The sequence below is a fragment of the Sulfobacillus sp. hq2 genome (assembly GCF_002903155.1).
In the GTDB taxonomy this organism is placed as follows: Bacteria; Bacillota; Sulfobacillia; order Sulfobacillales; family Sulfobacillaceae; genus Sulfobacillus; species Sulfobacillus thermotolerans.
In genome coordinates, this window is record NZ_NWUL01000031.1 from 344,847 (window position 1) to 400,766 (window position 55,920).

Here is a 55,920-nt window from a genome sequence, read left to right on the forward strand (position 1 = left end):
CAATCGAGCGACAAACGGATAAATGGCAATGATGATGAACCACGGGTGGATAAAGCTGGCTAAGACTCCGAGAATGACAAGATTTTTAGACCATAATGTACACATGATTGCACCTCCTTGCCACTAGTATTATGCGCTTTGGAGGGATGATTTGTCTATTCAGGGGCATTGAGAATCCATGATAGCCCAAGACTCCGGTGGCGTGCTGTCAGGCTTGTTAGGGAATCGTGAAAGATTAAAGGGCTCATGGCTGTCGAGATATTTCAGGGTTCTAGTTACAAAATCACAGCGCAAAACCTTTGTGAAGCATGGCTCAGCGCGGTACCATAAGATGATGGCAACAATAGACAATGGGGGTCGGGACCATACGATGTTTCTTTCACTAGGGGCGGTGATGGCGCTTTTGGGAGTAGCGTTAGGGGCCTTTGGAGCTCATGCGTTACGTGCGAAATTGGATGAGAAAAGCTTAGCCAACTATCAAACCGGTGTGCAATACCAAATGTATCATGCCCTTGGACTTTTGGTCACAGGACTGGTGAGCATTAAGGCACCGGGCACGACTCTTTTAGCCTGGGCGGGATGGCTTTTTGTGGTGGGTATTGTGCTCTTTTCTGGAAGTCTTTATGTGCTTTCCATCACAGGCCGTCGCAAATGGGGAATGGTTACGCCGTTTGGGGGACTTGCGTTTATCGTGGCGTGGGCGATGTTGGCTGCGGCAGGTTGGAAGGTCGCCTAACCTCAAATATGGTATATCCCAAAGAGGAGTGAATGATGGTGGTATGGGGAAAAAAATCGGTTTCTTCCAAAGCGCCTAGTCCCGGTATCGCGGATGCGCTGAAACCACCCTTGCAATCGTTTGTGTCGCTGCAAACATTGGATGAACCACAGGCGCACACGTGGACGTCGCGTCTTATCCGCCGAGATGGAGTCTACGATTATCTTGACGCATTGCGTGATAGACGGGGGGACGTCGTTCAAGGGTGGAGCCTTCAGGGGCAGCCCATGCGGCTGTACTGGGGCCAAGACCGATATTTGTGGCAATACAAAGTGCAAATCATCATGGTTTTGGATCCCTTACCAGCCATGCAAGTTACCTATTTAGAGCCTCCCGTCCGTACGAATCGGCGCCGAGAGTGGCGAAGTGAAGATCACGGGTATCATATGCGCGGACGGGTTCAGGTTTGCGAGGATGTGGGACCGGTAGAGATATCGGCATGGACAACGGTGTCCCGAGACTTTTCTTATTCCGGCATTCGGTTCTTTAGCCCCATGGTATTGCCCATCGGCTCACATGTTACAACGCAATGGCAATGGGATCAGCCAGGAGAATTTCAAGGGCGACTTCAGATCGTGCGTCTCGATACCGGCCGCGCGCAATATCGTGAAGCCGAAGGGGTTAATGTGGTGGGCCTGTGGGATCCTGCTCTGGAGGGGGAGCAGGCAAATGCCTGGCAAGCATTCTGCTTGCATCATCGTTACCGCTAAATCGTAAAAATAGTGTCGAAAAAGGGAATAATACCCTCATAATCGGTTCATCTGGCGCGAATACTATATCAAGAAGAAACGCGACGGAGATGACGATTTTAGGGGGGATTGGTGATGAATCTTGTCGAACGAATTGTTGAGGCAGGCCAGCCATTAAATCCGGAACAACTGCGCGTATTATTAGCGGGGTGCCAAATCTATGTGACGGTTGAGGAAGCTGTCCATCTGTTTACCGTGTACGGGAGCCTGACAACCCTGACCAAAAAGCAGACGTTCTGTCGTGTCTAAATGGCAATCAGGAAAGAAGGCCGTTCGCGTTATTATTGGAGGTGCGGCCGCTATAGCTGCGGTGGCCGTCGCCGTGAAAATGGCCATCGGACCCCAATTTCAAAGAGCGATACCTCAGCCATCCCGTCCCCCCGTACCGAATTTTTCACACGTTGTTGTGATTATGATGGAGAATCACGGGGATGCGGCTTTGCTAGGCAATCGTGCTGCACCCTATATCAATCAACTCGTAAGGCGTGATGGATTTGACCGTAATTATTTCGGCGTGACCCATGTCAGCCTTCCCAATTATGTGGCATTACTCACTGGTGAGACCGGTCATACCCATTCCGATGACCCCAATCAAACGTTTAATCAACGTTCGTTACCCCAGCAATTAACTGCCGTGCACAAAACATGGCAGGCTGTCATGCAAAGTATTCCCTCATCCAATTTTCAAGGCAATTGGTATCCTGGTAATGCGCAAAGCACGACTCCCCCCTCTAATGCCTTGTATGCCAAGAAACATAATCCCTTCGCGTTGCTTTTGCCGTTGCGGTCATCCTTGGCACGACATACCGTGACGCTTTCCCGATTTCAAGAGGAGTTGCAACAAGGACACGTACCTCAGTTCGTGTGGATTACTCCCAACTTATGTGACGATATGCATGGGCAACAGCCGGGACCTGGAAACAGCTGTCCGGTTTCAAGTTCTCAACACTTAGTGCAATCGGGGGACCGGTTTTTGGCGCGCCTCATTCCTCAAATTATTCACTCCAAAAGTTGGAATCGGCGGTCGGTTTTGTTTTTAACGTGGGATGAGACGAATACCCCAGCCAACTTGCTATCTGTGGAGAATTTGCGGAGGTATTTGGCGCCGGGGCCCGCGTCTCCCGTGGTGCCTTGGGTTCATATTGCCATAGGCGGAGGGAAAATACCTCTGATTGTTATCGTAGGTCAGGGCGAAAAGATTGACACCAATTTATGGGCGGATCATTACAGTATTTTGAAAACCATCGAAGATAGCTGGCACTTGCGCTATCTGGGGCATGCCAACAGTGCGCAAGTGCCAGTATTGCTCCCGTTTTTTAAAAAACAATAAAAGCATTCTCCGGTGTTAAAGTGCCGAAGAATGCTCGTAATTCGCCACTCTTGTTAGTCATTGAGGTTGTAGTCACGGTATAGGATAGGAGCAATAATGGCAATCGCTCCTATAAAGAATATACCAATTACTGCAATAACCAGAAGGTCACCTGTGGTAATCATCGCGATCCCTCCCTTACACATGAACATAGAGACTAAGAAAGCCTCTAAAGTTCTAGTCATATTGTATCACGAAACGATCCAAACGTTTCTATGGATTGTCTGGATAAGACCCCAACATCCGTCTAACGCACCGTGCATAGGCCCGTGGTTTTTAGCGCATCATACAACCACTATGAACAAAGTGAAAGCGCCGACACGGCACAGCAAACCAACTGAAACGCGCCTTATCAGCAGTCGTTACGGATCGGGGCCAAAGCCGCCGAGTCCTCGAAATATTGGCGCCAATAGTTTAACATTAATGACAGTAGGCGGCATTATGGGGTCCGGGCTATTTTTGGCTGTGGGCCAGGCCATTCGTTTGGCAGGACCAGCTATTGTCATTTCAATGCTAATCGGCGTCACCATTATGGCGCTAGAAGTGATGGCTTTATCAGAAATGGCGGTGGCCGACCGTGAACGAGGTTCTTTTCTAGCATTTGCCCACCATGCTTTAGGTCCTGGGGCGGCTTTTGTAGGAGGATGGATTTTTTGGTTTTCGAGCATCCTCAACATCTCAGCCGAAGCGACCGCGGGAGCAATCTTTACTCGACTATGGTTCCCTAGCATTCCTGTGTATGTCTTTAGTGTAGGCTATGCCATTATTGTCGTGGGCATTAATTTTTTGACGGTCCGCGGCTTTAGTACAGTGGAGTCGTGGATGTCCGGCACGAAAATTACGGCGACGGTGGTCTTCATTTTACTTGCGGCGGCGGCGCTTGCAGGATTATTGCCTGTACATACCGCTGCAGGCGTTCACGGCTGGTATCAGAAACCCAGCTTTTTCCCGCATGGCGTGATTGGTGTTTTCGCGGCTATGGTCTTGGTGTTGTTTTCGATGTCCGGCACGGGTGTTTTAGGGCTCGCGGCCCCCAATGTGAAAGATGCCGACCACACGATTGCGAAAAGCATTCGGAATACTATTATAGCGATTTATGTGTTGTATGTTGGAGCGGCTCTAGGCTTGACGGGGCTGTTGCTGTGGTCCACTGTTCCCACCGCACAAAGTCCTTTTACAGCGGCGCTCCGTACGTTGCCATGGGGATGGTTGGTCAATTTCTTTAACTTGGTGATTCTGTTAGCCGTTTTGAGTGCCATGAATGCAGGACTGTTTGCCACCGACCGGGTTTTGGCCACTTTAGGGCGAATTCATGCCGCTCCGCACATCGTCAGTCGAGAATCTCATGGCATTCCGCGTATGGCGAACTTAGTGACGGGGATTTTGTTTATCGTTATTAGTGGCCTTGCCTATTTCTTGCCAAAAACGGCGTATCTGTATCTTGTTACGGCCACCGGATTTCAAGCGCTATTTATCTGGGGGCTCATCATTGTCACGCAAATCGTCTATCACAAGGTTCTTTTAAAAGAAGGGAAAGAACTTCCATTCCGGATGAAAGGTTATCCTTATACCTCGATTTTAGCGGTGGCTTTAATTGTTGGCGTGATTGCAACCGCACCGCTGGCTCCGCATGAAATGACCGCATTAGAAATCAGTGTGGGCGCCTCAGTTATCTTTTTCTTGGCCTATCTTCCGGTACGTGCTAGGCGTTTGCACAGTTCTCAACGTTCTCAGGGAAAATGAGTTTACGTGAAATTGTGGTGTGTTAGAATGAGTCGTGATGCGGGCTTGGGAGCTCCTCACAATATTATGAGACGCTATCGGGAAGAAGGGGCAATTCAGTGCGAATCGGCTTGCCAACAGAAATTAAAATCGATGAAAATCGGGTGGCGTTAACCCCAGCAGGGGTTATGGCCCTCACACGGGATGGGCACCAAGTTTTGGTGCAAGAAGGCGCCGGTATTGGCAGCGGATTTCTTGATGATCAGTACCGCAGTGCCGGAGCGACGTTAGTCCGTGATGCGGCCTCCGTATGGAACGAGGCGGACATGGTCGTGAAAGTCAAAGAGCCGTTACCAGACGAGTATCAGTATTTTCGTCGAGACTTGGTTCTCTTTACATACTTGCATTTGGCACCAGAACCAGGTCTCACTCATGCCTTGGTGGAATCGGGAATCACCGCGATTGCCTATGAAACGGTGCAAGCACCCGACGGCTCGTTACCATTGTTAACGCCGATGAGTGAAGTGGCCGGCCGAATGGCCACGCAAATCGGTGCTCATTTTTTGGAAAAGGCGCAAGGCGGCCGTGGAATTTTGTTAGGTGGGGTGCCTGGGGTCTTGCCCGGAAAGGTCCTCGTTATCGGAGGAGGCATCGTTGGCACGAACGCGGCCCGCATTGCGCTGGGCTTAGGGGCTGATGTCACGATCGTGGACATCAATGCCGATCGCCTAAGGCAGTTGGACGACATGTTTCATGGTCACGTGCGGACACTAATGTCCAACGAGTACAATATTGCCGATGCGGTGAAAACTGCGGATTTGCTTGTGGGAGCGGTATTAATTCCCGGTGCGCGGGCACCGCATTTGGTCAGTGAAGCGATGGTTCAAAGCATGCAGACAGGATCTGTGATTGTGGATGTTGCCATTGATCAAGGAGGGTCGATTGCGACGATTGATCATGTGACCACACACACGAATCCAACGTACGTGAAATATGGGGTGGTCCATTATGCCGTAGCTAACATGCCAGGAGCTGTGGCTCGCACGTCGACGCTGGCGCTTACCAATGTGACTTTGCGCTATGCGCGCCAGCTGGCACAGCATGGGGCAGTTCGGGCCATGCAGTTAGATCCGGCTTTAGCGAAGGGCTTAAATGTGTATCAGGGTCAGGTCACTTTTCAAGCCGTAGCAGAATCGCATAATCTTCCATACGTACCGGTTCAAGAAGTGATCGGCTAAGCGTTTGACGCGAAAACTGGATACAAGCTCCTCGAATTTTGTTCGGGGGGCCTTTTAATTTTTTACGAAGGCAACACAAAAAGCAGGACATTGGCAGCTATACGTCGAATTTGTTGAAATATCAATATAACGGACGAATATATCAGTAGAAATGGACGGGACGACATCATGAATACGATGGATCAGTGGGTCGATGAGTTTCGCTATTATCTGAGATTCGAACGCAATTTATCTGTGAACACAATTGATTCCTATGGACGAGATCTTCAGGATTATATGCAGTTTTTGGATAATTATCCCGAAGCCGGTACTGAGGCGGCAGTGGTGGCCTATATGGAATACTTGCAGAACACGAAGAAGTCGGAAGCGACGCAAGCTCGCCGATTAGCCGCTATCAAGGCGTTTTACCGCTTTTTGATACGTGAACAACATATTACCAACGATCCTACGGAGTTGTTAGTCGCCCCTAAAATGCCTCGGAAGCTGCCGGGCGTGCTGAGTGTAGACCAAGTGACGCGTTTAATTGAAGCGCCGGATGTGTCTAAGGAAACCGGTATTCGCGACCGGGCTATGCTCGAAATGCTCTACGCTACGGGATTGAGAGTGAGTGAATTGTGTCATTTGACGATCGATGATTGGTGGGCGGATCCGGGGCGCATTCGGTGTTTGGGAAAGGGATCCAAAGAACGGTTTGTCCCGCTTGGACGCATGGCGATGGTTTGGTTGTTACGCTATCTCGATGTCTCCCGGCCTATATTGGTGAAGGATTCCTCGGTCAAAACATTATTTTTAAGTCGCCAAGGGAAAGGTTTAACCCGTCAAGGGTTTTGGAAAGTACTTAAAAAATACGCGGCCGGGCTCGGAGTGACTCAGACGATTACCCCTCACACCTTGCGTCATTCTTTTGCGACGCACCTTTTGGAAAATGGAGCGGATTTGCGCGCAGTACAAGAAATGCTGGGCCACCAAGATATTTCAACCACCCAGATTTATACCCATGTGAGTCAAAATCGACTACGTCCGGTCTATGACAAAACCCATCCGCGCGCTTGATTGTCTGATCTTCCGCCGTAGGGCGGATGACGCATGAATTGCGTCAAGTTTGCCCCATACTACTCCCAAGCATAGCACTAGGGAGGCATAGGGCAATGGATTTTCGAAAAACGTGGCAACACTTGTTTCGTGCGAGTCAACTGGCCTTGTTTTTGGCGCTGATCTCTTCACCGATCGTCGGAGCACAAAGTCCTCCGGGACCACCTCCGATAAATGCCAAGGCCGCCGAGCTCGTCGATGCGAATTCGGGTCAAGTTCTTTATACGAAAAACGCTCAACAAGAATTACCGATGGCGAGCGTCACGAAATTAATGACGTTGTATATCGCCGTCAGGGCTATCGAACGGCACCAAATTCGTTTGCATGATATGGTTCCCGCTGATGAAGAGGCGTACCGCATTGGCGGTTCTCAGATTTGGTTGGAGCCAGGCGAACGCTTGAGTGTGGACCAGATGCTGAAAGCGGTGGCCGTAGGGTCGGCGAATGACGCTGCTTATGCCTTAGGGACTTATATTAGCGGGTCTGAAGCAGGATTTGTGCAACAAATGAATGAAACCGCCAAGGCGCTCGGAATGACCCATACTCACTTTTCCAATCCCCATGGCCTTCCGCAATCTAATCACTACAGCTCAGCTCATGATTTAGCCATTCTGGGAGAGAAGGCGGTCAAACTGCCACTCCTTTTGAAATACACCTCATTGTGGGAAGACCGTAGCATTCGGAATGGAAAAGGTGGAACCTTATGGCTCGTCAATCATAATCGCTTACTGCGTACGTATCCTGGGGCTGATGGCCTAAAAACTGGATTCACCCGGGAAGCGGGCTATTGCATGGTCGCAACCGCTAAAAAGGGAGAGACTCGCATGGTGGTGGCTATTTTAGGGGCTCCCACGGGTAAGATTCGGGCACAAGATGCTGCGAGCTTGTTGACATGGGGATTCCAAAACTTCCGGACGGTGTCTATTGCACCTGCTCATAAAATTATGGGGTATGTTGACGTTCGCCGGGGCGTGGAGCCTCGCGTCGCCGCATGGGTTGTCGATCCTGTGTTGTTAACACTGCCAGCTTCATCGGGACATATTTCACAGGCCCTCACGCTACCGCAAGAGGTCCAAGCCCCAGTGCGCGTGGGGCAAGCTTTAGGGCATTTAGAGATTAAAAGTGGCCGACATGTGATAAGGAGCGTCTCGATTGTGGCCGCTAAGCAGGTGGCACGCACGACCATTGGTGCCTTGACCTGGAAGTATTTGTGGAAACTGTTCACTTAAAACATATTGGAGGATAAGATGGATCCCATAGGTCGCCTACAAGCAGTACAACGCCAATTGGAGAATATGTTAGTGCGCTTGCGAAGCCAATTGTCGGTCAAAGAAACAGACTCGGTTGGCGCATTGAGCGCTTATGACAATCACCCTGCCGACTTGGCTACGGATACAGCTGCCCGCGAACTAGACGTGGGCATTGAGCGGGGGCTGGCCGAACAACAAGCCGAAGTGACTCGCGCCATAGAAAAAGTTGCCGAAGGTAGTTACGGTATCTGCGATCGGTGTCAACAGGCAATTGAACCCGAACGTTTAAAGGCGAAGCCGGAGGCGATATACTGCATCACGTGTCAAAAAGTTGTCGAGCCTCCCTACATACCGCTCGACCATCCGGTGGTGCCTATGCCCTTTGGGGACCGCGATGACATTCATCATGGGGATGTGGCAACAGATGGGGAGGATATTTGGCAAAGCATTGCGCAATGGGGGACATCGAATAGTCCGCAAGATACGCCTCCCGCTGTAGACTATCATGAAACCTATGTAGGTTTCGATGAACCGGTAGGATTTGTCGAACAAGTCGAATCCATTGTCGATGAGAATGGCGAGCCGTTGCTGGATGCTCTTCGCGTCAAAATGAAGCGGCAAGCGCGCAGTACGGAAGAAGAAAGTAGCGAATATCCTTCATAAGGCGGCCAAAAGCCGCCTTATTTCGCGCTATCTGCCGTGTATGATAGTAACAGGAAAAATTTGGCTGACAATGGAGGCCTTCTATGACTATTGTACACACGGTTCAAGGACGCCGCATTTTAGTGGCGGTCAACGGTGATTTAGACTTGACGAGTGCGGCGCCTCTGCGAGATGCTCTGGATGAATTACTCGAAAGATACCGGGATAAGGCGCTGGTTTTAGATCTTTCGGACGTGGAGTTTATCGACTCATCGGGACTCGGTGTGATTCTCGGGCGCTTTCGGAAAATGGGTGATCGGCCATTTTCATTAGTTGGAGTCAGACCGTCGGTCAAAGCGGTATTAGAACTCGCCGGCATCACCGACCTTTTGCCAGTGACGGATGCCACACGATCTGTTGTTAAAGACCAACGATAGGGACTGTGAATGGGCGCGAACTATGAGGAGGAGTAAATTGGTGACGAACATCATACACTTGCGATTTCTTTCCGTTCCGGAGAATGTGGGACTGGCTCGCGTTGCCATTGCCGCGCTCGCAGGACAAGCTGCCTTTTCGTTAAACGACATTGACGAAATCAAAGTGGCGGTATCTGAAGCGGTCTCAAATGCCATAATTCATGGATATCAAGGCCGGACTGATGGATGGGTTGAACTCTCGGGTACACTAGATGCTCAGCAAATTACTATTGTGGTCGAGGACTTTGGGGTCGGTATCCATGATGTGGACCAGGCGCGGCAAGCGTCTTATTCTACTGATCCTGAGCGCATGGGCCTTGGGTTTGTTTTCATGGAATCGTTTATGCACGGACTAACCGTGCAGTCTACGGTGGGCCAGGGCACCCGCGTGGAGATGCAGAGATTTGTGACCATTCAAGGGGAGTTATCCCGCGATGCCCAGTGAAGGGCATTGGCCAGGTCCCCAGGACGATACCCAATTATATCGTTTAGCCCAAGCCGGAGATCCCAACGCCCGACGGGATCTGGTAGAGAGACATTGGAACCTGATTTGGCATATAGTACACCGGTTCCAAGGACGGGGATATGATCCCGAAGACCTGTTTCAAGTGGGGGCTATTGGTTTATTGAAAGCCATTGATCGGTTTGACGTCGACCGCGGTCTAAAATTTTCTACGTATGCTGTCCCTCTTATCATGGGGGAAATTCGTCGTCATATGCGCGATGACCAGCCCATTCGGGTGGCCCGTTCCCTGCGCGAATTAGGAATGCGAGTGGAGCAAGTTCGTGGCTTATTGTCTCAACAATTAGGACGTGATCCTACTCCGGCCGAAGTCGCGCAAAAGATGGATATTGACCCGTCCGATATTGCTGAAGCGATGGAGGCGGTTCGTCCGCCAGCCTCCCTGAATCAAACCATCGAGTCATCAACCGGATCGGAAAAGCATTTGGGCGATGTCATCACGGATAGTTTGGGAGAAAACGAGTGGTTGGAACAGATGGCGTTAGGACAAGCTTTTAGTGCATTGGACGAACGTGAGCGCTTTATCTTACGAGCGCGCTTTGTGGAAGGCCGCACTCAGACGGAAGTCGCCCGGCAGTTGAAGGTTTCACAGGTGCAAGTGTCACGACTAGAACGACGCGCATTGGACCGGATGAAAGCCGCATTGACAGATCATGAAGGCAGCAGCGGAACAAATCCCATACGAGAATAAGGTCAATAGCCATTAGCCCATACTACTCCTGGACCTCCATGGTCGCCAGGAGTATTTTTTGTCACAGTGAGGAGGAGCGTATGGCTACGAAATCGCAACACCAGACTGATGAAATGCAAGAGTATCAGAAGATGGCGCAAGAAATGCGTCCTAAAAAACCGTTACTGAAAAATGTTTTGCTAGCCTTCTTTATTGGCGGATTTATTAGTGAGGTAGGGCAAGGCGTTCAATGGTTTTTCATGCAGCATGGAATGTCAGCGAAGGAAGCGACGTCACCAGTTACCGTTGTCATGATCGGATTGGGGGCCTTGTTAACGGGTTTGGGATGGTACGACCGTGTGGTGAAGTATGGCGGGATGGGGGGATCATTGCCGGTCACGGGCTTTGCTAACGCGATGGTCGCACCAGCCATGGAATTTCGTACGGAAGGGTTGGTTTTAGGAGTCGGAGCGAAATTGTTTACAGTGGCAGGGCCAGTGTTGGCCTATGGATTAGCTGCCGCGTTTGTCGTGGGCTTGATACGGTGGCTTGTGACGGGGGTGGCATAGGTGGCGATCAAGCGGTTAGGGACTTCGACCTATCAGTTTGATAACGTCCATATTATTTCGACGGCTGCCGTAGGAGGGCCAAAAGAAGGTCAAGGACCCTTAGGGGCTGATTTTGATCGCATATGGCCGTCTGAACTGAATGATTATGACAGCTTCGAAACGGCTGAACGCCACTTATTGTTTGAGTCGCAAACCTTGGCGGTCGAGAAAGCTAAACAATCCTGGGATAACATCGATTTGGTGATGGGAGGCGACTTGTTAGATCAGTTAGCCACGACCAATTTTGCCGCCAGAGATCATCAACGTCCGCTGATTGGATTGTTTTCGGCCTGTGCAGTGTTTACAGAAGGCCTGGGGTTGGGGGCTATGACGATTGCCGGAGGAGGACCTCATGGGGTCTTGGTGTCTGCCGCTAGCCATCATATGGCCGCTGAACGTCAGTTTCGGTTTCCTATTGAGCTGGGATATCAACGTACGCCAACTGCGGCTTGGACCGCGACAGCAGCTGGAACGTGTTTACTGGGGCGCGTCAATGAAGATCATCCAGAGCGCGTGCGGGTCGAATCCGTGACGTTTGGCCGGGTGGTGGACTGGGGATCAAAAGATCCCAATGATATGGGAACGGCTATGGCCCCAGCTGCCTTTGATACGATACGGCGCCATTTAGAAGAAACTGGGCGATCCATTGACGATTATGACCGGGTCTATACGGGGGATTTGGGCGTATTTGGCTTGCAGCTTTTGTCGCGTCTTGCACAGAAAAATGGCTTGTCATGGGAAGCACAGTTGGATGATTGTGGACGGGCTTTATATGCCATTAAAGAACAAGATGTGCACAACGGCGGTTCAGGCGCGGGATGCTCCGCGAGTGTGTTTTCAGGGTTTATTTATCACCGGATGAAAAAGCGTCAATGGCACAAAGTATTGTTGGTCGCCACTGGAGCATTGTTTTCTCCCACGACTTATCAACAAGGAGAGAGCATTCCTTGTATCGCACATGCGGTATCGGTCGAGTATCCATAAGCCACTGTCATTTCAATAGGAGGGACGGTCATGATGTTTTTCTGGGCTTTTGTGATTGGGGGACTCTTATGCGTTATCGCGCAATTGACTCTCGATCTCTTTCCGTTGACGCCAGCTCACGTGTTGGTACTGTTTGTGGTCATCGGCGCGGTTTTAGGGGGCGTGGGTTTGTACGGGAAATTAGTGTCCTTTGCGGGTGCGGGGGCGACCGTCCCATTAACCGGCTTTGGCTATACCCTAGTCACCGGTGTGGGTGAAGCTGTGAAGACCAAAGGGGTTTTGGGGCTGTTAACCGGAGGACTCACCGCGGCCGCCGGGGGAATTAAAGCTGCGGTGTTGTTTGGGTTGGCTGCCTCATTAGTTTTTAAACCGAAGGTATAACGATTAATGGTTGGACAAGGGGGAACGACGATGCCTAAAAAGACACCGATAATTATTGTGACGGATGGAGACCAAACAGCCTACCACGCGATCGAGGAAGCCAGCGCCGCATTGCATTTGCATCCACTCAAGGCTTCTCGCGGCAATCCGACACCACTCACCGGACAAGAACTCCTTGAGGCAATTGCTAAGGCGCCCCAAGAGCCTGTGGTGGTTATGGTGGACGACCGTGGAGAGGCAGGAACAGGACGAGGTGAAGAAGATCTTGAGGTTTTGATGAATTCGGATGAGGTTGAGGTTCTAGGGGTTGTGGCGGTTGCTGCGAATACGCATCCGGTGGATGGTGTGACCATCGACTCTTCCGTGACCAAAACCGGGAAAGTGGTTAAAGGACAGGCAGTCGATAAAGGGGGGAATGCCGTCAAAACCAATGTCCTTCATGGTGATACGGTAGACGTTTTGGCTGATGATGTGGGTGATGTACCAATTATTGGGCTTGGGGACCCGGGCAAAATGGGGGGGCATGATGCGATCGGTCATGGTGTACCGGCTACCCGCCGTGCACTCGAAGAAGTGTTACAAAGGAGTGGGTATCATGCCCGTTGAGCACGTCCATAAAAGCCAAGGTACGGTGAAGCCGGAAGAGGTTTCTGAAGATCTCAAACATAACGTGCAGTGGTTGAAGGACTATTTAGGATATAAAGAAACCTTTGATCTCATTGTTCGGGAATTTAAAATTGGGGCCCGTAATGTTGCCTTAATCTATCTGGATTCATTTGTTAGTCAGACGAACTTAACGTTGATTATGCAGGAACTGTTCAAAACCCCGGATGATCAACTTACGCATCCACGGTTACAGCGCTTGTTGAATCGAAAAATCCCTTTCATTGAAATCACGCCCGAAACGCAATTGGACAAAACGGCTGATCAGATTTTGGCCGGGCCAGCGGCACTGCTGGTCGATGGCATTAGCCACGCCATTGTGCTTGACGTCCGAAAATATCCCGACCGGACGCCTTCGGAGCCGTCGATGGAACGTGTGCTCCGAGGACCCAAAGATGGATTTGTCGAAACGCTAGTCTTTAACACCATCATGATTCGCCGACGTCTTCGCGATCCGAACTTGCGGATCGAGATTCATGAAGTCGGACGCCGTTCCCAAGCGGATGTGGCCATTATGTTCATCAAAGATATCGCCAATGATTTTTTTGTGAAGCAGATTCGGGAACGGATTAAGCATGTTGATGTGGATGCGCTGACCATGTCGGAAAAAGCTTTACAGGAATGGATTATCCGCAAGCCATGGTGGAATCCTTTTCCAAATAGTCGTTTTACCGAACGTCCTGACGTTGCGGCAGAGCACCTTACTGAAGGCCATGTTCTCGTCATGATTGACACGTCACCCAATGCAATGATTTTACCGGTGACATTCTTCTCGTTTTTGCAGTCCGTCGAAGAATATCACGAAGACGTTATGATTGGCACCTATCTAAAATGGGTACGGTTTTTAGGGGTCGCGTTATCATGGTTTGGCCCACCTTTATGGTATGCGTTGCTTGCTTCGCATACGGTATTACCGGACGGTTGGCAGGTTCTTATTCATCCCGCGGTAACCGAGGTGCCCGTATTCTGGCAGCTCGTCGGGGCAGAAATTGGGGTGGATTTGTTACGGTTAGCCCTGACATTTAGTCCCGATCCCCTTACTCAGTCCATGGGCTTTTTTGGAGCCATTTTATTGGGCGATGTTGCAGTGAAAGCCAAAATGATAGACGCGCAAGTCATTGTCTATGTTGCATTAGCCGCCGTTGGAACCTTTAGTGCCCCGGATTTGGATTTTGGCATGGCCATTCGTCTCTTGCGCATGTTTTTATTAGTGACCACGGGCCTTGGGGTTTTAATTGGGTTTCCATGGATAGGGTTTGGCATAGGAATTGTCGTGCCGTTAATTCTTTTGGCCTCAACAGATTCCTTTGGAATGCGCTATTCGTGGCCCGTTTTCCCGTGGAATGGCAGGGCGTTGGGAGCGGAATTTGTGCGCAAACCCCTCAATCGTAAAGTGATGCGTCCGTCGTTGACGTTGCCGCATGATCCGACCCATCGTCGACCAAAGCCCCGTTAAAGCCTAGGAAGTCGGCCCTTTTGGCCGACTTCTTTTGAGTGCGCCCGGCATGGGCGGTTTCTCTACGGGGAAAGTCCGGAACGGGGTTGGTGACACACCACCGTTAGCCAACAGCAAGGGTATCCGCCGTGAGGCGGAATCTGGAGGAAGCTCGCGGCAAAATCTCGACCCTGAGGAACACGAATTGCATATAAGGCCTGCCGCAAAGTCCTGTGGCAAGCCCAAGCTCACATCCGGGACGGTTACATGGGCGGTCGACATCGAGCTCAAGGCCGTCTTTGGCCACGCGAACCATGACATGCTCATGGCGCGTGTGGCACGCGAGTCGCCGACGTCTTATGCGGCGCTTCCTCGAAGCCAGAGTGTGAATCCACGGAGTCGTCGTACGGAACGTGGAAGGCACCCAACAGGGGGGCCATTGACTCCGCTGCTGGCCCATATCCTCTTGGATGACTTCGACCGAGAACTCACGAAACGGGGGCATCGCTTCGTTCGCTACGCGACGGTTCTAACGTCTATGTGATGAAGTCCGTTGTGAACGCATTGATGGCAGGCCTCTGCCTGTGGACGCAATGGAAACGGGTACGCACACGCTACCGGGAGCTTCGGATATGGAATGTGCCCGAGCAATGGGTGCACGTCATGGCGAGGACCGTGGGCAATACTCGAAACCTCAATAACGCGCTCGACACGGCATATTTCACACAGGCCTGGCTTAAGAGCGTTACGGAGCAATATCGATATCTGCGTCAATCTTCATAACCCGCTGTATGCGGACGTGCTTGTACGGTGGTGTGAGAGGTCGGGGGAGAGACGCCCCCTCCTACTCGATCTGGGGTCAAAGCAATGCTCGCTCCTAATGACAAGGGTCCGGACGGCTCTAAATTGTTGACCACGAAGGGCTTGAATGTTAGGCTAACAACAAATATGCCGTCCGCGAGGAGGATTGGATTGTTTCCTGATACCTATACCATCGATGACCGTTATCACATTTCTATTGGAGGACTGCCAATTAGGCAGTTAGCACAAGAGTTTGGCACGCCCCTTTATGTACTCGACTATGAGACCTTACGACACCGTATACGCAGCTTCCAACAAGCCCTCCAGGATATGAATCCTCCGGGACAAGCTTTTTATGCAGGAAAGGCTTTCCTGACCAAAGCGATGGCAGGTTTCTTGGAGCAGCAGCATATGGGCTTGGATGTCGTATCGGGTGGTGAGCTTTATACGGCGTTAGAAGGGGGGATGAACCCCTCCCGCATCATCTTTCACGGCAATGTGAAGACCGATGAGGAAATTCGTTTTGGCCTATTACGGGGCGTGGGGTACTTTGTTGTCGATTCCTTAGCGGAACTGGAAGCAATAAGCCGGATTGCTAAAGAAGTGGACAAGCCTGCACCGATTTTATTACGGCTGACCCCTGGAATCGAGGCCCATACCCATGCCTTCATTCAAACAGGGCAATTTGATTCGAAATTTGGCTTTGCCATGCAAGACGGTATTCATGAAGTGGCTTTACAGCGAGCTTTGACGCTCCCTTATCTCGAGCTCAAAGGGTTTCATGCCCATATTGGTTCCCAAATCTTTGATGAAGACCCTTTTGTGCATAATGCACAAAGACTGATGGAATTTATGCACGACGCGTTGGAGCGTTATCATTATTGGCCAGAAGTCGTCGATATTGGCGGAGGTTTTGGTGTGCAATATGGCCCAGATGATGATCCGCCCCAAGTGTCACGAATTTTGGCGCGGGTGAATGATGCCATGCAGCGGATGACACCTCACGGTTATGCGGTGCCCACAGTATTTATTGAGCCGGGCCGCGCCATTGTTGCGGAGGCTGGGGTGACCATTTACCAAGTGGGGGCGACCAAAACGGTTCCTGGTGGGAAACGTTATGCGGCCGTGGATGGAGGAATGGGGGACAATATCCGTCCCGCCTTGTATCAAGCGTCCTATACGGCCCAAGTTGACGGAAAAAATCCTGAGGACCGGGCGTTATACACCATTGCCGGGCGCTATTGCGAGAGCGGAGACATTCTTGTCAAAGATATTCCGCTGCCACCTATAGAACCAGGGGATTACGTGGTGGTTTTTGGAACCGGTGCCTATAATTTTGCGATGGCGTCAAATTATAACCGGGTGCCACGCCCCGCTGTCGTCTTAGTCTATAACGGTCAGGCCTCCTTATGGGTCAAACGGGAAAGCTACGAAGACATGGCGCACAACGATTTACCATGGCAGGATCCTGAAGAAGGTCTGTGGCGCTAAAAGCCATGTGCAAGGTCCATGCCAATAGGAGAACGCGATATTAGAAAAGGGGACCGTAGGTGAGGGGAATGACAACGACAAGAGACACCGTGTTATCGGGCATGCAGCCGTCGGGGGCATTGCACATTGGAAACTGGTTAGGCGCCTTAGAGAATTGGGTAGCGATGCAAGACGTCTATGAGTCCTATTTTATGGTGGCTGATTACCATTCTTTAACGACCGGCTACCACGATACCAGCGCTTTGCCGGGTTTGGTCTTCCAAATGGTGGTCGATTGGCTGGCGGCGGGATTGGATCCCCATCGGTCGATTATCTTTCGGCAGTCGGATGTGCCGCAGCACGCGGAACTCCATCTGCTCTTAAGCATGATCACGCCGTTAGGATGGTTAGAGCGCGTGCCTAGCTATAAAGAGAAACTGAAAGAATTAGCCCAACGAGACATCCATACCTATGGCTTTCTTGGTTATCCCGTGCTAATGTCGTCGGATATTTTGCTTTACCGTGCGCGCAAGGTTCCTGTGGGACAAGATCAGGTACCCCATGTGGAATTAACGCGGGAAATTGTTCGACGCTTTAATGGGCTCTATGGAGAAGTGCTGCCTGAGCCGGAGGCGATCTTGACTGAGGCTAAAGTCTTACCCGGTCTGGATGGCAAGAAGATGAGTAAGAGTTATGGAAACACCTTAGCCTTGGGTGAAAGTGCTAATGATGTCTCCCAAAAAATCCGGGTGATGATGACAGATCCGGCTCGGATTCGAAAATCGGACCCTGGCCATCCCGATGTGTGTCCCGTATTCAGTTTGCATAAGGTCTTTACCGCACCAGAGCGTGTTAGTGAAATAGATGTTGCTTGCCGTTCCGCGCAGATTGGCTGTGTTGATTGCAAGGCGATACTAGCCGGGGAAATCAATGCACGTCTTGACCCTATCCGTGAGGAACGTGTGCGGTGGGAACATCAACCGGAGCAGGTGCAGGAAATTCTTCATCAAGGGGCCATCAAGGCCAGAGAAGCGGCGCAAGAGACGTTGTCCTTGGTTAAAGACGCAATGCATCTGACCACCCTCGAGTGATACCGGAAGATGTCTTGCCAAAGACGCATTGGCAGGGAGATATCCATGCGTTGGCGGTGAAAGTTCGGCGGATGCCTATGTTAGCGCGGGAACTGCACCTTGTACACTTGGTGCAAGCGATATCGGAACGATGGCGCGAGGCCGCTGATTTGTACACGGTCAGTGATGAAGCGCCGGTCACGGCCTGGATCATTCGCCGAAAATCGGATTTGGTCTTGCCTCAAGATGAACCGGAAGACGATGAGATAGAGAGCGTTGTGGACGATCCGGCTGACATGCTGTGGCTAAGCGAGGGTGTGAGCCAGTTGCAAGAGGCATTGCGTCTTGCTCAGCGTTATCATGAGCGGTTAGTGTCTGAGGATGCGATGGACGTGTATCATCCTGTCAAAGGTGCCAGCGTCGCCAAGCTAATAGCTTCATGGCCTCATCTTCGAACACGTAAGACCGTGCCGGCCTTGCATCATGTCGCGGCTGAAGAAGACCCGTTGGAGCGCCGTATTCACCGTGTCTGGGAAAAAGTGCATCAGGCCGTAGATGGCGTTTCATTTGGTGAGGTGGTCCAATCGCACACACCTCATGAAGTGGTTGGAACTTTTTTAGCAGTGGTGCACTTATGGCATCAAAACCGCCTGACGGTAATCCAAGAAATGCCCTTTGAGGAAATGTGGTTGTGCGAAGTGAAAGAGGGAACATGAGCATGGATCTTGTGCGCGTATTGGAAGCTCTGCTGTTTTTGCAGCCAGAACCCGTGTCTGTCGAGCAAATTGGGTTATGGCTTGCTGTCTCAGATGACGAGGTCCCAAAGCTTGTCACGAGTTTAGCCAATAAGTTGGCGTCCACGGGATCGAGCTTGACTGTTCAGACGGTGGCAGGCCGTTACCGCTTAGCCACAGCCCCCGATTTAGATGAATTTTTGCGCACCCGCCTGCGCTTGGCGGCGCCCGAACCCTTATCCGCGGCAGCGTGGGAGGTATTGGCTGTCATTGCTTACCGGCAGCCCATTACCCGATTGGAAATCGAAGCGGTGCGTCAAGTCAATTCCGAACGGGCACTGGAGACATTAATGGCGCGGGAGTTGGTCGAACAAGTTGGGCGTAAAGACGCGCCCGGCCGCCCCATTTTATACGGCACCACCGCGCAATTTCTTAAAGAATTCGGTATCAACACGATAGACGACCTACCGGCTTTGCCGATTATGGCAAATTCTTAAAGCTTGGTATATTTTGGACATAAATGCCCCACTCTAGAAGAGGGGGTTTTTTTATGTGGGGCGTCGTAGTGGGCGGACTCTTGGTAGCCGTCTTGGTTCTCGTAGGATTTGCCAATATTACCACCACCATTGAAGTGACCGGGCGTGGGCGCTCGTGGGCGATGGCCTATACGGGCCAATTTCTGGCGTGGCGCAGCCGGTACGCCTGGACGGTGCCTATGACCCCTGCCCAGCATGTAAAGCCGATGACGGGATTTGACCCCAAAAAAGTCCATCGGGGTGTGAAATTCCTAAAAGTCTATTCGCGTTTCGTGCGCAAGCTATGGGACAGCACAACCGTAGAAAAGTTTTCCTGTGTGGTACATCTAGGTGTCAATGAGGCCTCGAGCACTGCGTTGCTCGTAGGGTTTTTGAATAATGTGATAGGGCCTTGGGTAAGCTTGCGCATAGCACCGCAATGTGAGAGCTGGCCGGAATATGGAGTCTATCCCTTATGGGACCAGATAGGCCTTACGGCACATATTCGTGCTACGGTTCGGTTTCGACCCGTTGACATGACCAAGGCGCTGATCGGGACGATCAGCGACTCTCTGGGGTTTTATAAGCAGCGTCAACAATAAAGGGAGTGAGATGATGGACACGGCGATGACAAACAATACGAATTCGGGCTATGGTGAAGGCCATCCCATTGAAGGTTTGATGAAGACCGCGATGGAATCCATTAAAGGCATGATTGATGTCAATACCGTTGTGGGGCAACCTGTGCAGACACCAGATGGGGGTACAATTATTCCGGTTTCGCGAGTATCATTTGGGTTTGCGGCAGGGGGAGGCGAATATTGGAAGCGAGAATCCGACACCCCAGGCCACCCTTTTGGTGGCGGCAGTGGAGCTGGTGTGACGGTCCATCCGGTCGGGTTTTTAGTGGCTCATGGGGACAATGTGCGGTTATTGTCGGTAGACCGGGGCGATGTGCTCGAGTCCTTGGTCAATAATGTTCCGCAGCTCATTGATCAAATCCAGCATCTTTTGGGTAAATCGTCAGATTCCTCACCGTCTAAGGACCATACGACGTTGGTGGATCCCCACACCATGGCTTAAGTCGTGAGAAGTTTATATAAAGGGATTATAGGATTTGGGTTGGTGGCCATTCCGATTCAACTGTATAAAGCGATGGATGATGACAAGATTACGATGCATTTGTTGCATGTGGTCTGTGGGTCCCGGATTCAGTACCGCAAACATTGTCCCGTATGCGATGTCGACGTCCAGCCTGATGACGTTGTACGTGGAGTGGAACTTCCCGATGGACGCTATGTGATTTTGCAACCGGATGAGGATTCCCAGACTTCCGCTGATCGCACCATTAACCTGGTCAGCTTTCACCAGTTGGGAGAAATTGACCCCGTGCTGTATCGACAGGCGTACTGGGTTAAGCCGTTACCCGGCGGAGAAAAAGCGTACCGTTTATTGACCGATACCTTGCAGGAAACAAGGACGGTAGGGCTGGCTACAATGACTTTGCGACAAAAGTTTTCGTTGTCAGTGATACGCCCGGTTCCGCCTCACGTGTTAATGTTGCATAGCCTCTACTTTCCGGAAAGTTTGCGCGAAGAAGGGAGAACCTTTGGACAGACCACGGCCGTCATTTCAGAAAAAGAACGGGATATGGCCAAGATGTTAGTCACGCAGATGCAAGAGCCGTTTGTCGAGGAGAATTATCCCAACTTAGCGCGTCGTGAACTTTTGGAACGCATTGAGGCGCTGGCACCAAACGCGCAACCGGCACCCGATGCGAGGGTCACAAAAGAGGTGCTGTCTTTGATGGAACAATTGCGTGCCTCTGTGGAACAAAGAACGCAGCGTGAACACCAAGCATGAGAGAACCGGGATTTTTTGTTCCGCCGATGCTGGCTGTCACCGCCCAAGAGCCATTTGATGACTCCCAGTGGATTTATGAAGTGAAGTGGGATGGCTATCGATGCCAGATTCATTGGAATGGAACATTGCGCTTGTATTCCCGTCAAGGGCATGATTTGCTCACACAATTTCCTGATCTGCAAGATGCGGGGACGTTTTTGCCGTTTCCCATGGTCTTAGATGCGGAATTGGTGGCATGGATTGATGGACATCCATCGTTTGCGGCCTTGCAACGGAAAGAACCTGTTCCACACCGCCTTATCGTGTTTGATTGTCTGTTTGCTCAAAACCGGTGGGTGTTGCATGAACCGCTGGCCACGCGCCGTGCGCTGTTGCAAGAACGTGTGCAGTCTGCAGGACCTTTAGTGGTGTCTGAAGCGGTTGACGGCCAAGGCTTGGCGTTGTTGCATGCAGTGCGGGAGCAGGGCTTGGAAGGGGTCATGGCCAAAGATCGGCACAGCCTATATCATCCGGGCCAACGGGTTCGGTTTTGGCAAAAGTTTCTCGCAGAATATCGACAGTGGGCTCTTGTGCCTTATGTGTCGCGTAGGAAGCACCACGGGGGCTGGTTATGGGCTATTGTGTCGGCCGAAACGCAATTACCCCTTGGGTTGTTGCCGGCGCCTCGTTCATGGTCGGTACCCGAAGAACTCCAGCAAACGTCGGCCGATATGGTACCGCTGAAACCTCCTCTTCATGCGGAGGTGTCGTACCGCATGTTAACAGATACGGGGCGCATGCGTCATGGCCGCATAAGAAGGTGGAGGCGGTAATGGATATTCCCCATCCGGAACGAATCATATTTCCTGGTAGCGGCGTGACCCGGCGCCAATTAGTCGAGTATTATGCGGCCGTGGGACCGGTATTGTTGTCGTATTATCGTAACCGCGCGCTGACCATGGTGCGCTGGCCGCACGGGCTAGGGGGCCCCCATTTCTTTCAAAGACATCCCGAGGGAAATAGCACCCAACCCATTACAGTCGATACGGTGGAACAGCTGATCTGGTGGGCTGCCCGTGGCACGATTGAATGGCATGTGCCGCTTAACACGTTGACAGCGCCAAACGAGCACGATTGGGCCGTAATTGACCTGGATCCACCCGGTAGCGAATGGACCCCGTTGATGCAAGCCGCGCGGATTATTCAAACCTTGTTGGACATGTTGCACGTGCCGCATGCCTTGAAGACCTCCGGCCGGCGCGGTTTGCACTTTTTTATACGTATTGAACCGGAAAATCCAGGACGTGTGATGGCTGCCATCAAGGCGCTCGCGTCTATTGCCGTTAAGACCTATCCGGAGGTGTTTACGGTGGAGCGATTAAAAGCGAAAAGGCAGAACAAGATGTACTTAGATTATTTGCAAAACGGTCCTGGGAGGACAATGATTGGGGTCTATTCCGTACGGTCTGAGGAACCGGGGACCGTGTCTTGTCCCTTACAGCCCGACGATTTGCACTATCCCGCCACGCATTGGACGATGGAGAGGGTATCAAAGAGGCTGCGACGTGAAGGAGATTTGTTTTCTTTGGTGCCAGCGATTCCTCTTGTGCAGGTTCTAAGCCGAGGCGGAATTCATGTAGACCACATGGCGGGGGACATAGGATGAAACGAAAAAAACCCGTACCCTTGGAACATTTGGTACAGCATTTGGTATCCTGGCCGACGCTAGAACCCTTTGTGAACAAGGGCTTAAACCTTCATGCGTATCAGATTGACAGTGTCCTGACTGTGGTCAATCAATTAGAAGGACGTGCTATCTTAGCTGATGAGGTCGGATTAGGCAAAACCATTGAGGCGGGGCTTATTATTGCGGAACTGAAGGCCCGCCAAATTATCAACCATGTGCTCGTATTGGTTCCCGCGGGGCTGATTACCCAATGGATTGCCGAACTGGAGCAAAAGTTTGGTTGGACAGCGTTGCATGATGCCCATGATACCGGCTGGCTCTGGGTGTTATCCATCGATCAAGCCAAACGCGCTCCGTTATATCAACAATTGCAATATGTGCCGTGGGACTTGGTTATCGTCGATGAGGCCCACCATCTGAAAAATACCCGAACCCTCAACTATCAACTCGTCCAGGGATTGACCGCGAAATTTATGGTTTTGCTCACCGCTACTCCAATGGAGAATGAATTGACCGAGCTTTACAATCTTGTCAATTTGGTGAAGCCAGGAAAATTTGGCAGTTACTTGCGCTTTTATCGGCAATTTATTTTAGATAAGCGCACGCCGAAGAATGCCCGAGCGCTGAGAAAACTTTTGGCCGAGGTGATGGTGCGTAATCAGCGCCAGAATGTGGGCCTGGAGCTTCCGCCTCGCGAAGTGACCCTTTGGCCTATTAGGCTTACCGATGCCGAGCGGCATTTATATGACACGATGACCCAGGCCCTCAAAACTGAATATCGGCACCGAATGCAAGGGAATGAAACGGTCTTGCCCCTGATTACGCTTCAACGCGAATTATGTTCTTCGCCGCATGCCTTAATGCCGACATTGGAATCTGCGGAGTGGCTTGGCCAACGCCAGCAGGAGTTGTTGGCGTTGGCCCGTTCCGTAGGGATGCCGGCCAAAATGCAAGCGGTGGTCGATGTGATTCGCGCGTTAGGCGGGAAATTTTTGGTGTTTACGGAGTACCGCGCGACGCAATTAGCGTTGGTTCAGTTTTTGCAGGAATCCGGCGTCGCGGCGCAACCTTTTCATGGCGGCTTGCGCCGCACAGAACGTGACCGCTTGATTCGTTGGTTTGAGGAAGGCGATCATGTGTTAGTTTCAACAGAGGCAGGGGGGCAAGGGCTGAATCTGCAGTTTTGTCATCAGTTGATTAACTTTGATTTGCCGTGGAATCCCATGCGGATTGAGCAGCGCATTGGGCGCATTCATCGTCTGGGGCAAACACATCCGGTTGAAATCTATAATCTCTTTACAGTAGATACGATTGAAGAACACATATTGCACCTCTTGCATGAGAAAATTGATTTGTTTCGCCATGTTATTGGCGAGATTGACGTTATCTTGCGCCACATGGAGCGCCGCGGGAGTCTTGAAAAGCGGCTGCTTGATATCTTTTTCTGGGAAGATGACCGTCAAGAGATCGAAACGCGTCTAGACGCTTTGGGACAAGAATTTCTTGCTGTGCGGCGCCGCTTATCATGGCCTGATAGTGGCGTGGAATCTGGAACGAGCCGTAGTAGCCAAACAACCACGGAATCAGTACACTAAAGAGAAAATATCTCCAATCAGAGGTCATAGGATTGCAGGTAGCTATTGTCCCTTGCGGCTAAGAAAGGGGGTGTCCAATATGGCGTTTTTAAGTGACCGTGATCGTCAAACATTGGCCGAGATGTTTCGGGACCTGAAATTTCCCGTGCATCTGGAGCTGTTTATCAATCCGGATCAAGAATGGAGCCAGCATGCCCAGGGGATTCTCTCCGAAGTGGTCGGTTTGATGCCGGATCTGCTGCACTTGGAAACCTATCATCTGGAAAAAAATCGGCTTCTGGCTGCGTTGTATGGGGTGACGGCTGTTCCGTGCATTATTTTACGCGACAAGAACGAGGATGATAGTGGCATTCGCATTATCGGCATTCCGGCGGGATACGAGTTTGCTGTATTGGTGGAAGATATTTTAGATGTGTCCACCGGGCGCAACCGATTGCGGGAGAAATCGCTTCATTACATTCGCAATTTGGAACGCGATATTACGATGCAAGTCTTTGTCACGCCCACGTGACCTCATTGTCCCCGGGCAGTTCGCCTGGTACATCAGATGGCGTTGGCCAACCCTGTGAGGGTCCGCGCTGAATCAGTAGACGCGAACGAATTTCTAGAATGGGCGGACCAAGAATCCGTGTATTCGGTACCGAAAACCGTACTGACGACCAAGGATCCTGCAAGGTCAGTGTCGTTTGAAGGCGCCGTCAGTGAGGAATACATGATTCGTCAAATTAAATTACTGCTGGATGATACCGGACAGGTTGATTTAGGGAGTTGAAGAAGATATCGTGAATCAGGTTAGACAGATAAAAACGGTGGCGGAACTACGCGCGTTTCGCCAAGAAGTTGGGCGCCACCCCCAGCGGGTGGCGCTTGTGCCGACCATGGGGGCTTTGCATCAAGGGCACTTGGCGTTGGTTAAGGCAGCGTGGGATCGTTGTGAGCAAGTCATTGTCAGTATTTTTGTCAATCCCATGCAATTTGGGCCCCATGAAGATTACGGGCGCTATCCAAGGACTCTGGACCACGATATGGAGTTGTTATCGGCGTATCCCGGCACGGTCGTGTTTACGCCAAGCGTAGAAGAAATGTATCCGACGGGTCCTAGTTGGACTATTGTATCGATTCCACGGATGACCGGAACAATGTGTGGGCTGCACCGGCCAGGACACTTTGAAGGGGTGTGCACGGTAGTGGCCAAACTATTCAATATAATCCAGCCGGATATGGCGTTTTTTGGTCAAAAAGATGGACAACAGTTGGCCATTATCCGGAAGATGGCCGCCGATTTAAACTTCCCCGTAGAAATTGTAGCGGTGCCGACCGTGCGAGAACCATCGGGACTTGCCTTATCCTCACGCAACCAATATCTTGACAGTGAGGATTTGAGGCGGGCACCTCGGCTGTATCAGGCGCTTCGCCAGGCCCGGGACCGGTTTGAACAAGGCGAACGGACGGGATCTGTTTTGCTTGACGTGGTGCACAATGTGCTGGCAGATGCCGATATCACTCCAGAATATATCGCGTTGGTCGATTACCATACATTAGAGCCCGTCGAACAGATTACCGATCGCCCCGTCATGCTAGCTTTGGCAGCTCAGATTGGCAAGGCTCGTCTTATTGACAATGTTGTATTAACCGGCTCCGAAAAACCTAGACATCCTTAGACCTGTGGGTTTTTCACTTACTGTTCGCTCTCTGCCGATGGGCCCGCAACCGACGTCCCCACCGTGGCGCTAGAGTCCATCCGGGAGCGTGTGCCGTTGGGAGAATGCCGACTTGGGCATTCTCCCGGGTCTCCTTCCGGCGACGGAACCTCGCTTCCCGAAATGGCCTTGACCCACTCCTTTACGGTACGCTTTTTTCTAGTTCTGGGATCCTTTTTTCGCCGGGACGCTGTCATCCAGGATTTCTGCGAACGCTTCTTGTAAAGGCTCGAGCAGGATTGGCGTTGTACCCTAATAGAATTCGGGGGGGGGGAGCGGATCATGTCCATCTACTGGTGGGCGTCCATCCCGCCCTCAATATCTCCGTGTTGATCAACAACTTAAAATCCGCGAGTAGTCGCCATTATGCGTAACCGGTTCGCCGAACATTTGCGCCAGCTTTATGGGAAACCATCCTTTTGGCAACGGGCCTACTACGTGGGGAGTGTCGGAGGGGCATCCTTGGATACCGTGAAGCGCTATGTCGCAGCCCAAGGGACGTAAGAAAAACTCCGCAAGGCGCCAGAAGGCCGCCGCCCGCTTGACCCCCTCTTGGCTATCGCCTAAGAAGGGGAATGCGCGGGCTTTATGTTCAATGCAAACGGCCCGGCTTACCCCCGAGACACCACCGATTGGATAGCCGTTTCACAATCAGACCGTTACTCGTCCACAACAGCATGCGGGTGATAGACCACCCGGAAGTCAAGCTCCCGTATCCCCACACGATGATTTCGGCGGTCACCAGCGCGACCATGGTCATCGGTGCATGGGGAAACAGTCGGCGGGTCACAAAGAGGACCGCATGGACGATCATAACAGCCCCCGTGGTGGTGCCAAACATAGGCCAGCTGATTGCGCTCCCTCCCTTCGATCATGATACCCGTCGCGGATGTCGGTCTGCGGCCGTGTCCTTCTCAGTGCGGAACCGCAGGGCTCCGTCTGTCGTTCTAGTGAATAGACATTACAAAAGCCGCACGTAGGAAGGTGTAGTGGTATGACACAGAACCTGTTCGTGGTACCGCTTGGTGCCTTAGTGATACTGGGGGGCGCGGTATTATCAGGATGCGGAATCCAAGACGCTTCCCCTCCGATTCCTGCGCAAAATCACAGGGCATCCAAAGCCGCAGTGACGGGAGCATCTCCATTAGAAAAGGCGAAAACTATCGTTATGGTCAGTCGCGCCACGGGATGGGCCAGCTCATCGAATCAAATTTTCCGGACCACGACATCTGGAAAAAATGGGTAATCGTATTGAAATCTCCAACCATCCTGACAATGGATGCCGTCAATGCGAAAACCGCTTGGGTGGGTACAAAAGAAGGGGCTCGTGATGTCATCCTCAGCTATACTGACGACGGTGGTGTACACTGGGCAACACATCAACTCAATGCGCCATGGCCTGTGGTTCAGGCTCAAGTGAATGTCACCACCAACTCGGCGGATGGCTCGTTTGGATCGGTGCTGTTGTCGGGTCCTGTGGGCATGCAAACAGGCCCGCAAGCCCTGTGGACCATTTCTCAAGGTCATGTTTCATCCGCCCCTGTCTACACCACCGCTCACGGGGCATTCGCGGCCGTTGCGTGGATATCCTCCACTCGCGCATGGGCAATCTCTGACGGCGCTAGCTCCCCTGCCCTGATGGACTCTACGAACGGCGGCGCGTCGTGGAGTCCGGTGGCACTACCCCTCCCGAACTGGGTGCCTCCTAAAGCGATGAACAATCCTCGACCACAACTGCATGCCTCCTTGGAGGCCTTTCAATCACCGACCTTTGTCGATGGCGTGGGCTACCTGTCTACCACCGTAAATGTGCCGTATATCGGCGCTCAGAACATCGTCAAATACCATCACTATGCTGTGCTTTACAAGACGACTCGCGGAGCCTCATGGACCCCTATTTGGACCTGTGCTAATGCATCTGTGGTCTCTCTGGACTGGATCACATCGCAAAATGGGTGGGACATTGTCGCGAAAGGGCATCAGGTGCAATTGGACCACACCGCGACGGGCGGTCACACATGGCAAGACGTTTCCGCCGTTCCCTCGACCATTCATCCCCTTAGTGTAAAGTTCTTCGGTCAAACGGGATGGATCGTCTCGCAAAGCACTCAGGCGAATACGTTGTCTTTATGGCTATCTCACAACAACGGAAAACAATGGCAGGTCGTGCACGAGTAGCACGACCTTTCAAAGCTAACCTCTTCTGAGGCATTGATGATGACCATTTCGGTGCCCAAGTGCTCGCAGAGGGAAAAGACCAGTTCTGCCCCGCTGCGCAGCCGTCGATCCTTATGGCTAATCACCAATCGCTCGACTTCGCCGGAGCAAATGCGTCGGATGAGGCTTCTTAGTCCCTTTTTGGGAGAGTTTAGCCCCGAACCGCAATCCTATAGCGTCTCACACGTCCAATCGTGGGCGGCACAGAAGGATTCGAGCTGGTCGTGACTTGATACGCGGGCATAGGCCAGGGTCATTCGCACTGAAGGAGCCTTGGGGGAGCCAGACCACGGAATTTGGCCAGATCGTACCGCCTTTGCCCTCCAAGGGAGGTGTAGAGGCGGCTCAATCTGGCCTTCAGCTTCCCACCGCCGAAGTGTCTTTAGGGCTAACTCCTAATTCCGCGGCGGCTCCTTTATTCCGACTAACATAATTTTTTCCAGTAATGTCCAGCGATGTCCAAAGTTAGGCGTGCAGTTTCTACCCCCTGCGCGGAAGGGCCACGGTCTTGTGTTTGTCCACTACGCATATACTCCCTGTGAAAAAAGGGGGCAAGCGTAATGGTCAATGTTGTGTGGCTCATCCTCATTGTGGGAGGGCTCGTGGTAAGCGCGCTGCATCACTCGATGCTTCCTGTGACGCAAGCAATTGTCACCGGAAGTGAAAAAGCGGTGGAGGTCGCTTTCGGATTTATTGGCATTATGGCCTTGTGGTTAGGAATGGCTAAGATTGCGGAAGAATCGGGGTTGATGCGCGCGTTTTCGCGATTATTGGCGCCGTTAGTCTCGCGGCTTTTTCCTGGCATTCCTAAAGATCATCCTGCTATGGGCAGCATGCTGATGAATATGGCGGCCAATATTCTCGGGATGGGAGGGGCTGCGACGCCCTTTGGCCTCAAGGCGATGGAGGAACTCCAAGAACTGAATCCGCAGAAGGATGTCGCGTCCGCCAATATGATTACCTTTTTAGCGATCAATACCGCGTCTATCAATTTAATACCGGCTACCGTGATTGCGTTACGAGTAGCGGCGGGATCCCGCAATCCTACAGAGATTGTCGGCCCCACCATATTTGCCACCAGCGTGGCTTGTGTTGTCGCGATTGTGGCAGAGAGGCTCTTTCGTCACTGGAACGACAAGCAATCGTTGTAGGTTTTCTGTTGTAGGTTTTCTAATGAAAGAGTTGATGAGAGATAAAGACGGCGGCGATAAACCCAGCGGCATCGCCAATCAGTGCGACGATTAGCGCGTAACGGATTTTCTTGATGGCAACAGATCCGAAGTATAAGGTAATGACATAGAACGTCGTATCCGTACTACCTTGAACCGTTGAGGCCAGGCGCCCAACAAAGGAGTCTGGCCCATAGTGGTGCAACAGTCCAGTGGTAATGCCCAACGCAGCGCCGCCAGACAAGGGGCGCACGAGCAACAATGGAACCACCGGAGCGGGAACTCCTAAATAATTTAAGGGCTTGGAGAGGAAATGAATGACGGCGTCCAGTGCGCCAGATGATTCGAAGATATTGAGGGCGACTAAAATGCCCACCAAGAATGGAATCATGCGCACGGCCATACGAAACCCCTCCTCGGCGCCCTCGACAAACACCTCGTAAACCTTCACCCCTTTAATCCAACCGTAGAGGGGGATGAATCCAATTAAGAACGGGATGGCCCATTCTGAGATGGTTTCAATGAATGCGATCATAGCTTTGGCCTCCTTGTCGAAATGGTTGGGACAACCTGGTATACTAATTCGGAAAATCCAGGGTGCACCGCTGGGCTCTGGGAAAAGATATGTTGAAACAGTGACAAGCATGATTGGGGGGTATTATGGGACGTTTATCCGAGCGTTTAGCAGCACTGGGTCTGGTTTTGCCGGAACCTCCTAAAGCCGTTGCTGCCTATGTTCCGGCGGTTGTTGCGGGTACATTTTGTTTTACGTCGGGCCAATTGCCGTTACACGCAGGTCAATTAGTGGCGCAGGGTATAGTTGGTCAAGAGGTTACGGTGGAACAAGCTCAGAAAGCGGCCAGACAGTGTGCCTTGAACGCTATTAGTGTTGCGGCGCAGGCGGCAGGCGGTCTTGATCGTCTGGCTGGTGTCGTTAAGGTTGTGGGCTTTGTTCAGAGTGCGACTGATTTTCATGATCAACCCCAGGTCATTAATGGGGCGTCATGGCTGTTTGAAGAGATTTTTGAAGCGCAAGGACGACATGCACGTTCGGCGGTGGGGACGAATGCGTTGCCTCTGAATGCGTCGGTCGAAGTCGAGTGCATCTTCTTATTGCACGCGTAACATTACTGGGGAGGGTGCATCATGCCAGAACGATTGCAGAAAATCATAGCCCAAGCAGGATTATGTTCGCGGCGGGAAGCAGAAGAATGGATTGCGGCAGGGCGTGTTCAAGTGAATCATCGCACTGCAACCTTAGGCGAAAGCGCAGATGTCGCCACGGACCAGATAACAGTGGATGGACGGCTTCTTAAGCCCACTGGCGAACGGTGGTATTTGGCCATTAATAAGCCGGTGGGGTATACCACGTCTTTGAAGGATCGTCATGCCGAGCATCTCATAACCGAGCTCATTCCCAAACGCTTTGGGCGGATGTTTCCTGTCGGCCGTCTGGATCGTGATACATCCGGTCTGATTTTGGTCACCAATGATGGGTATTTGGCGCACCGTTTAATGCACCCCTCCTACCATGTACCGAAGATTTACGAAGTCTGGATTAAAGGGATTCCCGGACGCAATCATGTGGCGCGAATCGAGCACGGAATCGAATTAGATGATGGGGTTGCTCGCCCCCAAAGCGTTCAAATTATTCGTAGCGAGAAGGCTAATGACCGGACGCTTCTTCGCTTGACGCTGACAGAAGGAAGAAAGCGGGAAGTGCGGAGAATTTTTGAGGCCATTGGCCACCCCGTCCTCGAATTGCGCCGCGTGGCTTTTGGTCCCCTTTCGATAGAAGGATTGGAAGAGGGACGAACGCGCCCGCTCACACACCGAGAAGTTAAAATGTTGTACAGTCTGGTCGAGAAGCCGCCAGCGCGTTATGCAATGCACCGAAGGGATGACGATAGTAATGAGAGCGGATCAGGATTTACGAGAAGTCGTAGCAAGCGTTCAAGCCGTCCAGCAATATCAACCCCCAAAACGCGGCATTCGGTCAGCAACACCCGAGGAAATTCAGGCCGGCCTCACCGCTGATGTCTATTTTGTTGGCACCCAACAAATTCTCCACGAGCTCGGGTTAAGTGACGAGGTGGTGACAGCAGAAATTTTCGCGAATCACGCCGGCGTTCTCGCTGGGGTAGAAGAAGCGTTGACGATGCTTGCACCATTGAATGTTACGGTCGATGCGTTAGACGAGGGGAGTATGGTCTCAGCCAAACAGGTGGTCATGCGCATTACAGGCCAATATGGGGTTTTTGGCTTATATGAAACCGCCCTGTTAGGAATTTTAGCAGCATCGTCAGGCTGGGCCACTGCTGCACACGAAATTGTGGAAGCAGCCAAGCCAGTACCGGTCGTGTCGTTCGGCGCTCGCCATGTCCATCCGGCTGTAGCTTCCGTTATGGACCGGGCTGCCATGGTGGGAGGAGCTCAAGGTGCGAGTAGCATCTTAGGCGCTCGTCAAGCCGGAGAAATTCCCTCAGGCACCATGCCTCATGCCTTGTTGTTAATGGCAGGAGATACCGTGAAAGCGGCTCAAGCTTATGATGCGTTGATGCCCCCTAACGCGCCGCGGGTTGTCCTTGTTGATACCTTTAAGGACGAGGCCGAAGAGGCCCTTCGCGTGGCCGAGGCGTTGGGCAGCAAGCTCGCCGCTATTCGCTTGGATACGCCTCGGGAACGGGGTGGGGTAACGCCAGAATTGGTTCGCGAAGTGAGAGCGCGGCTAAGCCAAAAGGGCTACGGGCATGTCGGGATTTTTGTTTCAGGAGGCTTGACCCCCGCGCGCGTAGGGCCATTAGTGGAGGCAGGGGTGACCGGCTTTGGCATTGGCAGTTACATTGCTGCTGCAAGTCCGTTAGATATGACGATGGATCTCAAAGAGATTAACGGCAAACCGGTTGCCAAACGCGGGCGTATTCCTGGTCTTACGCCCTCACCCTCACTTAAGCGTCGGCAGACGGGCGCCACCGGTGATTAAAGTGTTGGGCAAGATCGTGCCAAGCCTCGGGAGACAGCAGGGTTTGGAGCGCTTCGAGTTCCAATACGGAACCGGTGTCGAGACAATCCGCGATGCGGTAAGGTAACTGATCAGGCACAGGCAACCAGGAAATTAATGCCTGTCGGACGGTGTGTTGGGCCTCTTTGGTATCTGGCCAATGCGACTCAAGCAAACGAATCGCCTTGTCAGGTTGATTGCCGTTCATGAGCAGGCGGGCGCGTTCGAGGTATAACGGATCCGCCTCGGGAAATTGATTCCACAGCCACATCATGGGAGTATCTGGAATCTGGCCCAACAAGGTTAGCAGTCGGTGGGTGGCTAGGACCTGGCGCTCTACGGGGAGTGCAATCGGCCTTTTCGTCCACAAGGTTTCTAAAATAAAGGGTTGCGCGGGTGGTAATTGACTCCCAATAACCTGGAAGACAGACTCCAGCGGCAAGTAGGGATTATATGCCCATAAGGCGATCCAAAATACGGCGCCGGCTTTTTGCATTAGGACCGTATCCCAGTGCCTGATAGTCTCTTCTATATCGGGACGGGTTAACCACGAGGGATGGACATCAGCTAACAAGGATGGCTGCCGCACCACGCGATCAAGGGATGGGGGTGACCAGCTCGCCTGAGGGACTAAAGGCTGCGGTAACATCCAATGGGGGATCGGATCAGGAATAAATTGTGTCAGACTTGTCTCTTCAAAGACGAGTGGCCAGATATTCTTCACGGCGTGATAGAGGCCATAGGGAGGAAATACGAATTGTTCGGAATGGTCGCGAAAAGCCAGCAAAAGTGCGGTAAAATGGGCGCACGGCTGGAAATGGCCACAATTACAGCCCCCTTGCGGTCCGGAGGCTGACAGTTCAAAATGAGGGAGATAGGTATCATTATAACCTCGTAGCTGAGCGATTAACCGTTCGGGCATGGCAATTTTACGAATAAGGCGGTCCTCATATAAGTAGTCCCGGGCGTAGCGGAGAAGTTTAGTTGGGAATGGTGCCAAATATTCATCAACAATTTCTCTAGTGACATTCGTCAATGCGAGAGACACTAGTGTAGACATGATTCGCCCCCTAGGACTAGTTTTATCATTGCTATCATGAAGCAGGAGGGATAGATGATGCAAGTGCGTTGCCAGATTTGCGGAACGGTGACAGAAATCGCTGCGTGGACGAAAGAGTTTGAAAATCAAAAGTATGGCAGCCAGCATCCCTATATCTGTCGGGCCTGCCAACAGAAAATTCAGCTCGAAGCGAAAGATAACCAAAAATCGTAGGATGTCCGAATGTCTAGGGGAAAGGGTGTTGATGGAGTGATAAGGGGTATTCGCGGAGCGACGACGGTGGAGCAAGATGACGCCGCGCAAATTTTAGAGCGTACGCAAGAGTTGATTTTGGAAATGGCTCGGGTTAATGGTGTGGATCCGGAGCAAATGAGTAGCATCTGTTTTACCATGACACCAGATCTGCACGCCACATTTCCTGCGGAGGCTGCACGTAAGGTGGGCTGGCAATACGTTCCGGTCATCTGCATGAGCGAACTCAACGTGCCTCATGGATTGCCCAAAACTGTCCGTGTTTTAATGCAGGCGGAGATGACATGCGCCCAGCGTGATGTTCGTCATGTCTATCAGTATGGGGCTGTCGTTTTACGCGAGGACCTCGTTGCCGCTGACCAGGAGTCACAAGGATAATGGGGCACTGGGGACAAGGCCCCGTCGTTGCCGTTGATGGACCGGCGGGCGCAGGCAAAAGCACTGCGGCTCGCCGAATGGCGGAGCGGTTGGGATTTTTGTATTTAGATTCAGGTGCGATGTACCGGGCGTTAGCGTTGAAGGCACTTCAACATGGGGTGGATCTCCGTGACGAGACGCAATTACTACACTTGTTGGACATGACGCGGATTGAGCTAGATGGGGCCGGCCACCAAAAGCCGTTGGTGCTGGTTGACGGGCAAGATGTTACCCGGCTATTGCGCAGTCCGGAGGTTAATGCCAGCGTTTCCGTGGTCGCGGGGTTCCCGCGCATTCGGGAAGAGATGGTGCGTCGGCAACGAGAAATGTCACGCGCGGGTCATGTGATTATGGATGGTCGTGATATTGGAACGTACGTCCTGCCCAGTGCCGATCTTAAGTTTTATTTGACAGCCTCGCTCGAGGCGCGCGCTCAACGCCGCCTACAGGACTTGACGGGGATGGGATTCCCGGCGGACCTTGCTGAATTGGCAGAAGAAATCCGTCACCGAGATGCCCTGGACTCAGAACGGGCTGTTGGGCCATTAAAACAAGCGCCTGATGCGATTTACATTGATACCACCGACATGGAGGTGGACCATGTTGTCGATATGATGTTGTCGATCTATCGTCAACGTGTGGAATCATGATTTACGGATTTTTTTATTGGCTGGTTCGCATTTTGATGTCATTATACTTTCGCATTGAAGTGTCGGGATTAGAACATGTGCCCAAGCGTGGATCAGTGCTGATTTTAGTCAATCATATTACGTTTTTAGACCCTCCTATGGCCGCGATATTAATGCCGCGTCCTGTCTATTTTATGGCCAAAGCCGAGTTGTTTTCTGTTCCGGTGTTTGGCTGGTTAATTCGCCGTTTGCATGCTTTTCCGGTGCACCGGGGCAAAGCCGACCGCAAAGCTATTCGGACATCTCTGCAGCTATTAGCTCGCGACCAAGCACTCATGATTTTTCCGGAAGGACACCGGTCGCATCAAGGTCCATTACAGGAAGCAAGAGCGGGCGCGGTGTACTTAGCTCAAAAAACAGGGTGTCCTTGCCTTCCTATTGGGATTAGCGGTCAGTATGGGTTTCGCAAGACCATTCGCTATTCGATAGGCGAACTGTTTACCATTCCTCCAGAAATGGAGCGTCACGATGCGCAAAAGATGATTATGGAAAAGATCGCCGAACAGATTGAGGCGCCAGCGCATCAAGAGAGTTTGCCAAAAAAAGTATGAACTCGCGGGTTCCGCAGGGAAACCGCTTGGATTGACCCGGTTGTCCGGTGTAATATGTAAAAGAAGAGTAAGAATGTTGTGTTTTGAGATAGGCGCAATAACAAGGGGGCCGGCGATCATGGATGAACGGAAGGATGCAATGCCAGAGGAGACCACAAACCGTCCAAATACTCCGGAGCACGAAGAACTCATGAATATGGAGGAAACTTTGGCTTATGCTCCAATGGAGGATGTTCATCCGGGGGATATTGTCGCGGGGAAGGTTGTCCACATTTCCAATGATGGAGTGCTTGTGGATGTGGGCGCAAAATCCGAAGGGATTATTCATCTACAGGACTTGAGCCACCGCCATGTTGACCGTCCCGAGGACGTCGTGAAGCTGGGAGAGACCATCTCTGTCTATGTATTGGGTTATGAAGGCGAAGAAGGGTCGTTAAAGCTTTCTAAGCGGCGAGCTGATGAACAAGAGGCATGGGCCCGGTTGGAAGAGGCGCAAAAAACAGGGGAAATTTTGCATGCGCCGGTGGTTGAGATTGTGAAAGGCGGATTAGTTGTTGATGTGGGGTTGCGTGGATTCATTCCCGCCTCGCATATTGCTCGTGGGTATGTCAATGATATGACGCCATATTTGCACCAAGTGGTTCCTGTTAAAGTGGTCGAACTTGACCGTGGGAAACGGCGTGCGATTTTATCCCGAAAAATTGCGATGGAATTGGAAACGAATGCAAAACGCGAGCAACTCTGGGCGGGTATTGAAGAAGGCCAAATTAGACATGGCGTAGTGAAAAGTCTAACGGATTTTGGGGCGTTTATTGATTTAGGTGGTGTGGACGGGTTACTTCACATCAGCGAAATGTCTTGGGGCCGCATTAATCATCCCTCCGAAGTGCTTATGGTAGGTCAGGAAGTGGATGTAAAGGTTTTGCGGCTGGACCCGGAAAAAAACAAGATTTCTTTGGGATTGCGTCAAGTGTTGCCCAATCCATGGGAAGGCGTCGAGGATCGTTACACGGTTGGTGGGCTTTATGAAGGAACCGTGGTTCGCCTCGCGGGCTTTGGAGCGTTTGTGGAATTGGAGCCTGGCGTTGATGGTCTCGTTCATATTTCACAGCTCGCTTCGGAACGCGTTCATCAGCCGAGTGACGTCGTCGCGGTTGGGGACCGTATTTGGGTGAAGGTACTGAGTGTGGATGCAGCGAATAAGCGCATCTCCTTGTCCAAGCGCGAAGCAGACCAAGATATCGCTGATGGCGCGTTAGCCACCCACGAGCATCATGATGAGGTCGACGCTAATGCGCCACTGGGCGAACACCTGGCAGCATACCATGCCGGTGATTGGGACGATGAAGAACCGTCGTAATGGTAGAGGAAGCGTCGCTGTAAGGGGCTGTCCATCACTCGGGCAGTCCTTTTTTTTGTAGGGATTACGGACATCGTTGAACGGATTAACGGACAGTGTAAAGCCACACGGAAAAAGAATGAGAGCAGGCTATACACCCGCTCTCATTGATTCATCCCATCTTGTAAGGGTTAACTAGGGGTTAACTGGCATTTTGATAGCTGTCCGCCCCCCACCGCTCCATGGCGAACGCGCGTGCGCGTCCGATAATCGGGAGGGCAATCGCGGCTTTCATCATGTCCCACAAAATAAAAGGCGCAACGCCTTCAAGCACCGCGTGGGTGAGAGAAGCTCCGGTCGTTACCATAATACCAATCATGCCACCAAGATAAATGACGAGAATACCGACCAACAGCCCCAGGGTTAGCCGCCACCTTTGCGCGGTGGGACCGGCTAAACGGGCAATGAGCCAAGCAGCGGGTGGGTATGCCCACAAGTACCCCCCAAAAGGTCCTAGAAGAATGCCGATTCCGTGGCTTCCTTCAGCAAAGACCGGAAGCCCCAAAACGCCCAGCAGTACATACGTTATCATGCTCATAAACGCCCAGCGTGGGGGAAGCAAGCCACCCGCTAAATAGACACCCAGCACTTGTAACGTGAAAGGGACGACGGAGAATAGGGGGATTGTGAAAGAGGTCAGGGCACCGACCGCGGTCATGGCCGTGACAAATCCCGCTAAAACCAAAAAGCGCATGGATTGTGGCATATAAACCTCCTTGGTATAGGTATGAAAGCGTATTTGGGGACAAGGCGGAAACTTGGGTCATTTTAGCATATGAGGTCAATGCATGGAACCCTGGCAGCTCGGGGACACTTGCACTACTACTACGTGCAAGGAGAGCACTATGACCGTTCTCGTCTTTAGTTTATGGATAGCCGGAGCCTTGTTGTTCAGCGCAGGATGGGGGCGCACGCTGCTAAAACCCTATGCCTTTCCGACATGGTGGGGACCCGTGCTGATGATAGTCGTTAGCGGGTGTAGTCTTATTTCGAATCTATTTCATCCTCAGGCAATAAATTTTGGGAGTATTATTTGGAGTGCCGCGGTTGTGACGGTGGGTATTCAATATGCCCGTATGGCCACTGTGATGTGGGCCTTGAATTTTAGCGTATTTCTTGGCATTGCGCGTCTGATTGGTCCGCTTAACCCGTCGCGGGTCCAGATTATTGCATGGTTGCCATGGGAAGCAGGTGTCGTGGGGATAATGGCAGCGTTAGTGGGCGAAGACCCCCTTGATGCCGTCCTCGTTGGCGTGGGAGCAGAAATCGGCTCGAGTGTGATGCTCAGTCTGTATACGGGGCGATTGCATTGGGGAACGGTGCGCGATTTGGTCTTTTCCTTACTGGTGTCACTGGTGGCCTGGATGGGGGCCGTGGCCGTTCGTTGGTGGAAACAACGCAAGCAAGGACTCTTATCTAAGGAGTCTCCCACTTAAGCGCCTTGCCAGCGTGCGCAGACCCTGGGATAATCCTATGGACTGGAGGGATTGGGTTGTCATTAGTGGCATTAGTTGGAAGGCCCAACGTAGGGAAGTCGGCGTTGTTTAATCGGATTACGCAATCGCGTCGCGCGATTGTCGAAGACTATCCGGGCGTAACGCGTGATCGATTGTATGAAGATACAGACTGGAACGGGCGGGAATTTACCATTATCGATACCGGGGGCATTTGGACTGGTGACGATGAGACGTTATTGGGACTAACCCGCAAGCAAACGGAAATGGCGATTGCTGAGGCGGATGTTTTGGTTTTCGTCGTGGATGGGATGGGCGGCCCCACGGCAGCCGACCAAATTGTGCTCGACCTTTTGCGCCGAACAAAAAAACCGGTAATTTTAGCGGTCAATAAGGCAGAAAGCCCTAAGGTAAACGGGATGGAGTTTTATGAATATGGTCTAGGAGAACCGATCTTGGTATCGGCTGTTCACGGTGAAGGCGTGGGCGATTTGCTTGATGCTATTGTCGACCGTTTGCCGCCGGAAGAAGACCTGAATGAACTGACCCATACCGGGGAGATTCGGATTGCTTTAGCGGGACGCCCGAATGTGGGGAAATCATCGTTACTCAATTACCTATCTGGGGAAGAACGCACATTGGTCACCCCAATTGCCGGGACGACCCGCGATGTGGTTGATACGGTTATTGAGCGAGAGGGTCAGCGCTATGTGATCTTGGACACGGCGGGACTCAGGCGGCCAAACAAAATTACGCAAACCTTAGAAGAAAAAACCGTACAGCGGACGCTCGATGCGATTCGCAATGCCGATGTGGTGCTGTTGTTAATTGCGGCCGATGATGACATTACGGCTCAAGACCAACGTATTGCCGGCCAAATTGACAAGGCACGCAAGGGCTGCGTGGTGTTGTTAAATAAGTCTGACCTTATCAAAGGCACTACCATTCCGTTCCAACAGAAGGCAAAGGAACACTTGCGCTTCTTAAGTTACGCGAAGATTTTGCCGGTATCGGTCAAGACCGGGTGGCGAATGGATACCTTGTGGCCTGCGGTCATGCAAGCCTACCAGAGTTATTCGGCGCGCATTACGACCCACCAACTTAACCAGTTAGTCCAAGAAGCGGTGCATCTCAATCCGCCGCCAACAGATAAAGGGAAGGCGTTAAAAATTTTTTATACGACGCAGGTTGCGACAAAACCACCCTATTTTGTCTTTTTTGTTAATGACCCGGAGCTGGTTCACTTTAGTTATGCACGATATCTGGAAAATCGTCTCCGTGAGAAATATGGATTTGAGGGATCGCCGATTCGCATGGCATTTCGGGAACGCACCCGAAAGGAGAGCGTGGGCGGTGAATGAACGGCTGACGATTTTTGGCTCTGGAAACTGGGGGCTGGCCTTGGCAGATCAAGCCTCTCGCTCTATGGCTCAGGTGATGGTTTACGTCAGGCGCCGTGAATTGCAACAATTTTTGACGACCCGCCGTCAGCATCCAGACTACTTGAGGCACCTGACATTTTCGTCGCAGGTGTCTTTTACTAACGACCTTGAAGAGGCGGCACGATTTTCTCCGTATTGGGTCTTGGCGGTCCCGAGCCAACATATGCGAGACATCGGACAAAGACTTGAGCCGTGGATTCCGGTGGCGCGTTACGCTGTTTCTGCGGCCAAAGGACTAGAGGTTGGGACGGACCGGCGGATGACCGAAGTGTTGCGAGAGTGTTGGCATGGGGCCAAGGTGGAGCTCGGGGTGCTAAGCGGCCCCAATTTGGCGGGAGAAATTAGTCAGGGCCAACCTGCCGCGAGCGTTTTGGCGGGGAGTCCAGCACTCTTCAAAAGCATGGCGAATATTTTAGGGCAAGGCAATTTGCGCCTTTACGGCCAGCGAGACATCGTTGGGGTGGAGTTAGGTGGGGCATTCAAAAATATTCTCGCCATTGCTGTTGGGATTGCGGTGGAGTCCGGTCTAGGAGACAATGCCCAAGCGGCCATTATGACCCGGGGATTACATGAGATGGGCCGGTTAGCGGTGAGAATGGGAGCACGTTGGGAGACTTTGGCGGGCCTTTCAGGGTTAGGGGATGTGGTCGCCACGTCGAATTCGCCGAGTTCCCGCAATCGCTGGTTTGGCCAAGAACTTGCGAAAGGGCGTTCCGTGGACGCTATTCTCGGTAGCACGCCGATGGTTGTGGAAGGGGTGCCTACAGCGTACGCGGCTCGGGATCTTGGACAAAAATTTGGCTTGCCGGTTCCTATCACGACCGAGGTCGTGGAAATTTTTAATGGGAAGTCCGTCAAATTGGCGGTGGAAGCCTTAATGAGCCGGCAGAGGGTGGAGGAATCTGACCGGTAAACTGTGCCATTTTTTCCTGGCATGGTCATTATTCTTGTGGTTCTCTCATATCTTGCTACTGTCATTCATTAGGGTGATCCCGGGACAGGCGAGGACCGGCGCCAACCCACTTGGAGACCTAAAGGGAGGGAACCACAAGGATGGAAAAGTTTGATCTGTTTAAGGATTTGGCCGAACGCACTGGCGGCGATGTGTACATTGGCGTCGTGGGACCGGTCCGTACCGGCAAATCCACGTTTATTAAACGTTTCATGGAGCGGATGATTTTGCCCGCTATCGAGGACGCTAATGAACGTGAGCGTGCCCAAGATTCTTTGCCGCAGAGCGGTACGGGCCGGACGATCATGACAACGGAACCCAAGTTTATTCCAGATGACGGCGTGGAAATTCAGTTAACCGATGCAATCTCTTTCCGCGCCCGACTCGTGGATTGTGTCGGCTACGCGGTGCCGGGGGCGTTGGGGTACATGGAAGACGATGGTGCCCGCATGGTCATGACGCCTTGGTCGGACGAGATGATGCCTTTTGAGGAAGCGGCCGAGATCGGTACACGAAAAGTGATCCAAGACCATTCAACCATTGGGTTAGTGCTCACGACCGACGGCAGTTTTGGGGATTTATCCCGCGATGCCTATATCGAACCTGAGGAACGGGTCATTGCTGAATTAAAGGAACTTGGCAAGCCTTTTGTCGTCCTGTTGAATTCGGCGCATCCGGATACGGAAGACACCCTAGCGCTGACGTCAGAACTGCAAGAGGCGTACGACGTACCTGTATTGCCCATCAATTGTCAAGAACTGCAGCAAGACGACATCGTGCACATTTTAGAACAAGTTCTCTACGAATTTCCGGTCACGGAAATTGTGTTCGAGTTGACCGATTGGGTGGACGCGTTAAGTCCAACGCATTGGCTGCGCAAACAGGTTGACAATGTGTTGGAGGAAGCCCGGACCAGCATTAGCCGATTGCGTGACGTGGATCCCGCAGTGAACAACTTGCAAAGCTATGATTATCTAGAGACGGTGCGCTTGCTCCATATGGATTTGGGTACGGGCGTCGCGAATATCTCCGTCGGGGTTCAATCTGACCTCTTCTACAGAATTTTGGGAGAGTTAGCGGATCGTCATGTCGGTGGGCGCGGGGATATTATGAAACTTTGGCGGGAATATGTTATCGCCAAAACCGAGTGGGATAAGGTGGAAGAAGCGGTACAAGAAGTGCGAGCGACGGGATATGGTATGGTGGCTCCCACTCTCTCAGAGCTGAATCTTGAGGAGCCAGAACCCATTCGCCGGGGCGCCCAGTTTGGCGTGAAGTTGAAAGCCACAGCCCCTTCGATTCATATGATTCGGGCGGATATTGAAACGGAATTAACGCCCATTATTGGTACGGAGCGCCAAGCCGATGAATTGGTCCAATATCTTATGGAGCAATTTGAGGATGACCCAATTAAACTTTGGGAAACGAATCTCTTTGGAAAGTCGCTCCATGATTTGGTCCGCGAAAGCATCCAGTCTAAGCTCTTTAAAATGCCGGAGAATGCGCAAGAGAAACTGCAAGAGACCTTGCAGCGGATCATTAATGAAGGTTCAGGCGGTCTTATTTGCATTATCATCTAGACATTGCGCTGGGACACGCGGGCAGGATTCCCTACCCGCGTATTTTTTTTTGTGCGTTCGGCTTACTTTGGAGGGATAGCATTTGCTGACACGACAGAGTATTATGTAAATATCTTCTGGGCTTCATGAACATGGGTGGAGGATATTTCTACCCATCATTTGTCGACCTCAATTGTTTTGAAAAGAAAGTTTTATCGAGATCCCCAGATTTTAGAAGGAATTCGTCCTCTGGATGTCGAAACGTACGAAGAGTATTTCATTTGTCTAAACACAGACACATTAGGAGGAATTCGCTTGAAGCAGATCGCCTCAAAGAAAATAGCGCTGGCCTCAGGGCTCGTGCTGTCCGCTAGCATGCTGCTAGCCGGATGCGGAACCACAACGACTACCTCTCCATCCAGCGCGGTGAGCAAGCCGCAATACGGCGGCACAGTGGTCATGGCGCTGCCGGCTGATTCCAATATTACCTGGTACTTCCCCTTGATGAATGGCTTGCAAGACAGTCTGTACAATGGCTGGGTCCAAAGTTTTATGTATAAAGGATTACTCACATATAACAATAACGGGTCCATCAATTACAGCCGTTCGATTGTTAGCAGTATCAAACCCAATGCGAATGGTACCCAATTTGTGGTGACCATGAACCCCAAATATAAGTGGTCCAATGGCCACCCGGTGACTGCACAAGATGTGGTGTTCACGTGGAATCTTATCAAGGCCGCGTCCGCGCCCAATGCACCCGCGCCGTGGCCCTATGTGGGGGCTGGCTCAGGCGGCATTCCTTCCCAAGTGCAAAGTGTTGTGGCGGATAGCAGCCATCAGTTCACGGTAACGTTGAATAAACCCGCGAACCAAGAATGGTTTATTTACAATGGCCTTGATCAGATGACGCCGTTGCCGCAATCGGTCTTTGACAAATATCCGAATAATATGACGCAAGAATTAAAGTTCTTGGGTACAATTGCCACTGAGCCGACCGCTCCCGAATACCAAGTGGTGGACGGACCGTTTAAATTACAGCAAGCGGTATCCAGCCAAAAGTGGGTGTTTGTGCCCAATCCCAGCTATGGGGGACACAAGCCCTACTTGTCGAAATTTATTTTGCAGTATGAAACCAGCAGTGATGCCGAGTTTGCGGCGTTAAAGACAGGAGCCATTCAGGCCGGGTATTTGCCCAATTCGCTATGGGGATCGCGCAGCGCCTTAGCCAACAACTATAATTTGGCTGTGATTAACTACCTCGAGTACGATGACGTACTGGTGAACATGAATCACGGGCACAAGACCGCCTCGAATAATGCGCCCAATGGGGTGGGCGATATCTTCAAGCATCTCTATGTTAGACAGGCATTGCAAATGGGGATTAACCAGCCCGCTATCAATGCAGCGGCGTTCCATGGTAATGCTATTGACGAAACAACGATTGTGCCAGACAAACCGCCTACAATCTTCTACGATCCCAACTTGAAGCCCATCTATACGTATAACCCTAGTGCTGGCAAGAAGTTGCTCGAGCAACACGGATGGCATGAGGTTAATGGCGTCATGACCAAAGGCAACGAAAAGATGGACTTTACTCTGGTGTACTCCAGTGGTGCCCAATCTTTCGTTCAAGAAGTGACGCTGATGCAAGAAGGCTGGGCTAAAGAAGGCATAAAAGTAACGTTAAAGGCAGAGCCCTTCTCGACCATTGTGGGCTTGACCAACAACCAGTGGGAAATGGAGGACTATGGCGGCATTACCTGGGGCGGTTCTTATCCGACTGGCGAAGGCCTATTTGGACAGCCTGGGCAAGGGCTTGACAGCCAAGGCTATTCCAATGCCGAGATGAATGCGCTGATTGCCAAGACCCACCAGCCTTTCGCGACACAACAAGCCTCGTTGCAAGCGCTATACAATTTCCAAAAATATGTGGCGCAGGACTTACCCATATTGTTTGTACCGGCACCACCATCGTATGATGAGAATGCTAAGAATCTGCACAATGTGGTGCAGTATTCGAACCCCTTTACCCAGTACTTTTCGCCCCAATATTTCTGGCTGTCCAAATAACGTGCGAGGGCCGGCACGAAGGCCAGGGCCTTTGGTGCCGGCCTCCCTCAAATCGTCCGTGCTAAGGGATATTGATGAAGGGGTGTCTGGTCAATGGTTTCGCAGTCTACCGATATACACATGGCCGAAGAACCGGCCGCGATTGCTGAAAAGCCTATGGGCTCTCGGGCGTGGCGTGCTTTTTGGCACCATCCCTTGGGGCTCGCTGGGGTAATTGGGTTGGTTCTTATTATCTTGTTTTGCTTTGTGGGGCCTCTGATCTATCATGCGAGTGCTTATACCACAAATATTACCGCCCTTATGCAGCCACCGAGTGCGCGCTTTCCTTTAGGGACGGACGACCTAGGCCGTAACTATCTGGCGCGTTTGATGCTGGGGGGCCAGGTGTCGCTAATTGTTGGATTTTCCGCCGCTATTGCCTCGATGGTGATTGGCGTCGCCTACGGGTTGGTGAGTGGGCTAGTGGGAGGCGTCGTCGACGCTATCATGATGCGCATTATTGACGTGCTCCTCACCATTCCGACGTTATTTGTACTGTTGTTTTTGGATGCGGTCTTTCAACCGAATGCGTTGCTTTTGACAGGAATTCTGGCAATTACTTCGTGGTTTGGTGTAACCCGCTTGGTCCGCTCCGAAGTCTTGTCCATCAAAGAGCGTGACTACGTGGAAGCGTCCCGTGCCTTTGGTGCCAGTAATTGGCACATAATGCTCAGGGAACTGCTTCCGAACGTGATGGGAACTGTAATGGTTGCCACTATTTTCCAGGTAGCCGGATCGATTATTGCCATTGCCACCCTGAGCTTCTTAGGGTTAGGGTTGCCTGCACCGCAGCCTAATTGGGGAGAAATGTTGTCCACATCGATGAACTATATGTTTCAGAATGCCTGGTGGTTGATTTACCCGCCCGGGATTGCTCTACTATGGACGCTGTTGTCCATCAACTTTATTTCCGAAGCGTTGCAAAACGCGATTGACAGCAGGCTGTAAGGAGGAACCTAGGGATGTTTGTGTATATTATCCGCCGTATTATCCAGTCGATCCCAGCCCTTATTGGGATTGCCGTTTTCAGCTTTATCTTGTTGCATATCGTTCCAGGCGGACCGGCTCAGACGCTTTTGGGGCAGCATTCTACGCCCCAGCGTATTGCGGCCATTAATCGTTCGTTGGGATTAAACAAGCCGCTAGCGGTTCAATTTTGGATCTGGTTTGATAATCTACTGCATGGCAATTTTGGCTATTCGTATACCTTTAACCAGCCGGTATTGCAAGTCATAGGAGAGTATTTGCCGCATACCCTAGCCATTGTTTTGATTGCGGTGGTGTTGTCGCATTTAATTGCTATCGTCTTAGGAACCATTCAGGGCTATTTTCGCAATCGCTGGTTTGACCATGTTATTACGACGGTCGTCTTTTTTTTCTGGTCGATGCCGGTATTTTGGCTGGCGATTATGGTCGTTCTCATCTTTTCTATTTATCTTGGCTGGTTTCCGTCGGGAGGCATTAACTTCTCTAATGGCGGTCCGGGTGGATTCATAGGGTACTTGGACCATGCAGCATTGCCTGTATTAGTGCTCGTTTTGGCCACAGTGGCAACTTGGGCACGGTTTATGCGTTCTTCGATGATTGATTCCATGCTGCAAGATTATATCCGAACAGCGCGGTCCAAAGGACTCTCTGAGTTGTCCGTCGTTTTTAAGCACGCTTTGCGTAATTCACTTTTACCAATCATTACGCTATTTGGGTTGTCCATTCCCACACTCTTTGCTGGAGCATTAGTCATTGAACTCGTGTTTAACTACCCAGGCATGGGATTGCTTTTTTGGAATGCAGCCCTTCAGCGCGACTATCCGATTTTATTAGGCATTATTATGATCATTGGCCTGCTCACCGTGGCAGGAAACTTGTTGGCCGATGTGTTATACAGCTTGGTTGATCCGCGTATAAGCTATAAATAAGGAGGATGACTGGCAGTAGGGGGTCAAGAAGACCTCCTCTTCCCTTTTTCAGGTGAGGGTACGCGAAAAAAAGAGTTGTATCCTATGGGACACCGTGCTATAATCATTGTGCAGTTGAGAACGGGCTGTGGCGCAGCTTGGTAGCGCGCTACCTTGGGGTGGTAGAGGTCGTGGGTTCAAATCCCGCCAGTCCGACCATTTTAAAGAGAGATTGCTTGCAATCTCTCTTTTTTTGTGTCTATGGGTTTTTGGAGCGTAAAACAGTCCATTGCCCTACGGTTTCCAAGGGATTATACGGGTTAAGGGTCAAGTGTTGAACGGTGGGTGCGACCACCACTTTCTGAGCCGACCACACTAAATACGCACCGGGTGGATTGTTAAAGAGCGCCTGCAGGGCTCGGTGTTCATTTACCACGAGCTGACCGGGATGGTTATTCATGGCTGTCACGTCTACTTGAAAGGCTGGGTTGTCGTATAGGCCATAGTTGGTCGGTGAGGTCATGCTAAAATCTTGTGCCAACGCCGGAAAGGGCGTAGCGCGTCGCTCAACGACGGCCACGACGAAGTGATGCTGTATGAGCGTGGTATGCATATCGGACACAAGGGCTAAATGCGTCGGTATGCCTGCGGCAAGCAGTTGATGCCGGACAGCCTGGGCAATATGGAGATCTTGGCCTGTGCGCATAGCGGTAAGGTCAACTTGGACAGGACGGCCCTGGGGTGTATGCCAAATGCCTCCAATTTGTCGGTAGCCGGCATGACGTAAAATCGTATCGGCCTTGGGCAAGTGAATGGATACGGCATAGATACTAGACGGCCATACAGGCTCCGTCATGGGAATAGCTGCCCCTAACGTGCGGGATAGCTCATAGCGGTTGAGAAGGGCATTTAACGCGAGCCTCATGGGACGCGGCAAGGAAGACGCATTCATATTAAAGAGCAGCATCGTATAAGTTAGCCGGGGGTAATATAAAGTCTTAGTCTGCGAGATATGCCAATGGCCCCAGGCAACGTCAGGTTGTGGGGGAGTCGACCACTGCGTGAGCAATATGTGCGTTTTAGGCGATCCCAGAAAATAATGGGCATTGGCTATCCAGCGGATACCGTTTGGTCCTTCGGCATAGGGACGGTAAGGACCTGAACCCATCATATCCGGCAGACGATTAAAAACGGGAGACTGGTTCAACCGCGCGATCGGTATGCGACTGACGAGAAATGCTGGGAGAATGGGATGGTCATCGCCTGCTGCTGCGACATTCGCCAAAAAGCCCGGATCAGGCCGTACGAGCGTGATGACGACAGTGTCGGCATTGGGAGTCGTCACTGACGCCACAAGTCGCGCCAACGACTGAGAAGCGGCGATAGGGGCATTCGGATTGGCATATAATTGGTAGGTCCACGCCACATCATGCACGCTGATAGGACGGCCGTTCCACCATTTGGCATGCGGATTGAGATGAAAAATATATTGGCGACTGTTTTTTTGAATTTGCCACGAGGCCGCGATGTCTTCGGAAACGGCTCCATGCGCGTTTACACGTACCAGGCTGTCGTACATCATATTCATGACCCAGGCATTGGATTGCGCATGGGAAAAAGGGTTTAAGGCGAAAGGGCGCAGTCCCAGGACGATTTGAGAGTGGTCAAAGAGCCGAGGGTGAGGGATCGTGACTTTGGTTCCACATCCCGCTAGGCTCAACAGACCCGCAAGTATAATGCCACTGATAGCTGCGGACGTGGCCTTCTTGGAAAAATGCACTGAGTAAGCGTTCATAATTTAGTATTATACCAAAGTAGAGAAGACAACACGGGCTGGGAGGCAGTTGCAAATGGTGGCTTTGTATTGTGATGCGAGGCGTTTCGCTGCGCATCCCGTGCAGTCGGTGATCCGCAATGCGAGTTTAGAAGCGCATGACTTGGTCACACGCGAATGCACCGTCTTCTATTTAGCGTTGGAGGCAGGTGACACGCTTAAGATGGTGAGTCAGGAACTCACGGAGGCCATATTAAGGCGTAACCGGCGCTTGCCTGTCGTGATCCATTCATTCAATCATCTTTCTGACCAGCCGCTGCCTGTCGCGGACGCACAGCGCCTTTATCAGGATCTGCCGGATGCGTTGAGGAATGCAGGCATTACTGAGGTCGACAGTACGACTTTTGGATGGATATATGCGATTGAACTTCATGATGTAGGCAAACCTGGCGCCAAAGGCCGAATGGTGAAGCGAAATTCTTTGGGAACAGCATAAACGGCCTCTCACGAGGCCGTTTATGCTTGGAAACAGGAATTGTGGGTTAGTTGTATTGAATCCGTGGATCCACAATGCCGTAGAGTAGGTCTGCGAGCAAGTTACCAATAATGGTCAAGAAACCCGTAATGACAACGATGCCAAGAATTACGGGATAATCCCGTTGGTTAGCCGCATCCCAAAATAACAGTCCCATTCCAGGATAGTTAAAAATGACTTCTACGAGCAAAGCGCCTGAGAAGAGATTGGGCAAGGAAAATCCCAACAAGGTAATCAACGGCAAGACAGAGTTGCGAAGGGCGTGCTTCAATACCACAACGGACTCTCGAATCCCCTTGGCACGTGCGGTGCGCACATAATCTTGAATGAGGTTCTCACTCATAGCAGTCCGCATATATCGTCCCCATCCAGCGACGGTGGTCAAAACGATGGTGAGGACCGGCAACGTGGTATGGGCCAGCCAAGATCCGAAACCAGGATTGGGATTTAAGGGGTTAGAAAGGCCTCCGGAGGGAAACCATCCGAGCGAAATGGAAAACAACATGATAATCATAATCCCTAGCCAGAAAATGGGCATGGAATAAAAGAAATACGTTAACGAGGTCATCGCATAATCGAACTTGGTGTCGTGGTAGTAGGCTTGAATGCTTCCAAGCAGAATAGACAACACGTGCGCGATTAAAATGCCTAAGCCGACAATGGATAATGTCCGTGGCATGTTGACCATAATAAGATGCCAAACCGTTTCGTTATAAAAGTAGGACGTGCCCAAATTGCCATGAAGCAATTGGCCAAGCCACTCGACATATTGAACCGGAATGGGTTTATTTAAACCAAATTCTCGGTCCACCTGTGCAATACGCAGAGGAGTAGCCCGTGGACCTAGCATAGCTTGGGCCGGCCCCCCAGGCACAATGTGAACTAAGAAAAAGCCGATAACGGTGATGCCCAGGAGGGAAGGAATCGCCTGGAGCACACGCCGCAGGATGTATTTGAGCATGACCTATCCCTCCTATCTTTTGCGCAAGCGCGGGTCGAAAGCTTGACGCAGTGCATCGCCAATGAAGTTTACCGAGAGTTCTACGAGCAAAATGGCCAATCCCGGTGGATATATGAGCCACCACGCGTTTTGAAACATGTAGGACATGCTATCGGACAGCATCTCTCCCCAGTTAGGGGTCGGCGGGGGAAGTCCTAAGCCCAGAAAACTTAGAGCGGCCACCGTGAGAATGGCGTCTGCGACCTGAAACGTGGCGTTGACGATGACGACGCCCATAACGTTGGGTAACAGGTGCTGAATCATAATTCGCCAGTTATTTGCTCCGAGCGCCCGGGCCGCTTCCACATAATCTCGTCGCTTGAGCGAAAGGACCTCGGAACGGACCAAACGGGCCACACCGAACCACGATAACGATGCGATAATAACGATAAGCAATAACGCATTAGGTTTAAAAACGGAGTCGACAAAGAGCAACAGGAACAGGCTGGGAATGGCGATAAAAATATCGACAAGCCGCATGAGCAATGCATCAATGCTACCACCTAACAAACCGGAAATCAGACCATAAATCACGCCGATCATGGTGGTCATAAAGGCTGCTGCAAAACCGACCTCGAGGGAAAGTTGTCCCCCTAGCATCATGCGCGCCAAATAATCCCGTCCCAAACTATCGGTGCCGAGGGGGAATTTGGCACTCGGTGGATGCAGCGTGTTTAGCAGGTTGGGTTGGTAGGCACTGGCATGGTAAAAAATGGGCCCGACAAAGCTGAAGAGAATTAAGAAGGCTAAGCCTCCAATGCCAAAACGTGCCAAAGGATTTTTCCAGAACGCTCTCCATTCACGGGATATGCTCCGGGTGCGTTCAATTACCGGTTGATTCCCTTGAAGAGGATCGCGCATCTCTATTTCAGGTGAAATCATGTTGTCATCCGCTCCTGCCTCAACCGTTCACTATATCAGGGAATCCTGACATGCGTAGGACAACCAGCCTACAATATTATGAAAACTAGCGACAATGTATTATAAAGGGGGCTTGACTTTTATGTCAATTACAAGGGTTGTGGCCATTGCCCAATGTCAGGCTCGATTTGTTAAATGTTGTTTGGAGTTAGGGGAGAATACAGTTGTCCGTCAGGGGAACTCTATAGCGGCGGAGGTGGCTCGGTGGACGTTCTACGGACCACGTTTAGTGGGGATGATCGACAGCTGGACTGGGTCCATCTGACAGCGCCAGGGCCAGAGGAAGTGGCAGATGTGTTGGTTCAAGACGGGATTGTGTTGCCGCCAACTATGCCCGGCTCAGGGCGTGCGGAGTTTGATCGTTACCCCGAATTTGTTTACTTACGGTTCTTTAAATTGCATGCCGAGACCCTTGACCACCATACTACCGAGGCGAGTGCGGTGCATTTTGTTGTGACGAAGAATCAAATCGTTTCGTGGAGCATGTGCGCAGATGTCGCGGCCGATTTTCGTTTAACGCGCAAGAAATTAACCATGCACCCAGATCTGATACGCTCCGCGAATCATTTAGCCTACTATGTTGTCGATGACCTATTGGAGCAAGCGTTTCCTTTCTTTGACCGCTTTAATGACAAAGTGTCAGAAGTAGAGCATCTGACCTTGCATAGCGATAATGATCGCAAAATAAAGGAAGAAATTTTTCGATTAAAGCGCATTATTATGCGTGTCCGGCGCATTTTAGGGTCGGAACGCGATGTCGCTTACCAGCTGAGCCGCTATTGGAGTGGGGAGCCCCACATGGAGACGGTCTATTCTTTTGAATTGTATGATCATGTTATTAGACTATCTGAAACCGCAGATACCTACCGCGAAATGATGGATACGGTGCTTGATGTGTATTTATCGAGTGTCTCCAATCGTCTTAATGAAATTGTCAAGACGCTGACGATTGTGACCGCACTTTTTATGCCTGCTTCTGTGATTGCTGCCATTTACGGGATGAATTTTGATCATATGCCCGGGGCGGATAATCCCTGGGGATTTCATGTGGTCATTCTTTCCGTCTTGCTTATTTCGGCACTGTTACTGTGGATTTTTAAACGGCGAAAGTGGATTTAAAACCAAATTGACACAAAGTAGAATTATGTTCCCCTCTAGACGAATTTCATGACCTGCCCTAAAATGCTGAAGGCTCAATATGTCGAATTGCGCTGTCATGTTACGCGTATCATCATGAGATTATGACATCTTAGGGAGGGCACAATGAAACAGCGTTCATTTGCTTTAATCGCTTCAGCGGCTGTGGCGGGTGCGTTGACGCTTGCTGGCTGTGGCACGACCTCGTCTGCCGCGAGCTCGACGGTGAAATCGCCTGTTGGAAACCAAGCTGTCGTCGCTTTACCTGTTCAAGTTTCACCCAATTGGTTTTTCCCAGTGGAGTCGTCGTCGGCCTTTTCTGTTTACAACTCGCAGATGAATTCTCTGATGTACGTGCCGCTGTTGCATATTTCAAAGACCGACGGTATTGATTATGCACGGTCTTTAGCGTCGAACGTGACGTGGAATAGCAATGGAACGGTATATACCATCACTCTTAACAAAAAATGGCATTGGTCTAACGGTACGCCTGTCACGTCTGCGGACGTCGTATGGACTGCGCAGTTGATGATGGCTGCAAGCAGCAACGCACCGTCGTTGCCGTGGGGATATGGTGGAGCTGGCATCGGCGGACTTCCTACCCGGTGGCAAAGTGTGACCGCTAATGGTCCGTACCAAGTGGTTGTGACCTTGAATCAGCCGTCAAATCCCCAATGGTTCTTGCATAACGGTTTAGGGCAAATTGTCCCGGCTCCTAAGGCAGTCTGGGATATTCATAAGAACATGGACAATGAGCTGAAATTCATTTTGTCTGTGTCCAATGACCCAGCATCCCCTTATTATGACGTGGTAGACGGAGCATTTAAGTTCGATGCTGCAGCATCTAAGACCAATAATGAGTATTGGACGTTTGTTCCCAATCCGAACTATGATGGGCACAAGGCGACAATTGATAAGTTGGTCTATGTTTATGAGTCCAGCAACAGTTCCGAATTTGCGGATTTGAAGATGAATAAAGTGGGCGTTGGCTATCTGCCATTTTCATTGTACGATTCACGCAACACGCTCGTCGATGATAAATTTGCACCCGTGTATCCGTTTGGTTTCAACTATCTGATTCCGAATTTTAGTCCGAATGCGCCTGGTGGATTTGGCAATATTGTCAGTCACCAGTATGTGCGTGAAGCTTTGGAAATGGGAATCAACCAGCCTGGCATGATTTCCGCCTTTTATCACGGATACGGCACACCAGGGTTTAGTCCCATTCCTGCCAAGCCTGTTACGAAATTTTATGATGCCAGTCTGAAGAATCCTTATCCTTATAACCCAGCAGCGGGTAAAAAGCTCTTGGAAGCCCATGGTTGGCATCTGGTGGATGGCGTCATGACGAAGGGTTCCCAAAAACTCGCGTTTACCCTTGACTATGTTTCGGGGGTATCTGCTGTTGCGAACCAAGTGCAGCTCATGAAGCAGGATTGGGCGCAAGAGGGCATTCAAGTCAATCTCGAGTCACAGCAGTTCAATACCCTCATTGCGGATACAAACCAGGCCAATGCCAACAAGTGGCAGATGGTGTGGTGGGGCGGTGGATGGACTTATGAGCCTGACTACTATCCCACGGGAGGCGGTTTGTTTGCCTCGACCTCAGCCTCGAATTACGGCGGCTACCAGAATCAGAAAATGAACCAGCTGATTCAAGCGACGTATCAGCCTGGCACTTCCAGTCAGATCACGGCCCGGATGGATGCTTACTTGGCGTACGCTTCGCAGCAATTGCCCGTGATTTGGATGCCATGGACGGCGCAGTTTGATGAAACGGCAACCTATATTCATGGTGTCAATTCCAGCTACAATCCGATAACAAACACCAACTATCCCAACTATTGGACAGTCAGTCACTAATTGGATAAGAAAAGAACAGCCCCAGAGCGTGGTAACGCCTGGGGTTGTTCTTTTTGCGATGATCATGGAGCCAGTTCCATCATGGTATAATCCGCCGCGGCGATCTATTATGGTCAGGATGGAATAGGTAGGGAGGTCAGACACGTGGAACACGATGATTTAATAGCGAAATTTGAGCGGTATATGAATCCAGGACTTGCGCGAGCTTTGCGGTTTATGGGTCTAAATGCCGTGGAAAAAACCGGGCACGAGGCCATCATTGTGGATGAAGAAGGCAATCAATATATTGATTGTGCTGGAGGTTATGGGGTTTTTGTGCAGGGCTATCAAAATTCTCGTATTGTTGAGCGAGCCCATCAGCAATTAGATCAGCTGAGCTTATCCTCGCGCGTTCTGTTGAATCGGCCAATGATTGCTTTGGCAGAAGAGTTGGCTCGCCTCACTCCAGGCGACCTGCAGTATAGTTTTTTTTGTAATAGTGGGGCCGAAGCGGTGGAGGCGGCATTAAAATTTGCTCGTATCCAAACGGGCCGCCCCCGAATTATCTCCACGTATGGAGCCTTTCATGGCAAAACTTTAGGGGCCCTATCCGTTTCAGGACGGGATACATATCGGCAGCCTTTTGCGCCGCTACTTCCAGACATCATTCATGTTCCTTATGGTGACGCCCAAAAGGTCGCCGAAGTTATGGACGACCAAGTGGCCGCCGTCATCGTAGAGCCGATTCAAGGGGAGGGGGGCGTCATTGTTCCACCCGATGAGTATCTGCCCGCTTTGCGCGGATTGTGTGACCAATACGGGGCTTTATTGATTGCGGATGAAGTGCAGACGGGAATTGGCCGAACGGGCCGATTATTTGCCGTGGAACACAGTGGGGTGGTGCCCGATTTAATGTGCTTGGCCAAAGCTTTGGGCGGTGGTGTCATGCCGATTGGTGCTGTGGTAGGGCGACCAAGTGCTTGGACATTCTTTGATTCCGCACCGTTGATTCATACGTCGACTTTCGGGGGAAATCCGCTCGCTTGTGCAGTGGCGCAAGAAGCCTTGCGCGTCACGGTCGAAGACGATTTGCCGCAGCGTGCCGCCACTTTGGGCGCTACCGTGCTAAACGGTTTGAAACAGTTGCAAGGCCGCTTTTCACGGGCGATTACGGATGTGCGCGGTCGGGGTCTGATGATTGGGGTGGAAGTGCCTAGCGCTGGAGTCGGAGGGGCATTAATTTCGGAGCTATTCCAGCGCCATGTTCTCGCCGTATATACCTTAAACAATGATCGTGTGATTCGCATGGTTCCCCCTTTAGTGATCACCGCGGCCCAAATTGATCAGGTGCTTAAGGTATGGGAGCAAGCTCTGAGCGCTATTGAGCCAATGCTTGACGATTTAATAGAAGGATAAGTCGATGAATATCTGGACCTGAGAGGAGCGATTAGTTATGCCTGTGGTAACCGTGACGGAAGTCGTGCCCGCATCGATGACGTCCATTTATAAAATTCTTTCGGATATGCAGCGGTTTCCGGAATTTATGAAAAACGTTGAGTCTGTGACCATTGCGGAGCAAGGTGAAGACTATACCCATTCGGTGTGGCGCACTAAATTGCAGGGTGCAACATTCCAGTGGACCGAGCGTGACGAATTTTTTCCGCAGCAAGGCCGCATTAGCTACCGCCAAATTCAAGGCGACCTCAAGAAGTTCGAGGGCTTCTGGCAGCTGCGGCAAACTTCAGAAGGAACCGAAGTGACGTTACAAACCGACTTCGAATTTGGTATGCCCATGCTGGCCAGTTTATTAAATCCGGTAGCCAAGCTAGCGATTCGCGAAAACGCCAAGGCTATGGTAAGGGCTATAGGAGAGAAAGCACAAGCCGCGGATAGCGAGCATTAGGAGGTGGCGATTGTGGCATATTATGCGAGAGTTGTGCATCATGGCGTGGAAAAATATGCAGCGGTAATGGGAGAGCGCATTCAATTTTTGAGCGGGTCATTTTTCGACCCGGCTGTGGTGCCAACCGGCGAAGAGGTACCTAGCACGGATGTACAATGGTTGGCACCTGTACGGCCGCGCACGGTACTGGCTGTGGGAAGAAATTATCGGGAACATGCCAAAGAATTAGGCAACGCGGTTCCGGATGCGCCCCTGTTATTTCTGAAACAGCCGGGCACCATCACGGGCCATGGCGCCGACATTTTATATCCATCGGGGTTTGGACGGATTGATTATGAAGGAGAATTAGTCATTGTCATTGGTCAAGCGGTCAACTGGCAAACGCCGAAAGAGGCCATAGCGGGGGCGATTTTTGGCTATACCATTGGCAATGATGTAACGGCACGGGAACTGCAAAAGCAAGACGGTCAATGGACGCGTGCTAAGGGATTTGATACCTTTGGCCCTCTAGGACCTGTTGTTGCCACTGCGTATGATTATCGTCCATTTCGCATCGAAACGCGGGTTAATGGCGAAATAAGGCAGCAAGGGGCGTTTTCCGATATGATTTTCGACCCGGAAAGTATTGTTTTTTATGCTTCGCGGTTT

General features: G+C 51.4%; 65 protein-coding genes and 1 tRNA gene (2 of these 66 running past the window's edge). 58 read left to right on the forward strand and 8 right to left on the reverse strand.

Features of this window, described 5'->3' with window-relative positions:
* Positions 1–105, reverse strand: partial view of a hypothetical protein gene (locus CO251_RS08620; RefSeq protein ID WP_103375374.1) — the 5' portion only. Its footprint begins 90 nt before the window's first position; 105 of the gene's 195 nt are visible here — the first part of the coding sequence; its start codon is at positions 103–105; its stop codon lies beyond the left edge, outside the window.
* A gap of 265 nt (positions 106–370) precedes the next feature.
* Here CO251_RS08620 and CO251_RS08625 point away from each other — a divergent pair, with 265 nt between their 5' ends.
* The 33 genes from CO251_RS08625 (at position 371) to CO251_RS17905 (ending at position 26,495) form a co-directional block, all read left to right on the forward strand.
* Entirely contained in the window at positions 371–736 is a 366-nt protein-coding gene (locus CO251_RS08625; RefSeq protein WP_173677085.1) for a DUF423 domain-containing protein, read from the forward strand.
* Positions 737–768: 32 nt separating this feature from the next.
* Positions 769–1,485, forward strand: coding sequence for a PilZ domain-containing protein (locus tag CO251_RS08630; protein ID WP_146039031.1), 717 nt, complete (start codon positions 769–771; stop codon positions 1,483–1,485).
* 114 nt (positions 1,486–1,599) lie between these two features.
* A complete protein-coding gene (locus CO251_RS17385; RefSeq protein WP_158246252.1) occupies positions 1,600–1,773 on the forward strand; it encodes a hypothetical protein in 174 nt (57 codons plus the stop codon).
* Complete coding sequence (locus tag CO251_RS08635; RefSeq protein ID WP_103375376.1) at positions 1,766–2,854, forward strand: alkaline phosphatase family protein; 1,089 nt, start codon at positions 1,766–1,768, stop codon at positions 2,852–2,854. Before CO251_RS17385 ends, CO251_RS08635 begins: the two co-directional genes overlap by 8 nt.
* A 336-nt stretch (positions 2,855–3,190) precedes the next feature.
* Complete coding sequence (locus CO251_RS08640) at positions 3,191–4,636, forward strand: amino acid permease (protein ID WP_103375521.1); 1,446 nt, start codon at positions 3,191–3,193, stop codon at positions 4,634–4,636.
* 98 nt (positions 4,637–4,734) lie between these two features.
* Complete coding sequence (gene ald, locus CO251_RS08645) at positions 4,735–5,853, forward strand: alanine dehydrogenase (protein WP_103375377.1); 1,119 nt, start codon at positions 4,735–4,737, stop codon at positions 5,851–5,853.
* Between the two features lie 177 nt (positions 5,854–6,030).
* Complete coding sequence (xerD, locus tag CO251_RS08650) at positions 6,031–6,906, forward strand: site-specific tyrosine recombinase XerD (RefSeq protein WP_103375522.1); 876 nt, start codon at positions 6,031–6,033, stop codon at positions 6,904–6,906.
* Positions 6,907–7,001: 95 nt separating this feature from the next.
* Positions 7,002–8,174: a D-alanyl-D-alanine carboxypeptidase family protein gene (locus CO251_RS08655; protein WP_103375378.1), complete on the forward strand. Its 1,173-nt coding sequence runs from the start codon at positions 7,002–7,004 to the stop codon at positions 8,172–8,174.
* 18 nt (positions 8,175–8,192) lie between these two features.
* On the forward strand, positions 8,193–8,858 hold the full coding sequence (locus CO251_RS08660) for a TraR/DksA C4-type zinc finger protein (RefSeq protein WP_103375379.1): 666 nt from the start codon (positions 8,193–8,195) through the stop codon (positions 8,856–8,858).
* Positions 8,859–8,941: 83 nt separating this feature from the next.
* A complete protein-coding gene (locus CO251_RS08665; RefSeq protein ID WP_103375380.1) occupies positions 8,942–9,274 on the forward strand; it encodes an STAS domain-containing protein in 333 nt (110 codons plus the stop codon).
* A 37-nt stretch (positions 9,275–9,311) separates the two neighbouring features.
* On the forward strand, positions 9,312–9,758 hold the full coding sequence (spoIIAB, locus tag CO251_RS08670; RefSeq protein WP_173677086.1) for an anti-sigma F factor: 447 nt from the start codon (positions 9,312–9,314) through the stop codon (positions 9,756–9,758).
* On the forward strand, positions 9,748–10,527 hold the full coding sequence (locus CO251_RS08675; protein ID WP_103375382.1) for a SigB/SigF/SigG family RNA polymerase sigma factor: 780 nt from the start codon (positions 9,748–9,750) through the stop codon (positions 10,525–10,527). Before spoIIAB ends, CO251_RS08675 begins: the two co-directional genes overlap by 11 nt.
* 80 nt (positions 10,528–10,607) lie before the next feature.
* Entirely contained in the window at positions 10,608–11,075 is a 468-nt protein-coding gene (gene spoVAC, locus CO251_RS08680) for a stage V sporulation protein AC (RefSeq protein WP_103375383.1), read from the forward strand.
* Entirely contained in the window at positions 11,076–12,098 is a 1,023-nt protein-coding gene (locus tag CO251_RS08685) for a stage V sporulation protein AD (protein ID WP_103375384.1), read from the forward strand. It begins immediately after the preceding gene.
* A gap of 30 nt (positions 12,099–12,128) precedes the next feature.
* The gene (gene spoVAE, locus CO251_RS08690) at positions 12,129–12,479 is read left to right on the forward strand and encodes a stage V sporulation protein AE (RefSeq protein WP_103375385.1); all 351 of its coding nucleotides are present in this window, start codon (positions 12,129–12,131) and stop codon (positions 12,477–12,479) included.
* A gap of 30 nt (positions 12,480–12,509) precedes the next feature.
* Complete coding sequence (locus tag CO251_RS08695) at positions 12,510–13,085, forward strand: stage V sporulation protein AE (protein ID WP_103375386.1); 576 nt, start codon at positions 12,510–12,512, stop codon at positions 13,083–13,085.
* Positions 13,075–14,598, forward strand: a complete 1,524-nt coding sequence (locus CO251_RS08700) for a spore germination protein (protein WP_242968482.1) — start codon at positions 13,075–13,077, stop codon at positions 14,596–14,598. The genes CO251_RS08695 and CO251_RS08700 overlap by 11 nt, the downstream gene beginning before the upstream one ends.
* 49 nt (positions 14,599–14,647) lie before the next feature.
* Positions 14,648–15,121, forward strand: a complete 474-nt coding sequence (locus CO251_RS08705; RefSeq protein ID WP_103375387.1) for a hypothetical protein — start codon at positions 14,648–14,650, stop codon at positions 15,119–15,121.
* Between the two features lie 428 nt (positions 15,122–15,549).
* On the forward strand, positions 15,550–16,869 hold the full coding sequence (gene lysA, locus CO251_RS08710) for a diaminopimelate decarboxylase (protein ID WP_103375388.1): 1,320 nt from the start codon (positions 15,550–15,552) through the stop codon (positions 16,867–16,869).
* Between the two features lie 68 nt (positions 16,870–16,937).
* Positions 16,938–17,939 carry a tryptophan--tRNA ligase gene (gene trpS / locus CO251_RS08715; protein ID WP_103375389.1) on the forward strand — a complete coding sequence of 334 codons (1,002 nt, stop codon included), beginning with the start codon at positions 16,938–16,940 and terminating at the stop codon, positions 17,937–17,939.
* A 50-nt stretch (positions 17,940–17,989) separates the two neighbouring features.
* On the forward strand, positions 17,990–18,634 hold the full coding sequence (locus CO251_RS08720; protein WP_207654658.1) for a hypothetical protein: 645 nt from the start codon (positions 17,990–17,992) through the stop codon (positions 18,632–18,634).
* Positions 18,635–18,636: 2 nt separating this feature from the next.
* Positions 18,637–19,149: an SMC-Scp complex subunit ScpB gene (scpB, locus tag CO251_RS08725; RefSeq protein WP_103375391.1), complete on the forward strand. Its 513-nt coding sequence runs from the start codon at positions 18,637–18,639 to the stop codon at positions 19,147–19,149.
* A 53-nt stretch (positions 19,150–19,202) separates the two neighbouring features.
* On the forward strand, positions 19,203–19,769 hold the full coding sequence (locus CO251_RS08730; RefSeq protein WP_103375392.1) for a hypothetical protein: 567 nt from the start codon (positions 19,203–19,205) through the stop codon (positions 19,767–19,769).
* A gap of 25 nt (positions 19,770–19,794) precedes the next feature.
* Positions 19,795–20,250 (forward strand): GerW family sporulation protein, encoded by a 456-nt coding sequence (ytfJ, locus tag CO251_RS08735; protein ID WP_103375524.1) that lies wholly within the window; start codon positions 19,795–19,797, stop codon positions 20,248–20,250.
* 42 nt (positions 20,251–20,292) lie between these two features.
* Positions 20,293–21,030, forward strand: a complete 738-nt coding sequence (locus CO251_RS08740; RefSeq protein ID WP_242968483.1) for a Ku protein — start codon at positions 20,293–20,295, stop codon at positions 21,028–21,030.
* Positions 21,027–21,842 (forward strand): DNA ligase, encoded by an 816-nt coding sequence (locus tag CO251_RS08745; RefSeq protein WP_103375394.1) that lies wholly within the window; start codon positions 21,027–21,029, stop codon positions 21,840–21,842. Before CO251_RS08740 ends, CO251_RS08745 begins: the two co-directional genes overlap by 4 nt.
* The gene (locus tag CO251_RS08750) at positions 21,842–22,675 is read left to right on the forward strand and encodes a DNA primase (protein ID WP_103375395.1); all 834 of its coding nucleotides are present in this window, start codon (positions 21,842–21,844) and stop codon (positions 22,673–22,675) included. Before CO251_RS08745 ends, CO251_RS08750 begins: the two co-directional genes overlap by 1 nt.
* On the forward strand, positions 22,672–24,291 hold the full coding sequence (locus tag CO251_RS08755; RefSeq protein WP_103375396.1) for a DEAD/DEAH box helicase: 1,620 nt from the start codon (positions 22,672–22,674) through the stop codon (positions 24,289–24,291). The genes CO251_RS08750 and CO251_RS08755 overlap by 4 nt, the downstream gene beginning before the upstream one ends.
* A gap of 79 nt (positions 24,292–24,370) precedes the next feature.
* The gene (locus CO251_RS08760) at positions 24,371–24,802 is read left to right on the forward strand and encodes a hypothetical protein (RefSeq protein ID WP_103375397.1); all 432 of its coding nucleotides are present in this window, start codon (positions 24,371–24,373) and stop codon (positions 24,800–24,802) included.
* 36 nt (positions 24,803–24,838) lie between these two features.
* Entirely contained in the window at positions 24,839–25,063 is a 225-nt protein-coding gene (locus CO251_RS08765) for a hypothetical protein (RefSeq protein ID WP_146039033.1), read from the forward strand.
* Between the two features lie 10 nt (positions 25,064–25,073).
* Complete coding sequence (gene panC, locus CO251_RS08770; protein WP_103375399.1) at positions 25,074–25,952, forward strand: pantoate--beta-alanine ligase; 879 nt, start codon at positions 25,074–25,076, stop codon at positions 25,950–25,952.
* A gap of 104 nt (positions 25,953–26,056) precedes the next feature.
* The gene (locus tag CO251_RS18045) at positions 26,057–26,365 is read left to right on the forward strand and encodes a transposase (protein ID WP_369825242.1); all 309 of its coding nucleotides are present in this window, start codon (positions 26,057–26,059) and stop codon (positions 26,363–26,365) included.
* Positions 26,358–26,495: a transposase gene (locus CO251_RS17905; protein ID WP_207654660.1), complete on the forward strand. Its 138-nt coding sequence runs from the start codon at positions 26,358–26,360 to the stop codon at positions 26,493–26,495. Before CO251_RS18045 ends, CO251_RS17905 begins: the two co-directional genes overlap by 8 nt.
* Before the next feature lie 88 nt (positions 26,496–26,583).
* On the opposite strand, the gene CO251_RS08780 is transcribed toward CO251_RS17905, so the two are convergent.
* Positions 26,584–26,805 (reverse strand): hypothetical protein, encoded by a 222-nt coding sequence (locus CO251_RS08780; RefSeq protein WP_146039034.1) that lies wholly within the window; start codon positions 26,803–26,805, stop codon positions 26,584–26,586.
* A 180-nt stretch (positions 26,806–26,985) separates the two neighbouring features.
* Here CO251_RS08780 and CO251_RS17200 point away from each other — a divergent pair, with 180 nt between their 5' ends.
* The 3 genes from CO251_RS17200 (at position 26,986) to CO251_RS08790 (ending at position 29,359) form a co-directional block, all read left to right on the forward strand.
* Positions 26,986–27,237, forward strand: coding sequence for a hypothetical protein (locus CO251_RS17200; protein WP_146039035.1), 252 nt, complete (start codon positions 26,986–26,988; stop codon positions 27,235–27,237).
* Positions 27,238–27,242: 5 nt separating this feature from the next.
* On the forward strand, positions 27,243–28,169 hold the full coding sequence (locus tag CO251_RS08785) for a hypothetical protein (protein ID WP_146039036.1): 927 nt from the start codon (positions 27,243–27,245) through the stop codon (positions 28,167–28,169).
* Positions 28,170–28,768: 599 nt separating this feature from the next.
* Entirely contained in the window at positions 28,769–29,359 is a 591-nt protein-coding gene (locus tag CO251_RS08790) for a nucleoside recognition domain-containing protein (protein ID WP_103375402.1), read from the forward strand.
* Between the two features lie 19 nt (positions 29,360–29,378).
* Here the strand turns inward: CO251_RS08790 and CO251_RS08795 are convergent, their stop codons facing one another.
* On the reverse strand, positions 29,379–29,912 hold the full coding sequence (locus CO251_RS08795) for a spore maturation protein (protein ID WP_103375403.1): 534 nt from the start codon (positions 29,910–29,912) through the stop codon (positions 29,379–29,381).
* Positions 29,913–30,037: 125 nt separating this feature from the next.
* On the opposite strand from CO251_RS08795, the gene CO251_RS08800 reads away from it, so the two are divergent.
* The 3 genes from CO251_RS08800 to CO251_RS08810 are packed head-to-tail and all read left to right on the forward strand — an operon-like array spanning position 30,038 to position 32,360.
* Positions 30,038–30,502, forward strand: coding sequence for a RidA family protein (locus tag CO251_RS08800; protein WP_103375404.1), 465 nt, complete (start codon positions 30,038–30,040; stop codon positions 30,500–30,502).
* A 21-nt stretch (positions 30,503–30,523) separates the two neighbouring features.
* Positions 30,524–31,414 (forward strand): pseudouridine synthase, encoded by an 891-nt coding sequence (locus tag CO251_RS17730; protein ID WP_103375405.1) that lies wholly within the window; start codon positions 30,524–30,526, stop codon positions 31,412–31,414.
* Positions 31,392–32,360: a nicotinate phosphoribosyltransferase gene (locus tag CO251_RS08810; RefSeq protein WP_242968500.1), complete on the forward strand. Its 969-nt coding sequence runs from the start codon at positions 31,392–31,394 to the stop codon at positions 32,358–32,360. Before CO251_RS17730 ends, CO251_RS08810 begins: the two co-directional genes overlap by 23 nt.
* Here the strand turns inward: CO251_RS08810 and CO251_RS08815 are convergent.
* Positions 32,326–33,438: a hypothetical protein gene (locus CO251_RS08815; RefSeq protein ID WP_103375406.1), complete on the reverse strand. Its 1,113-nt coding sequence runs from the start codon at positions 33,436–33,438 to the stop codon at positions 32,326–32,328. The genes CO251_RS08810 and CO251_RS08815 overlap by 35 nt on opposite strands.
* Before the next feature lie 54 nt (positions 33,439–33,492).
* Between CO251_RS08815 and CO251_RS08820 the strand changes: the two genes are divergently transcribed.
* From CO251_RS08820 to rpsA, 5 genes are all read left to right on the forward strand, one after another.
* On the forward strand, positions 33,493–33,651 hold the full coding sequence (locus CO251_RS08820; protein WP_242968485.1) for a DUF2197 domain-containing protein: 159 nt from the start codon (positions 33,493–33,495) through the stop codon (positions 33,649–33,651).
* Between the two features lie 9 nt (positions 33,652–33,660).
* Positions 33,661–34,068 (forward strand): chorismate mutase, encoded by a 408-nt coding sequence (gene aroH / locus CO251_RS08825; protein WP_242968487.1) that lies wholly within the window; start codon positions 33,661–33,663, stop codon positions 34,066–34,068.
* Positions 34,068–34,757 (forward strand): (d)CMP kinase, encoded by a 690-nt coding sequence (gene cmk, locus CO251_RS08830; protein ID WP_103375408.1) that lies wholly within the window; start codon positions 34,068–34,070, stop codon positions 34,755–34,757. Before aroH ends, cmk begins: the two co-directional genes overlap by 1 nt.
* Positions 34,754–35,347, forward strand: coding sequence for a 1-acyl-sn-glycerol-3-phosphate acyltransferase (locus tag CO251_RS08835; protein ID WP_103375409.1), 594 nt, complete (start codon positions 34,754–34,756; stop codon positions 35,345–35,347). The genes cmk and CO251_RS08835 overlap by 4 nt, the downstream gene beginning before the upstream one ends.
* A 118-nt stretch (positions 35,348–35,465) precedes the next feature.
* Entirely contained in the window at positions 35,466–36,707 is a 1,242-nt protein-coding gene (rpsA, locus tag CO251_RS08840; protein ID WP_173677088.1) for a 30S ribosomal protein S1, read from the forward strand.
* A gap of 181 nt (positions 36,708–36,888) precedes the next feature.
* Here the strand turns inward: rpsA and CO251_RS08845 are convergent, their stop codons facing one another.
* Positions 36,889–37,452: a biotin transporter BioY gene (locus tag CO251_RS08845; RefSeq protein ID WP_103375410.1), complete on the reverse strand. Its 564-nt coding sequence runs from the start codon at positions 37,450–37,452 to the stop codon at positions 36,889–36,891.
* A gap of 139 nt (positions 37,453–37,591) precedes the next feature.
* On the opposite strand from CO251_RS08845, the gene CO251_RS08850 reads away from it, so the two are divergent.
* From CO251_RS08850 to CO251_RS08885, 8 genes are all read left to right on the forward strand, one after another.
* Entirely contained in the window at positions 37,592–38,182 is a 591-nt protein-coding gene (locus CO251_RS08850) for a hypothetical protein (RefSeq protein ID WP_103375411.1), read from the forward strand.
* A gap of 50 nt (positions 38,183–38,232) precedes the next feature.
* Entirely contained in the window at positions 38,233–39,561 is a 1,329-nt protein-coding gene (gene der / locus CO251_RS08855) for a ribosome biogenesis GTPase Der (RefSeq protein ID WP_173677094.1), read from the forward strand.
* On the forward strand, positions 39,554–40,555 hold the full coding sequence (locus tag CO251_RS08860) for an NAD(P)H-dependent glycerol-3-phosphate dehydrogenase (RefSeq protein WP_158246253.1): 1,002 nt from the start codon (positions 39,554–39,556) through the stop codon (positions 40,553–40,555). The genes der and CO251_RS08860 overlap by 8 nt, the downstream gene beginning before the upstream one ends.
* Before the next feature lie 140 nt (positions 40,556–40,695).
* Entirely contained in the window at positions 40,696–42,174 is a 1,479-nt protein-coding gene (gene spoIVA, locus CO251_RS08865) for a stage IV sporulation protein A (RefSeq protein ID WP_103375414.1), read from the forward strand.
* Positions 42,175–42,468: 294 nt separating this feature from the next.
* Positions 42,469–44,226, forward strand: coding sequence for a peptide ABC transporter substrate-binding protein (locus CO251_RS08870; protein ID WP_146039037.1), 1,758 nt, complete (start codon positions 42,469–42,471; stop codon positions 44,224–44,226).
* Positions 44,227–44,319: 93 nt separating this feature from the next.
* Positions 44,320–45,213, forward strand: a complete 894-nt coding sequence (locus CO251_RS08875) for an ABC transporter permease (RefSeq protein WP_103375416.1) — start codon at positions 44,320–44,322, stop codon at positions 45,211–45,213.
* A gap of 14 nt (positions 45,214–45,227) precedes the next feature.
* On the forward strand, positions 45,228–46,181 hold the full coding sequence (locus CO251_RS08880; RefSeq protein ID WP_103375417.1) for an ABC transporter permease: 954 nt from the start codon (positions 45,228–45,230) through the stop codon (positions 46,179–46,181).
* Between the two features lie 121 nt (positions 46,182–46,302).
* Positions 46,303–46,379, forward strand: a tRNA-Pro gene (locus tag CO251_RS08885).
* Between the two features lie 40 nt (positions 46,380–46,419).
* Here CO251_RS08885 and CO251_RS08890 read toward each other — a convergent pair.
* The gene (locus CO251_RS08890) at positions 46,420–47,955 is read right to left on the reverse strand and encodes an ABC transporter substrate-binding protein (protein WP_103375418.1); all 1,536 of its coding nucleotides are present in this window, start codon (positions 47,953–47,955) and stop codon (positions 46,420–46,422) included.
* 55 nt (positions 47,956–48,010) lie between these two features.
* Here CO251_RS08890 and CO251_RS08895 point away from each other — a divergent pair, with 55 nt between their 5' ends.
* Positions 48,011–48,430: a threonyl-tRNA synthetase editing domain-containing protein gene (locus tag CO251_RS08895; RefSeq protein ID WP_103375419.1), complete on the forward strand. Its 420-nt coding sequence runs from the start codon at positions 48,011–48,013 to the stop codon at positions 48,428–48,430.
* Positions 48,431–48,476: 46 nt separating this feature from the next.
* Here the strand turns inward: CO251_RS08895 and CO251_RS08900 are convergent, their stop codons facing one another.
* Positions 48,477–49,430, reverse strand: coding sequence for an ABC transporter permease (locus tag CO251_RS08900; protein ID WP_103375420.1), 954 nt, complete (start codon positions 49,428–49,430; stop codon positions 48,477–48,479).
* 12 nt (positions 49,431–49,442) lie between these two features.
* Complete coding sequence (locus CO251_RS08905; RefSeq protein WP_173677089.1) at positions 49,443–50,351, reverse strand: ABC transporter permease; 909 nt, start codon at positions 50,349–50,351, stop codon at positions 49,443–49,445.
* Positions 50,352–50,594: 243 nt separating this feature from the next.
* Between CO251_RS08905 and CO251_RS08910 the strand changes: the two genes are divergently transcribed.
* The 5 genes from CO251_RS08910 to CO251_RS08930 form a co-directional block, all read left to right on the forward strand.
* Positions 50,595–51,509, forward strand: coding sequence for a magnesium transporter CorA family protein (locus CO251_RS08910; RefSeq protein WP_158246254.1), 915 nt, complete (start codon positions 50,595–50,597; stop codon positions 51,507–51,509).
* 144 nt (positions 51,510–51,653) lie between these two features.
* Positions 51,654–53,390, forward strand: coding sequence for a peptide ABC transporter substrate-binding protein (locus CO251_RS08915; protein WP_103375422.1), 1,737 nt, complete (start codon positions 51,654–51,656; stop codon positions 53,388–53,390).
* A 144-nt stretch (positions 53,391–53,534) separates the two neighbouring features.
* Entirely contained in the window at positions 53,535–54,785 is a 1,251-nt protein-coding gene (locus tag CO251_RS08920) for an aspartate aminotransferase family protein (RefSeq protein WP_242968489.1), read from the forward strand.
* A gap of 37 nt (positions 54,786–54,822) precedes the next feature.
* Positions 54,823–55,272, forward strand: coding sequence for a type II toxin-antitoxin system RatA family toxin (locus tag CO251_RS08925; protein WP_103375423.1), 450 nt, complete (start codon positions 54,823–54,825; stop codon positions 55,270–55,272).
* A gap of 12 nt (positions 55,273–55,284) precedes the next feature.
* Positions 55,285–55,920: the 5' portion of a fumarylacetoacetate hydrolase family protein gene (locus CO251_RS08930; RefSeq protein ID WP_207654661.1), read on the forward strand. 135 nt of this gene lie beyond the right edge of the window; 636 of the gene's 771 nt are visible here — the first part of the coding sequence; the start codon lies at positions 55,285–55,287; its stop codon lies off the right edge, out of view.

Excerpts from the sequence above, each read along its gene's own strand:
- CO251_RS08625 (WP_173677085.1), top strand. The coding sequence starts at position 371 with ATGTTTCTTTCACTAGGGGCGGTGATGGCGCTTTTGGGAGTAGCGTTA.
- CO251_RS08630 (WP_146039031.1), top strand. The coding sequence starts at position 769 with ATGATGGTGGTATGGGGAAAAAAATCGGTTTCTTCCAAAGCGCCTAGT.
- CO251_RS17385 (WP_158246252.1), top strand. The coding sequence starts at position 1,600 with ATGAATCTTGTCGAACGAATTGTTGAGGCAGGCCAGCCATTAAATCCG.
- CO251_RS08640 (WP_103375521.1), top strand. The coding sequence starts at position 3,191 with ATGAACAAAGTGAAAGCGCCGACACGGCACAGCAAACCAACTGAAACG.
- xerD (WP_103375522.1), top strand. The coding sequence starts at position 6,031 with ATGGATCAGTGGGTCGATGAGTTTCGCTATTATCTGAGATTCGAACGC.
- CO251_RS08655 (WP_103375378.1), top strand. The coding sequence starts at position 7,002 with ATGGATTTTCGAAAAACGTGGCAACACTTGTTTCGTGCGAGTCAACTG.
- CO251_RS08660 (WP_103375379.1), top strand. The coding sequence starts at position 8,193 with ATGGATCCCATAGGTCGCCTACAAGCAGTACAACGCCAATTGGAGAAT.
- CO251_RS08665 (WP_103375380.1), top strand. The coding sequence starts at position 8,942 with ATGACTATTGTACACACGGTTCAAGGACGCCGCATTTTAGTGGCGGTC.
- CO251_RS08675 (WP_103375382.1), top strand. The coding sequence starts at position 9,748 with ATGCCCAGTGAAGGGCATTGGCCAGGTCCCCAGGACGATACCCAATTA.
- spoVAC (WP_103375383.1), top strand. The coding sequence starts at position 10,608 with ATGGCTACGAAATCGCAACACCAGACTGATGAAATGCAAGAGTATCAG.
- spoVAE (WP_103375385.1), top strand. The coding sequence starts at position 12,129 with ATGATGTTTTTCTGGGCTTTTGTGATTGGGGGACTCTTATGCGTTATC.
- CO251_RS08695 (WP_103375386.1), top strand. The coding sequence starts at position 12,510 with ATGCCTAAAAAGACACCGATAATTATTGTGACGGATGGAGACCAAACA.
- CO251_RS08700 (WP_242968482.1), top strand. The coding sequence starts at position 13,075 with ATGCCCGTTGAGCACGTCCATAAAAGCCAAGGTACGGTGAAGCCGGAA.
- CO251_RS08705 (WP_103375387.1), top strand. The coding sequence starts at position 14,648 with ATGGGCGGTTTCTCTACGGGGAAAGTCCGGAACGGGGTTGGTGACACA.
- trpS (WP_103375389.1), top strand. The coding sequence starts at position 16,938 with ATGACAACGACAAGAGACACCGTGTTATCGGGCATGCAGCCGTCGGGG.
- scpB (WP_103375391.1), top strand. The coding sequence starts at position 18,637 with ATGGATCTTGTGCGCGTATTGGAAGCTCTGCTGTTTTTGCAGCCAGAA.
- CO251_RS08730 (WP_103375392.1), top strand. The coding sequence starts at position 19,203 with ATGTGGGGCGTCGTAGTGGGCGGACTCTTGGTAGCCGTCTTGGTTCTC.
- ytfJ (WP_103375524.1), top strand. The coding sequence starts at position 19,795 with ATGACAAACAATACGAATTCGGGCTATGGTGAAGGCCATCCCATTGAA.
- CO251_RS08745 (WP_103375394.1), top strand. The coding sequence starts at position 21,027 with ATGAGAGAACCGGGATTTTTTGTTCCGCCGATGCTGGCTGTCACCGCC.
- CO251_RS08750 (WP_103375395.1), top strand. The coding sequence starts at position 21,842 with ATGGATATTCCCCATCCGGAACGAATCATATTTCCTGGTAGCGGCGTG.
- CO251_RS08755 (WP_103375396.1), top strand. The coding sequence starts at position 22,672 with ATGAAACGAAAAAAACCCGTACCCTTGGAACATTTGGTACAGCATTTG.
- CO251_RS08760 (WP_103375397.1), top strand. The coding sequence starts at position 24,371 with ATGGCGTTTTTAAGTGACCGTGATCGTCAAACATTGGCCGAGATGTTT.
- CO251_RS08765 (WP_146039033.1), top strand. The coding sequence starts at position 24,839 with ATGGCGTTGGCCAACCCTGTGAGGGTCCGCGCTGAATCAGTAGACGCG.
- CO251_RS18045 (WP_369825242.1), top strand. The coding sequence starts at position 26,057 with ATGCCGACTTGGGCATTCTCCCGGGTCTCCTTCCGGCGACGGAACCTC.
- CO251_RS17905 (WP_207654660.1), top strand. The coding sequence starts at position 26,358 with ATGCGTAACCGGTTCGCCGAACATTTGCGCCAGCTTTATGGGAAACCA.
- CO251_RS08780 (WP_146039034.1), bottom strand. The coding sequence starts at position 26,805 with ATGATCGTCCATGCGGTCCTCTTTGTGACCCGCCGACTGTTTCCCCAT.
- CO251_RS17200 (WP_146039035.1), top strand. The coding sequence starts at position 26,986 with ATGACACAGAACCTGTTCGTGGTACCGCTTGGTGCCTTAGTGATACTG.
- CO251_RS08790 (WP_103375402.1), top strand. The coding sequence starts at position 28,769 with ATGGTCAATGTTGTGTGGCTCATCCTCATTGTGGGAGGGCTCGTGGTA.
- CO251_RS08795 (WP_103375403.1), bottom strand. The coding sequence starts at position 29,912 with ATGATCGCATTCATTGAAACCATCTCAGAATGGGCCATCCCGTTCTTA.
- CO251_RS08800 (WP_103375404.1), top strand. The coding sequence starts at position 30,038 with ATGGGACGTTTATCCGAGCGTTTAGCAGCACTGGGTCTGGTTTTGCCG.
- CO251_RS17730 (WP_103375405.1), top strand. The coding sequence starts at position 30,524 with ATGCCAGAACGATTGCAGAAAATCATAGCCCAAGCAGGATTATGTTCG.
- CO251_RS08815 (WP_103375406.1), bottom strand. The coding sequence starts at position 33,438 with ATGTCTACACTAGTGTCTCTCGCATTGACGAATGTCACTAGAGAAATT.
- CO251_RS08820 (WP_242968485.1), top strand. The coding sequence starts at position 33,493 with ATGATGCAAGTGCGTTGCCAGATTTGCGGAACGGTGACAGAAATCGCT.
- aroH (WP_242968487.1), top strand. The coding sequence starts at position 33,661 with ATGTCTAGGGGAAAGGGTGTTGATGGAGTGATAAGGGGTATTCGCGGA.
- cmk (WP_103375408.1), top strand. The coding sequence starts at position 34,068 with ATGGGGCACTGGGGACAAGGCCCCGTCGTTGCCGTTGATGGACCGGCG.
- CO251_RS08835 (WP_103375409.1), top strand. The coding sequence starts at position 34,754 with ATGATTTACGGATTTTTTTATTGGCTGGTTCGCATTTTGATGTCATTA.
- rpsA (WP_173677088.1), top strand. The coding sequence starts at position 35,466 with ATGGATGAACGGAAGGATGCAATGCCAGAGGAGACCACAAACCGTCCA.
- CO251_RS08845 (WP_103375410.1), bottom strand. The coding sequence starts at position 37,452 with ATGCCACAATCCATGCGCTTTTTGGTTTTAGCGGGATTTGTCACGGCC.
- CO251_RS08850 (WP_103375411.1), top strand. The coding sequence starts at position 37,592 with ATGACCGTTCTCGTCTTTAGTTTATGGATAGCCGGAGCCTTGTTGTTC.
- spoIVA (WP_103375414.1), top strand. The coding sequence starts at position 40,696 with ATGGAAAAGTTTGATCTGTTTAAGGATTTGGCCGAACGCACTGGCGGC.
- CO251_RS08875 (WP_103375416.1), top strand. The coding sequence starts at position 44,320 with ATGGTTTCGCAGTCTACCGATATACACATGGCCGAAGAACCGGCCGCG.
- CO251_RS08880 (WP_103375417.1), top strand. The coding sequence starts at position 45,228 with ATGTTTGTGTATATTATCCGCCGTATTATCCAGTCGATCCCAGCCCTT.
- CO251_RS08890 (WP_103375418.1), bottom strand. The coding sequence starts at position 47,955 with ATGAACGCTTACTCAGTGCATTTTTCCAAGAAGGCCACGTCCGCAGCT.
- CO251_RS08895 (WP_103375419.1), top strand. The coding sequence starts at position 48,011 with ATGGTGGCTTTGTATTGTGATGCGAGGCGTTTCGCTGCGCATCCCGTG.
- CO251_RS08900 (WP_103375420.1), bottom strand. The coding sequence starts at position 49,430 with ATGCTCAAATACATCCTGCGGCGTGTGCTCCAGGCGATTCCTTCCCTC.
- CO251_RS08905 (WP_173677089.1), bottom strand. The coding sequence starts at position 50,351 with ATGATTTCACCTGAAATAGAGATGCGCGATCCTCTTCAAGGGAATCAA.
- CO251_RS08915 (WP_103375422.1), top strand. The coding sequence starts at position 51,654 with ATGAAACAGCGTTCATTTGCTTTAATCGCTTCAGCGGCTGTGGCGGGT.
- CO251_RS08925 (WP_103375423.1), top strand. The coding sequence starts at position 54,823 with ATGCCTGTGGTAACCGTGACGGAAGTCGTGCCCGCATCGATGACGTCC.